The 57,671-nt window shown below is 39.9% G+C and carries 58 protein-coding genes and 2 other annotated features (2 of these 60 running past the window's edge); of the genes, 9 read left to right on the plus strand and 49 right to left on the minus strand.

All coding sequences use genetic code 11. The features are described 5' to 3' along the window. The 15 genes from ACFW0C_RS04560 to ACFW0C_RS04630 all read right to left on the minus strand — a co-directional run. A protein-coding gene (locus ACFW0C_RS04560; RefSeq protein WP_378105768.1) for a nucleotidyltransferase family protein crosses the window boundary here: on the minus strand, positions 1–1,115 show its 5' portion. It extends 157 nt beyond the left edge of the window; only the first 1,115 of its 1,272 coding nucleotides appear in the window; it begins with the start codon at positions 1,113–1,115; its stop codon lies off the left edge, out of view. Between the two features lie 33 nt (positions 1,116–1,148). After that, positions 1,149–1,916 (minus strand): class I SAM-dependent DNA methyltransferase, encoded by a 768-nt coding sequence (locus tag ACFW0C_RS04565; protein WP_378105770.1) that lies wholly within the window; start codon positions 1,914–1,916, stop codon positions 1,149–1,151. A gap of 9 nt (positions 1,917–1,925) precedes the next feature. After that, the gene (gene rsfS / locus ACFW0C_RS04570) at positions 1,926–2,285 is read right to left on the minus strand and encodes a ribosome silencing factor (protein ID WP_003143608.1); all 360 of its coding nucleotides are present in this window, start codon (positions 2,283–2,285) and stop codon (positions 1,926–1,928) included. Between the two features lie 29 nt (positions 2,286–2,314). After that, the gene (gene yqeK / locus ACFW0C_RS04575) at positions 2,315–2,941 is read right to left on the minus strand and encodes a bis(5'-nucleosyl)-tetraphosphatase (symmetrical) YqeK (RefSeq protein ID WP_378105773.1); all 627 of its coding nucleotides are present in this window, start codon (positions 2,939–2,941) and stop codon (positions 2,315–2,317) included. Continuing rightward, the gene (locus ACFW0C_RS04580) at positions 2,931–3,593 is read right to left on the minus strand and encodes a nicotinate-nucleotide adenylyltransferase (RefSeq protein WP_378105776.1); all 663 of its coding nucleotides are present in this window, start codon (positions 3,591–3,593) and stop codon (positions 2,931–2,933) included. Before ACFW0C_RS04580 ends, yqeK begins: the two co-directional genes overlap by 11 nt. Before the next feature lie 16 nt (positions 3,594–3,609). Then, positions 3,610–3,918, minus strand: a complete 309-nt coding sequence (gene yhbY, locus ACFW0C_RS04585; RefSeq protein ID WP_338191204.1) for a ribosome assembly RNA-binding protein YhbY — start codon at positions 3,916–3,918, stop codon at positions 3,610–3,612. Between the two features lie 113 nt (positions 3,919–4,031). Next, positions 4,032–5,159, minus strand: coding sequence for a ribosome biogenesis GTPase YqeH (gene yqeH / locus ACFW0C_RS04590; RefSeq protein ID WP_378105780.1), 1,128 nt, complete (start codon positions 5,157–5,159; stop codon positions 4,032–4,034). After that, positions 5,152–5,682 (minus strand): YqeG family HAD IIIA-type phosphatase, encoded by a 531-nt coding sequence (locus tag ACFW0C_RS04595; RefSeq protein WP_378105783.1) that lies wholly within the window; start codon positions 5,680–5,682, stop codon positions 5,152–5,154. The genes yqeH and ACFW0C_RS04595 overlap by 8 nt, the downstream gene beginning before the upstream one ends. Before the next feature lie 217 nt (positions 5,683–5,899). Beyond that, complete coding sequence (gene thrB, locus ACFW0C_RS04600) at positions 5,900–6,787, minus strand: homoserine kinase (protein WP_378105785.1); 888 nt, start codon at positions 6,785–6,787, stop codon at positions 5,900–5,902. A 9-nt stretch (positions 6,788–6,796) separates the two neighbouring features. Beyond that, complete coding sequence (locus ACFW0C_RS04605; RefSeq protein ID WP_378105787.1) at positions 6,797–8,110, minus strand: homoserine dehydrogenase; 1,314 nt, start codon at positions 8,108–8,110, stop codon at positions 6,797–6,799. A 62-nt stretch (positions 8,111–8,172) separates the two neighbouring features. Next, positions 8,173–9,717, minus strand: a complete 1,545-nt coding sequence (locus ACFW0C_RS04610; RefSeq protein ID WP_378105788.1) for a Mur ligase family protein — start codon at positions 9,715–9,717, stop codon at positions 8,173–8,175. A gap of 128 nt (positions 9,718–9,845) precedes the next feature. Beyond that, positions 9,846–10,073 (minus strand): YkuJ family protein, encoded by a 228-nt coding sequence (locus ACFW0C_RS04615; RefSeq protein WP_016897683.1) that lies wholly within the window; start codon positions 10,071–10,073, stop codon positions 9,846–9,848. Between the two features lie 136 nt (positions 10,074–10,209). Then, positions 10,210–11,466 (minus strand): glycosyltransferase, encoded by a 1,257-nt coding sequence (locus tag ACFW0C_RS04620; RefSeq protein WP_378105791.1) that lies wholly within the window; start codon positions 11,464–11,466, stop codon positions 10,210–10,212. 211 nt (positions 11,467–11,677) lie between these two features. Beyond that, a complete protein-coding gene (gene ptsP, locus ACFW0C_RS04625; RefSeq protein ID WP_378105792.1) occupies positions 11,678–13,411 on the minus strand; it encodes a phosphoenolpyruvate--protein phosphotransferase in 1,734 nt (577 codons plus the stop codon). 1 nt (position 13,412) lies between these two features. After that, on the minus strand, positions 13,413–13,679 hold the full coding sequence (locus ACFW0C_RS04630; RefSeq protein WP_039935992.1) for a phosphocarrier protein HPr: 267 nt from the start codon (positions 13,677–13,679) through the stop codon (positions 13,413–13,415). A 322-nt stretch (positions 13,680–14,001) separates the two neighbouring features. Between ACFW0C_RS04630 and ACFW0C_RS04635 the strand changes: the two genes are divergently transcribed. After that, entirely contained in the window at positions 14,002–16,236 is a 2,235-nt protein-coding gene (locus tag ACFW0C_RS04635; RefSeq protein WP_378105793.1) for an AAA family ATPase, read from the plus strand. Between the two features lie 63 nt (positions 16,237–16,299). Here the strand turns inward: ACFW0C_RS04635 and ACFW0C_RS04640 are convergent, their stop codons facing one another. Then, on the minus strand, positions 16,300–17,874 hold the full coding sequence (locus ACFW0C_RS04640) for a peptide chain release factor 3 (protein WP_378105794.1): 1,575 nt from the start codon (positions 17,872–17,874) through the stop codon (positions 16,300–16,302). A gap of 230 nt (positions 17,875–18,104) precedes the next feature. Between ACFW0C_RS04640 and ACFW0C_RS04645 the strand changes: the two genes are divergently transcribed. Further along, positions 18,105–18,557, plus strand: coding sequence for a GNAT family N-acetyltransferase (locus ACFW0C_RS04645; RefSeq protein ID WP_111856792.1), 453 nt, complete (start codon positions 18,105–18,107; stop codon positions 18,555–18,557). Between the two features lie 356 nt (positions 18,558–18,913). On the opposite strand, the gene yghU is transcribed toward ACFW0C_RS04645, so the two are convergent. Next, complete coding sequence (gene yghU / locus ACFW0C_RS04650; RefSeq protein ID WP_378105795.1) at positions 18,914–19,714, minus strand: glutathione-dependent disulfide-bond oxidoreductase; 801 nt, start codon at positions 19,712–19,714, stop codon at positions 18,914–18,916. Between the two features lie 161 nt (positions 19,715–19,875). Here yghU and ndk point away from each other — a divergent pair, with 161 nt between their 5' ends. Beyond that, positions 19,876–20,289 (plus strand): nucleoside-diphosphate kinase, encoded by a 414-nt coding sequence (gene ndk, locus ACFW0C_RS04655; RefSeq protein ID WP_378105797.1) that lies wholly within the window; start codon positions 19,876–19,878, stop codon positions 20,287–20,289. Positions 20,290–20,390: 101 nt separating this feature from the next. On the opposite strand, the gene ACFW0C_RS04660 is transcribed toward ndk, so the two are convergent. The 6 genes from ACFW0C_RS04660 to ACFW0C_RS04685 form a co-directional block, all read right to left on the minus strand. Beyond that, positions 20,391–20,882 carry a redoxin family protein gene (locus ACFW0C_RS04660; protein WP_378105799.1) on the minus strand — a complete coding sequence of 164 codons (492 nt, stop codon included), beginning with the start codon at positions 20,880–20,882 and terminating at the stop codon, positions 20,391–20,393. Positions 20,883–20,912: 30 nt separating this feature from the next. Continuing rightward, the gene (metA, locus tag ACFW0C_RS04665; protein ID WP_378105801.1) at positions 20,913–21,857 is read right to left on the minus strand and encodes a homoserine O-succinyltransferase; all 945 of its coding nucleotides are present in this window, start codon (positions 21,855–21,857) and stop codon (positions 20,913–20,915) included. A gap of 109 nt (positions 21,858–21,966) precedes the next feature. Continuing rightward, positions 21,967–22,199: a binding site (T-box leader), on the minus strand. 117 nt (positions 22,200–22,316) lie between these two features. Then, positions 22,317–23,678 carry a magnesium transporter gene (gene mgtE, locus ACFW0C_RS04670; protein WP_378105890.1) on the minus strand — a complete coding sequence of 454 codons (1,362 nt, stop codon included), beginning with the start codon at positions 23,676–23,678 and terminating at the stop codon, positions 22,317–22,319. A 176-nt stretch (positions 23,679–23,854) separates the two neighbouring features. Continuing rightward, a complete protein-coding gene (locus ACFW0C_RS04675; RefSeq protein ID WP_378105891.1) occupies positions 23,855–24,736 on the minus strand; it encodes an RluA family pseudouridine synthase in 882 nt (293 codons plus the stop codon). Positions 24,737–24,822: 86 nt separating this feature from the next. Beyond that, a complete protein-coding gene (locus tag ACFW0C_RS04680) occupies positions 24,823–25,662 on the minus strand; it encodes an NAD kinase (RefSeq protein WP_378105803.1) in 840 nt (279 codons plus the stop codon). 92 nt (positions 25,663–25,754) lie between these two features. Next, positions 25,755–26,456: a GTP pyrophosphokinase family protein gene (locus ACFW0C_RS04685; protein ID WP_378105805.1), complete on the minus strand. Its 702-nt coding sequence runs from the start codon at positions 26,454–26,456 to the stop codon at positions 25,755–25,757. A gap of 208 nt (positions 26,457–26,664) precedes the next feature. Here ACFW0C_RS04685 and ACFW0C_RS04690 point away from each other — a divergent pair, with 208 nt between their 5' ends. Continuing rightward, positions 26,665–27,255, plus strand: a complete 591-nt coding sequence (locus ACFW0C_RS04690; protein ID WP_378105807.1) for a CYTH domain-containing protein — start codon at positions 26,665–26,667, stop codon at positions 27,253–27,255. A gap of 214 nt (positions 27,256–27,469) precedes the next feature. Further along, on the plus strand, positions 27,470–28,165 hold the full coding sequence (locus ACFW0C_RS04695; protein WP_378105809.1) for a DsbA family protein: 696 nt from the start codon (positions 27,470–27,472) through the stop codon (positions 28,163–28,165). Between the two features lie 122 nt (positions 28,166–28,287). On the opposite strand, the gene pepF is transcribed toward ACFW0C_RS04695, so the two are convergent. The 3 genes from pepF to trpS all read right to left on the minus strand — a co-directional run bounded on the left by pepF (position 28,288) and on the right by trpS (position 32,962). After that, positions 28,288–30,084, minus strand: a complete 1,797-nt coding sequence (pepF, locus tag ACFW0C_RS04700) for an oligoendopeptidase F (protein WP_378105811.1) — start codon at positions 30,082–30,084, stop codon at positions 28,288–28,290. A 67-nt stretch (positions 30,085–30,151) separates the two neighbouring features. Next, positions 30,152–31,249, minus strand: a complete 1,098-nt coding sequence (locus tag ACFW0C_RS04705; protein WP_378105813.1) for a competence protein CoiA — start codon at positions 31,247–31,249, stop codon at positions 30,152–30,154. Between the two features lie 717 nt (positions 31,250–31,966). After that, entirely contained in the window at positions 31,967–32,962 is a 996-nt protein-coding gene (trpS, locus tag ACFW0C_RS04710) for a tryptophan--tRNA ligase (RefSeq protein ID WP_378105815.1), read from the minus strand. Positions 32,963–33,177: 215 nt separating this feature from the next. Between trpS and spxA the strand changes: the two genes are divergently transcribed. Together spxA and ACFW0C_RS04720 are read left to right on the plus strand one after the other, a co-directional pair. Next, positions 33,178–33,594 (plus strand): transcriptional regulator SpxA, encoded by a 417-nt coding sequence (gene spxA, locus ACFW0C_RS04715; RefSeq protein ID WP_016897704.1) that lies wholly within the window; start codon positions 33,178–33,180, stop codon positions 33,592–33,594. A 129-nt stretch (positions 33,595–33,723) separates the two neighbouring features. Continuing rightward, on the plus strand, positions 33,724–34,425 hold the full coding sequence (locus ACFW0C_RS04720) for an adaptor protein MecA (protein ID WP_378105817.1): 702 nt from the start codon (positions 33,724–33,726) through the stop codon (positions 34,423–34,425). 138 nt (positions 34,426–34,563) lie between these two features. Here the strand turns inward: ACFW0C_RS04720 and ACFW0C_RS04725 are convergent, their stop codons facing one another. From ACFW0C_RS04725 to ACFW0C_RS04775, 11 genes are all read right to left on the minus strand, one after another. Beyond that, entirely contained in the window at positions 34,564–35,586 is a 1,023-nt protein-coding gene (locus ACFW0C_RS04725; RefSeq protein ID WP_378105819.1) for a lipoate--protein ligase, read from the minus strand. Positions 35,587–35,645: 59 nt separating this feature from the next. Continuing rightward, positions 35,646–36,185: a GNAT family N-acetyltransferase gene (locus ACFW0C_RS04730; protein WP_378105821.1), complete on the minus strand. Its 540-nt coding sequence runs from the start codon at positions 36,183–36,185 to the stop codon at positions 35,646–35,648. A gap of 325 nt (positions 36,186–36,510) precedes the next feature. Next, positions 36,511–37,425: a MetQ/NlpA family ABC transporter substrate-binding protein gene (locus tag ACFW0C_RS04735; RefSeq protein ID WP_378105824.1), complete on the minus strand. Its 915-nt coding sequence runs from the start codon at positions 37,423–37,425 to the stop codon at positions 36,511–36,513. Between the two features lie 33 nt (positions 37,426–37,458). Then, positions 37,459–38,376, minus strand: a complete 918-nt coding sequence (locus ACFW0C_RS04740; RefSeq protein WP_378105826.1) for a MetQ/NlpA family ABC transporter substrate-binding protein — start codon at positions 38,374–38,376, stop codon at positions 37,459–37,461. 34 nt (positions 38,377–38,410) lie between these two features. Beyond that, the gene (locus ACFW0C_RS04745) at positions 38,411–39,091 is read right to left on the minus strand and encodes a methionine ABC transporter permease (protein WP_378105895.1); all 681 of its coding nucleotides are present in this window, start codon (positions 39,089–39,091) and stop codon (positions 38,411–38,413) included. After that, positions 39,088–40,161: a methionine ABC transporter ATP-binding protein gene (locus ACFW0C_RS04750; protein WP_378105829.1), complete on the minus strand. Its 1,074-nt coding sequence runs from the start codon at positions 40,159–40,161 to the stop codon at positions 39,088–39,090. Before ACFW0C_RS04750 ends, ACFW0C_RS04745 begins: the two co-directional genes overlap by 4 nt. Positions 40,162–40,495: 334 nt before the next feature. Next, positions 40,496–40,855 (minus strand): 50S ribosomal protein L20, encoded by a 360-nt coding sequence (gene rplT / locus ACFW0C_RS04755; RefSeq protein WP_290490739.1) that lies wholly within the window; start codon positions 40,853–40,855, stop codon positions 40,496–40,498. Positions 40,856–40,908: 53 nt separating this feature from the next. Beyond that, a complete protein-coding gene (gene rpmI / locus ACFW0C_RS04760; RefSeq protein ID WP_003142016.1) occupies positions 40,909–41,109 on the minus strand; it encodes a 50S ribosomal protein L35 in 201 nt (66 codons plus the stop codon). Between the two features lie 26 nt (positions 41,110–41,135). Next, on the minus strand, positions 41,136–41,657 hold the full coding sequence (gene infC, locus ACFW0C_RS04765; protein ID WP_378105897.1) for a translation initiation factor IF-3: 522 nt from the start codon (positions 41,655–41,657) through the stop codon (positions 41,136–41,138). A 73-nt stretch (positions 41,658–41,730) separates the two neighbouring features. Continuing rightward, positions 41,731–41,870 (minus strand) — a sequence feature (ribosomal protein L20 leader region). Between the two features lie 56 nt (positions 41,871–41,926). Then, positions 41,927–42,367 carry a hypothetical protein gene (locus ACFW0C_RS04770; RefSeq protein ID WP_378105831.1) on the minus strand — a complete coding sequence of 147 codons (441 nt, stop codon included), beginning with the start codon at positions 42,365–42,367 and terminating at the stop codon, positions 41,927–41,929. A 97-nt stretch (positions 42,368–42,464) separates the two neighbouring features. Further along, a complete protein-coding gene (locus ACFW0C_RS04775) occupies positions 42,465–43,280 on the minus strand; it encodes a MetQ/NlpA family ABC transporter substrate-binding protein (RefSeq protein ID WP_378105834.1) in 816 nt (271 codons plus the stop codon). Positions 43,281–43,476: 196 nt separating this feature from the next. Here ACFW0C_RS04775 and ACFW0C_RS04780 point away from each other — a divergent pair, with 196 nt between their 5' ends. Together ACFW0C_RS04780 and ACFW0C_RS04785 are read left to right on the plus strand one after the other, a co-directional pair. Continuing rightward, positions 43,477–44,010, plus strand: a complete 534-nt coding sequence (locus ACFW0C_RS04780) for a DNA-3-methyladenine glycosylase I (RefSeq protein WP_378105837.1) — start codon at positions 43,477–43,479, stop codon at positions 44,008–44,010. Between the two features lie 117 nt (positions 44,011–44,127). Then, complete coding sequence (locus ACFW0C_RS04785) at positions 44,128–45,318, plus strand: hypothetical protein (protein WP_378105839.1); 1,191 nt, start codon at positions 44,128–44,130, stop codon at positions 45,316–45,318. 253 nt (positions 45,319–45,571) lie between these two features. On the opposite strand, the gene thrS is transcribed toward ACFW0C_RS04785, so the two are convergent. The 12 genes from thrS to ACFW0C_RS04845 form a co-directional block, all read right to left on the minus strand. Next, positions 45,572–47,500: a threonine--tRNA ligase gene (gene thrS, locus ACFW0C_RS04790; RefSeq protein ID WP_378105840.1), complete on the minus strand. Its 1,929-nt coding sequence runs from the start codon at positions 47,498–47,500 to the stop codon at positions 45,572–45,574. A 429-nt stretch (positions 47,501–47,929) separates the two neighbouring features. Continuing rightward, the gene (locus ACFW0C_RS04795; protein ID WP_378105841.1) at positions 47,930–48,382 is read right to left on the minus strand and encodes an Asp23/Gls24 family envelope stress response protein; all 453 of its coding nucleotides are present in this window, start codon (positions 48,380–48,382) and stop codon (positions 47,930–47,932) included. Positions 48,383–48,476: 94 nt separating this feature from the next. Then, complete coding sequence (locus ACFW0C_RS04800) at positions 48,477–48,683, minus strand: DUF2273 domain-containing protein (protein WP_378105843.1); 207 nt, start codon at positions 48,681–48,683, stop codon at positions 48,477–48,479. Between the two features lie 44 nt (positions 48,684–48,727). After that, positions 48,728–49,300: an alkaline shock response membrane anchor protein AmaP gene (gene amaP / locus ACFW0C_RS04805; protein ID WP_378105845.1), complete on the minus strand. Its 573-nt coding sequence runs from the start codon at positions 49,298–49,300 to the stop codon at positions 48,728–48,730. 110 nt (positions 49,301–49,410) lie between these two features. Then, positions 49,411–50,355, minus strand: a complete 945-nt coding sequence (dnaI, locus tag ACFW0C_RS04810) for a primosomal protein DnaI (protein WP_378105847.1) — start codon at positions 50,353–50,355, stop codon at positions 49,411–49,413. A 2-nt stretch (positions 50,356–50,357) separates the two neighbouring features. Next, entirely contained in the window at positions 50,358–51,908 is a 1,551-nt protein-coding gene (locus ACFW0C_RS04815; protein WP_378105849.1) for a DnaD domain protein, read from the minus strand. Positions 51,909–51,930: 22 nt separating this feature from the next. Further along, positions 51,931–52,443, minus strand: a complete 513-nt coding sequence (gene nrdR / locus ACFW0C_RS04820; protein WP_378105852.1) for a transcriptional regulator NrdR — start codon at positions 52,441–52,443, stop codon at positions 51,931–51,933. 79 nt (positions 52,444–52,522) lie between these two features. Beyond that, positions 52,523–53,131 carry a dephospho-CoA kinase gene (coaE, locus tag ACFW0C_RS04825; RefSeq protein ID WP_378105854.1) on the minus strand — a complete coding sequence of 203 codons (609 nt, stop codon included), beginning with the start codon at positions 53,129–53,131 and terminating at the stop codon, positions 52,523–52,525. Between the two features lie 17 nt (positions 53,132–53,148). Beyond that, positions 53,149–54,006 carry a DNA-formamidopyrimidine glycosylase gene (gene mutM, locus ACFW0C_RS04830; RefSeq protein ID WP_378105856.1) on the minus strand — a complete coding sequence of 286 codons (858 nt, stop codon included), beginning with the start codon at positions 54,004–54,006 and terminating at the stop codon, positions 53,149–53,151. 167 nt (positions 54,007–54,173) lie between these two features. Continuing rightward, positions 54,174–56,858, minus strand: a complete 2,685-nt coding sequence (gene polA / locus ACFW0C_RS04835) for a DNA polymerase I (protein ID WP_378105858.1) — start codon at positions 56,856–56,858, stop codon at positions 54,174–54,176. Further along, positions 56,848–57,393 (minus strand): dehydrogenase, encoded by a 546-nt coding sequence (locus tag ACFW0C_RS04840; RefSeq protein WP_270371332.1) that lies wholly within the window; start codon positions 57,391–57,393, stop codon positions 56,848–56,850. The genes polA and ACFW0C_RS04840 overlap by 11 nt, the downstream gene beginning before the upstream one ends. 198 nt (positions 57,394–57,591) lie before the next feature. Next, positions 57,592–57,671, minus strand: the end of a protein-coding gene (locus tag ACFW0C_RS04845; protein ID WP_378105861.1) for an ArgE/DapE family deacylase. It continues 1,180 nt past the right edge of the window; 80 of the gene's 1,260 nt are visible here — the last part of the coding sequence; its start codon lies off the right edge, out of view; its stop codon occupies positions 57,592–57,594.

Consider the following 57,671-nt stretch of genomic DNA (forward strand, 5'->3'; position numbering starts at 1 on the left):
AAATCCGATTTAACCATCTTCAAGTAAGCCCGTCCCTTCTCAGTCGCCCCAAGCAACATCAAAGGCTGTCGATGACTAGGTGAAAGCACTACCTGCATCTCATCTTTTTGAATATTCAAAGCCACCATCAAAGCCGTCCTTTGCACCCGATTTGCCGACCAATTCCGATTCTTCACCCGGTCCACAAAATCAGAGAAATTGTCCACCTGCTTGATCGCCTCAACCATCCGGTTTTCCATACCGCCCACCATTTGATAGATAACCCCTAACTCTTCGTTAGAAGCCGTCAACAAACGATAGCGCAGATAGGGGAACAAGTCCGCCCACGACACCATCTGGTCCGCTTCAACCGCTTCACATAAAGCCTCAGCCATATCCCTCGGCACCATCTTCTCCAATTCGTTTGAATCTTTAAGACCCTTTAAATCTTTGGAAAAGAGGTAGTGACGTATGGCTGACCCAGAGGTATAAAGGCTAGTGTCTTGGACTAATTGGCCTGCATTTAAGGCGCTTAAACGGTGGTTATCCCCAATCCGTTTGACTGGAACCATCATTAAAGGCGTCTGTAACTGGGCATTAACCTTGGCATAGGCAAAAGCCAGTAAGGTGTTGGCGTTCTCTTTAAAGTTGACCTTTAAATCCGCAATTTCTGGATGGGTTGCCTGCAAATATTGAATAGCTGCAATCCGTTTTTCAGCGAAAGAACGGTTGTCTACATCTGCTACATATTGGTCAGCTGCAGCCACTTGATTAGGGTGGGCAACCATCCACTTGGCCAATTGTTCATAATCAGAAAAGTGGTCGTCTTCAACCCCAAAAGAAATAGCCGTAGCACCAAGGGCCGCCAAAGCCTTTACCCCGCCTTCAGCGAAGTAATCAGCTGGTTGGGTCGCAAACCAAAATGGTAACTCAACCACTAAATCACAGCCGTTTTCCAAAGCGACGGCTGCCCGAGCCCACTTGGATACCAAACTTGGTTCCCCACGTTGAACGTAGTTACCTGACATAACACCAATCACAAGGTCGGCCTTGGCCTGGTCTTTGGCTTTTTTGATCTGATAGGCGTGTCCGTTATGGAACGGATGCCATTCGGCAATAATTCCGACAGCTTGCATAGGGTCACCCCTTTTCCAAAGTGTTTACATTACTTATTTCTGCGCTGAAAAGAAGATACGTTTAGAACTTTCATCCGGTGTGTCTTGGCTAAAGTCTGCTGTGACATGGATGTTATTGAAGCCTACTTGTGTCAAGATTTCCTGATATGCTTCAACAGACAAGGTCTGTTCGTAATGCATTTCTTCAAAGCGTTGGTAGTTGTTATCATCTGTGTTTTGAACGAATACGTTAATGGTATGGTCGATCGTATTTTCGCCACGGAACTGGTCTGATGTCCAGGTAAATACAGCGTCATCCCACTCAACGACAAAGGATGTTTCTGGATAGATGTCATTCATTTGATGGATAGAGTGAACGTCGAACATGAAAATCCCGTCATCTTGTAATTGCTGGTAGATATGGGTAAAAGTAGTTTTTACCGCATTCGCGTCCGCTAAATAATTAAAGGTATCGCAAAAGCAGGAAATGACTGCTGCCTGCGCCTTTAATTCAAATGTGGTCATATCGTCTTGCCAGAATTCAAGGTCTAGCTTAGCTTCCTTGGCGTTGGCCTTAGCTGCTGAAACCATTTTTTCAGACAGGTCCAAGCCCTTGATTGGATACCCTGCTTGGGCCATCAAAATAGCGAATTGACCACCTCCTGCGCCAAGGTCCACCCAATAATCTTGACCCTCTAAGAATTTGTCAAAGGCCTGCATGGTCTCTGTGGCATAGGTAAACCAAGATAGGTATAGGCTGTCATCAAACAAAATTTCGTAGACGTCAGCGAATACGTCATATTGTTGTTGATTTTCTGTCATGGTCGCGCCCTAGCTAATCCATTCTTCTACGTTGACTAATGGTGCCTCAGCCCACATTTTTTCTAGGTTATAGAAACCACGTTCTTCACTTGTAAATACGTGTACAATCACATCGAAAGCATCGATTAAGATCCAACGGTTACCGTCTTTTCCTTCGATACCCTTCACTGAGAATTCTGCTTCTTCAATTGCTTCCTCAACAGCGTCAACAATGGCTTTAACTTGACGGTCGTTACGTCCAGACATGATGACAAAATAGTCAGCCATTGGTGTTGTGTTGGCAACGTCTAAGGCAACGATATCTGTCGCTAAGCGGTCATCTGCGCCTCTAACGATTGCTTCTAATAATACTTCACTCTTCTTAGTCATAAATACTCCTTTATTATTACTTAGTCTGATTACATATTCTTATTCGTTTTTTTATTGTTATATCTTTGGACCCAATCATTATAGATTGCAATGGTTTCTGGGTATACTTGACGGCCTGACTCAACCAAATGCACAATGGATTGCTTGATTTTAAAGTCTACTGCGGCATCTAAGTCAGTCTTAGCTAATTCACGGGCTTTTTCAACGCCTTTAAAGTCACGATCTGGTTCGATATAGTCGGCGATAAATAAGATTTTTTGATTTAGGGTCATGTCATAACCCCCAATAGTATGGGACCAAACAGCCTGTAAGATATCTTCATCCTTGACCCCAAACTGGGTTTCAGCGATCATAGCGGCTAGTGGACCGTGCCAGATGGCAGATCCATAATTTAGCCACTCAGGGTCATAACCCGGATGGTCTATAAACTCAGCCAAGTGGGTTTCGCTGTCATCTTTGGCATAATCATGGAGCAAAGCTGCTATACTGGCCTTATCTACGTCCGCTTCAGGGTATTGTTCAGCTAGTTGAATCGCTGTTTTTTCTACCCGCAAAACGTGCTTATATCGCTTGTTGGTTAAACGAGCCTGCAGTAATTTTTCAAGCTCGTCACGTTGAATATTGATTAAATCCGGATTTAATTTTCTATCTTTCATGTGCTTGATATAACCCCTTTTCCTGAATATAGGCAGCTACGGCTGTTGGCGTCAGATAGCGGATAGAAGCCTTGTCTGCTACTGCTTTTCTGATTCTTGTTGAGGACACAGTCATCCCTTCAGCGTCTACAAAAATCAATGGATAGTCCGTATCATTTTGATATCCCTCACGGCCGACACCTACAAAATGCACCATCTTAATCAATTCATCAATTCGGTGCCATTTAGGTAAGTTTTCGATCATATCAGCACCGATAATGAAGTAAAACTCATAAGTTGGATACAAAGTTGTTAAAATCTCCATTGTATCCACCGTATAAGATTTCCCTACTCGGTCGAGTTCAATTGCTTCTAGACTAAAATGTGGATTGTCTTGGATCGCCAATTCAATCATATCTACCCGGTAGGCGTCATCTAAGGTTTCTTTGGTTTCCGCATGGGGTGGCTTCTTGTTTGGCATAAACCATACTTCATCCAATTTCAATTTGTCATAAACTTGTTCAGCCATTAATAAATGCCCGTTATGGATGGGGTTAAAGGTCCCCCCAAGAATGCCAATCCGTTTATGGGGATTGTCTTCAAACGCTAATTCTGTCTCTGGTTCATTTATCAAACGAACATGTTCTTGATCTAAAAATGATACCTTTGCCACAATTTGCCTCCTGTAATTAGCCTAAAGCTTTTACTTGCGCTGAGATTTCTTGATACTTAGCTTCAGATGAAGGACGGTATAAAGTAATCACACGACCAATTGTTTGGACAACAAATGCATCTACTGCCTCAGCGATTTCCGCTGCCGCCTCGTTAGTTTCCTCATCTGTATTTTGTAATAAATGTACCTTGATCAACTCACGTTTTTCTAGGACTTCATCAATTTGCACCATAAATTCTTCTGATAAACCGTTTTTGCCAATATTGGCTACGGGGTTCAAATGATGGGCTTCTTTACGTAAAAATTTCTTTTGTTTGTTATTCAAAATGAATAGTCTCCTTTCATATTAGGGTGCGAGAGCCGACCTTTCATTTCAGCAGGCTCAAACCCGATTTTCCTCTAGCTGATAGGCTATGCGACTTTTACCGCGACTAAAATCTAGATTAATTTTTCTCTGGTGATAATATCAATACCCTTTGGTACGTAAGCCGCGATTTGAACTGGGTCACTTACTGACACCCAACCTAAACCTGGAAATACGATATCTGTTGGTGTTTTGATTGAGAATTCTTTGCGGACCAATCCTGGGAAATTGGCCACATTTTCTGGGTAAGGCGGTTGTAAAATTCCACCAAGATGCTCTTGGTAAAATTCGTCTGAACCTGCTAATTTGCGGCGATGTGGTTTGATTTGACCCGACATATACAGGGTAAATGAGGTCCGTTCACCAGCAATAAAATCCAGACGCGCTAAGCCACCAAAGAACAATGTTTGTTCTGGATTCAGTTGGAAAGTCACAGGCTTGATTTCTTTATTCGGTAAGGCGTCCACCAATTCTTTTCCTTCTAAAATAGCGGTCATCTGGCCTGGGTTAATGATCCCTGGTGTGTCAATTAAGCTAGCTTCATTACCCTCTGCATCGTCAAAAGGAATATCGATTAAATCTAAGGTCGTTCCTGGGAACTGGCTAGTTGTAATGACATCCGCTTCCACACCTGTGGCTTGAAGAATCCGGTTGATCAATGAAGATTTCCCAACATTAGCCATACCAATCACATAAACATCACGACCATCACGCATTTCATCGATTTTCGCTAATAAGTCGTCAATATTCGCCCGCTTTTTAGCTGAAGTAAGGATTAAGTCATCCACCTTAACCCCATTATCTTTCAAGTATTTACGCAACCAATTTTCAATCCGATTGTGTTTCACTGCCTTTGGAATAGCGTCCATCTTGTTGGCAACCATTAGGATGGGGTTAGTCCCTGCAAAACGGTTTAAGCCGTTTATTAAAGAGCCTGCTACGTCAAAGATGTCAATCACATTAACGATAAGGGCATCTTTTTCGCTAAGGGTATTTAAGATGGCTAAAAATTCATCTGCAGATGTCGATACCTTCTCAAGGGTATTATAATGACGCAATTTAAAACAACGTTGGCAGTATAATAAACCGGATTCAATACCTTTCTGGTATGCAGATTGCGGAGTGTATCCGCGTTTATCTGGTTGGTCAGTCTGAATTTCAGCACCGCAACCAACGCAATATAGTGTTTCTTCGTTAGACAATATTATTCCTCCACTTCAAGTCGGGATGTTTCTTTTCAATTCTCTTGAATAAGAATTTTTCAATTTTACGATTTAATAGGGTCCATACCAAGTCTGTTTCAACTAGTGGCATGACCAAGATGCTGCGAATGCCTAGGCGATTACCACCAAAAACATCGGTTAAAAGTTGGTCACCAACAATGACTACTTCATCCTGACTGACACCAAGCATCTCAATAGCCCGTTTAAACCCTCTACGAGAAGGTTTTTTTGCGTCTGAGGTAAAGAGCACCCCTAGCTGGTCAGCTACACGTTTGACGCGGCCCTGATGGTTATTGGATAAGATGACAACAGGTATCCCCGCATCTTTCATGGTTTTTAACCAAGCACGCAATTCGGGTGTCCCATCCGGGTTATTCCATGCAATCAAGGTGTTATCTAGGTCAGTGATTACGCCTTTGATATTATGTTTGGCTAATTGGTCAGGTGTCAATTGATAGATACGTTCTATCATCCAGGTTGGTTTAAAATAGTCTTTTTTCATGCCGGCCTCCCTTAATTTCATGAATAGTATACCATAAGCAGACCCTTGATTCACTTATGCAGGAGCCGATTCACCGCTTGTTTTATAAGCATAAACTTTTGGTAAAATGCTGCAAGCCAAGTAGGCGAATAGTAGCCTTTTTCTAAAAAGCAAAGCAACAAAAAATGCTACGGGCATATCAGTCTGACATGCTCGTAACATTATCAATCGTCTAAAATCACATATCCTCTACTATAACCCCATCTGAGGCAAAGTCAAGTGTCTTTATCTGTGCGTCAAGATTTAATTGGCTGATGGCCTCAACAATCTGATCTGAGGCAGAAGCTTGGACAAGGGTCATAATAGTTGGGCCGGCACCTGATAGGTAAGTCCCGTATACCCCGTCAACTGTTAACAATGCTTGGCGGATTTGCCCTAATTCTGGGACTAACTGTGCCCGAAACGGTTCATGTAATTGATCCATCTCCATCAAGGTACCTACTGCTTCAATGTCCCCTTCTAACAACTTGCTCACGAAGACATTACCGATACCATTCGCCCGAACTGCGTCTGCAAACACCAATTCTTTCGGTAAAACGGCTCTCGCTTCTTTAGTTAACAACTCTCTATTAGGGATAGTCGCAATAAAATGCACATCATCCAATAGAGATTTGGTCCATAATACATGGGTTAAATCCATAGCGACTGACACCACCAAACCACCTGCTAAAGCTGGGGCAATATTATCCGGGTGGCCTTCGATTTCGTTAGCCATGTTAATCTTTTCATCCATTGACCAAGATGCACCCGCTAAAATTTCAGCAATGGCAATACCCGCCACAATAGCTGAAGATGACGACCCTAAACCACGAGCTGTTGGAATATCGCTGGTCATATTTAAATGATGTGGTTTGGCATCCGGTGCGAACCGTAAAATTGTTTCAATCACCATGTTGGATGCGTCAGTTGGAATCCCTTCGCCTAGGTCATGGTCTATTTGCCATTGTTCACTAGGGTTAAGAATATCCACCGTTAAATATAGGGTAACGGCAACACCGATTGAATCAAATCCGGGCCCCATATTGGCTGAAGTTGCCGGAACTTTCACTCGTACCTTTTCTACCATAATGGTCACCTACTTCGCTTCAGGCAACACAGAATAGTAAGAAATCAAGTTTAATTCAGGACTATCTTGTGTAGCTTGGTTGATTTGTTGTAATTGGGCTTGTGACATCTCATGGGTGACAACCACAATTTTCGCTGTTTTATCGTCAGACGACGGTTCTTGGAAGACCTTGTCTAAGCTGACTTTCGCATCGTCAAAGATTTGGACAAGCTTGATAAACTGCCCTTGTTTGTCTTCAGTTTCAAAGTGGAAGAAGCCAACGGATTTGATGTCTTCTGCCTTTTTCCAAGTGGCATCTTGACTGTAATTGGCAAATGGTTGGCCAGTCGTTTCTGTGTGGATATGTTGACCAATAGCCATAATATCTGAAACCACCATGGCACCAGTCGGTAATTCACCGGCACCAGGACCGTAGAACATCATCTCACCAGTCGCTGCCCCCTCAGTAAAGACCGCATTCATTTCGTTACGGACAGTTGATAATGGGTGAGTTTTTGGTACTAAGGTTGGCGCTACTTCAGCGTAGACGGTACCGTCTACCAAGTTTGCCCGACCAATTAACTTGATCACGTAACCTAATGAGCTAGCAACTTGGATATCACGAGCTGTGACATGACGGATGCCTTTGACTGGAATTTCGTTCAAGTCGACAGTCACCCCAAAGGCCATTTTCGTTAAGATAACAATCTTACGGGCTGCATCTAGACCATCTACGTCACCTGATGGGTCTGCCTCCGCCAAACCTAAAGCTTGCGCTTCCGCTAAGACTTCATCGAAGCCTCGTCCTTGTTCCACCATTTTTGTCAAAATGTAATTCGTTGTCCCGTTGACAATACCTGATACAGAGAATAACTTATCTGACGCTAATGGCGTACGTAAACTGTTTAAAATTGGAATACCACCAGCAACAGCTGCTTCATACAAGAAGTCTAATTGATGGTCTTGGGCATATTGGATTAAATCTAAACCTCGTTTAATCGCCACCAAGTCCTTGTTAGCAGTTACGATGTGTTTACCAGCGCGTAATGCAGATTCAATACAGTCAGCTGCGAATGTTGTCCCCCCCATAGCCTCAACCACAACATCAATTGAAGGGTCGTTGATGACATCATTGAAATCAGTTGTCAATTGAATGCTTTCTGGTAATCCAGGATGTTTCGCTTTTGATTTTTCAATATCGCGGACAAAAATCTTCGTTACTTGGTATTGTATACCTTCCGTATCTGACATTTTTTGTGCGTGATCATGCATAATTTTGGCTACCCCGCCACCGACTGTACCTAGACCAAGTAATCCAATATTAATTTGTTTCAAATTTGCCACCTCTTTAGTTGATTGTATTTTATCATGTATATTTCATGATATTCTCATAATCGTTTCCACTCTTAAATTCTACCCTTAAATTCATAAAAAGCAATCAATTGTTGAACATATTCAAAATCGGGTACGTAAAACTCGTTACGTCCATTGATTTTAATTGTATCTTCTGAACCCTTACCAGCTACCACAATGGTCGTTGGTTTTCCGGATGCAATCGCATCCTTATAGGCCATATAGATTGACCCGGTCCGGTCTAAATTGCTTCTTACTTTAGCATCTGGATTGACCCCGTTAATGGCTTCTTCAATTTCAGCCATAATTTTATAAGAATCTTCAAAGTTAGGATCATCACTGGTTAAATAAATTTCATTGGTATTTAAACCAGCCACATGGCCCATGTCCGCTCGTCTGTTTTCAGCTTTCCCACCGGCTGATCCAAAAACAATACGGATATCATTATCAGGCGCCATTTCTTTAACAGATGAGAATAATTCTTCAAAGGATATTTTGTTATGGGCGAAATCAACTACGAAGGTCAATTGATTGTCCGTACTCCGGTAAATTTCCATCCGGCCATCTGTTTTGGCATCGCCTAAAGCCTTTTGAATTGTTGCCCACTCAACATCATTTTCACGCGCAATCGCCGCTGCCACTAGGGCATTGTTGATATTAAAGTGCCCTAAGACATTTAAAGCCATCGGAATCTGTTCACCTTGATTTTTCACCACAAATGTCTGTTTGGTTTCACTAAAGGCTAATTCATCGGCAAAATAATCAGCCGCCGGGTTTTTACGCGAAACTGTCACAATCCGTTGAATGTTTTCAGCATCTTCAGCTGCTTTTAAAATCTCTTCATAATGGTCTGTATCTTCATTGATGACAGCCACTTTACCGTGGTCAAAGATCCGTAATTTTGACTGGAAGTAATCAGCAAAAGTCGGATGTTCGACTGGCGAAATATGGTCTGGTGAAATGTTCAAAAAAGCCACCACTTCCATCTTCACGTCGTCAACGCGATGGTATTTTAAGGCTTGGCTGGACACTTCCATAGTTGCCCGCTTTACCCCATTGTCCCGCATAGTCGCCAGCATTTCATATAAATCCATGGCTTCAGGCGTGGTAAGGGTTGATGGTGTTTTTTCAAGGCCATCATAGTTAAAGGTAGATGACACGAATCCAGGTAGTGCTTGCCCTTTTTCCTGACTGTCTAAGGTCAAAATTTGGTTAACGAAACCTGCTGTGGTGGTTTTGCCTTTGGTACCTGTAATCCCTGAAATGGCCACGTCTTGCCACGGCGATTGGTAGAAAAAATTGGCAAGCTGAGCCATCGCTAGGCGGATATCTTCAACGATAATACCTGGGATGTCGGCTGCGTAATCTTGTTCTGACAGGTAGGCCACTGCCCCGCGGTCAACAGCATCTTTTAGGTAAGAGGCTTTAAAATTGAGCCCCTTACACACAAATAAGGTGTTGGCTGTCACCGCACGCGAGTCAAATGTGATCCGATCAATGATGACCTCGTCTGCGACATTTTCTTGTGTAATGGTTGTTGCGCTGCCATTGTCCTTAAAAAAGGCGATAGCACGCGATAATTTCATTGAATCTGACATGTTAAACTCCCTCTACTTCATATAAATAAAAAAAGGATCGTGATGCCACGACCCTCTATACGACACAGAATGTCTGCCATATTGGTAGTTCTAGTAGGTCACCCTACAATTTCAACTGAATTGGTTAATTATTGAATTAACTCGTAGATTTCCATTGCGACTAAATCAATGTCATCAAATTGGAAAGTTTCGTTGATTGTTAAGTCCTCTAATTCAAAACTTTCAGACTCTTTGTTAAAGCGTACAATACACTTTTCAACGCCCTCTTTTTCAAAACGACGTACTTCGATTTCTGAGTCATCAGAAAGCATCGCTTTTAATCGGGTAATAATTGCTTCTAATCGAGATGATTGCATAATAATCTCCTTTCGCCTTCTTATCTTTGTCATTTTAACACTCTTTGGTTGAATAAAAAACCTTTAAGTGCATGAGAAATGAATTAATTTCAGCAAAGCCTTTTCATTGAAAAATGACGCCCCATATTCATGCTGACTATTCGTCTTTTCTGCGAATATAGAAGGACGGGAAATACTTGCTAGTCCACTTCAAAGGTCTATGCAGTTCTGCAAAAGAAGAAGATAGGTAAACACTTCGTCCAATTAGATTTCTCGGTTTCTCTGACTGCAATTCAATCATGTACTGGTAAATATGGTACAAGTCCACATAGAAAGCATCTGCCGACACATGATAAATTAATGGTGCTAAACCTTCTGTTAATGAAGATTGCGCCGTTTCAATAGCCTTCACAGATTTGGGAAAATCTGTCACTTCCGTTAGTAAATGACCGAACGGTGCAATATCTTCAAGGGCCGCTAGGTAAGGCGTCTTCATGGCGATCACCGGTAGATGGTTGGTGATGGCTTCAATAAATGTTAAGCCCTGCGTCTCCGAAGTCGATAAGTTCACATAAACATCCGCCGCTTGGTACAAGACATTGACTTGGTCATGAGATACAAAGCCTGGGAAAATGATTTTATCCGTCAAATTGAGTTTAGCTGTTAAAGCTTTTAACGCTTCTAACTGTGGCCCGTCCCCTGCAAGTAACAACTTAGCATTTGGGATATCCGCCAGCACCTGAGGAAATTGCTCGATAATCGCGTTTAAGTTCTTTTCCTCAGCGATACGGTTAATCGATAACAGTAGATACTCATCTTGTGCAATGCCCCAGCTTTGTCTAAAGTTGATTAAGACATCTTGGTCAATTTCCTTAGGTAACTTTACCCCTGTTGCCAAGACATGAATAGGTTTTTGAATTTGATAGTCTCTTAAAACATCTTTCATCTGCTCGCTAGGTGAAATGACTAAATCAGCTTGATTACAGAAAAGTTTAGACAAATGAACGACCGTTTTTCGAGAAATTAATTTGCCATTTAAAATATAATGAAGGTATTTTTCATACCAAGTGTGATAAGTGTGCACTAGTGGAATCCTCATATAGCGTGCTACGCTTACCCCCATCAACCCCATAGAGAACTCCGTTTGGGTATGGACAATATCGATTGCTAACTCTTTGCATTTACGGTAAATAGACGCAAAAGAAGGAATCGCCACTCGTCTATCCTTGAAGAATAGAAAAGGAACTGATTCATAGCGAAATACATGGTCTTCAATTTCTGCCTTTGGATCGGATGTCGTAAAAATATACACTTGATGTCCATTATCCTCAAACGCTTCTTTTAATGTTTGAATTGAGGTAGCGACCCCACTTACTTGTGGAAAGTAGGTATCGGTAAAGATCGCGATATTCATCTAAACACTCCTTAGATGCCCTTTTTATTTTAATCCTGTCATATATCCTATCATAACAGAATAATTGTAATTAAAAAATCATCTGATGGCAACTTAATTGTAAAGAATACGATAAGAGATATCTTCGCGTGACATCCACATTTAGACAAAGAAAAAACCCCACCAAGATCCATGATCTCAGTGAGGTTTTCAATCTATTCATTTGAAATGATTATAGTTCAGCTAGTTCAGGAACTGCTGCTTTAATTAAAGCTTCAGCTTCGTCTGAAGAAGTTGCTTCCGTAACTACTTTGTTAGCTAATTCAGCCATTTCGTTTGAATCTAATTTAGAAATTAAGGATCTGATTTTCAGTACAGAAGATGCAGACATAGAGAATTCATCTAAGCCCATACCTACTAATAATGGCGCAGCCATTGGTTCACCGGCTACTTCACCACACATACCAGTCCATTTACCTTCTTTATGACTCGCATCGATAACGTTTTTGATCAATCGTAATACAGATGGGTTAAATGGTTGGTATAGGTATGAAACGTGTTCATTCATACGGTCAGCCGCCATTGTATATTGGATTAAGTCGTTGGTACCGATAGAGAAGAAGTCCACTTCTTTAGCGAATTGATCAGCAATCACAGCAGCCGCTGGAATTTCGATCATGATACCCACTTGAATGTCATCCGCAACTTCAACACCTTCAGCTTCTAATTTAGCTTTTTCTTCCTCATAAATTGCTTTCGCAGCACGGAATTCAGGTAAATTTGAAATCATCGGGAACATGATGCGTAATGAACCGTATACAGACGCACGTAATAAGGCACGTAATTGTACACGTAATAATTCAGGTTGGTTTAATCCGATACGGATTGCACGGTAACCTAAGAATGGGTTCATTTCTTCTGGTAATTGTAAGTAAGGTAAGTGTTTGTCCCCACCGATGTCCATTGTACGAACAACGACTGGATGACCATTCATCCTTTCTAAAACAACTTTGTAAGATTCGAATTGCTCATCTTCAGTTGGCATTTCGTCTGAATCCATGTATAAGAACTCAGTCCGGTATAAACCAATTGCTTCAGCACCGTTTGAGTGTACACCTTCTAAGTCTTTTGGCGTACCGATGTTGGCAGCGATTTCGAATTTCTTGCCGTCTTTAGTTAAAGTCTCAGCGTCTTTAAGTTTTTCCCACTCAGCTTTACGAGCTAAGAAGTCGGCAGCAATTTTTTCGTATTCTGCGATGGTTGCATCGTCAGGATTTACAATAACATCACCGTTTAAACCATCAACAATGACAATGTCACCGTCGTTGATTTCTTTAGAAACATTACCAGTCCCTACAACTGCAGCGATTTCTAGTGAACGAGACATGATCGCTGAATGTGAAGTACGTCCACCGATATCAGTCGCAAAACCTTTAACAAATTGGCGGTTTAATTGTGCTGTATCACTTGGCGTTAAGTCATAAGCCACAACAACTACTTCTTCATCGATAGTTGAAAGGTCAGGAATTTTAACACCTAATAAATGCGCTACTAAACGGTCAGTAACATCTTTGATGTCAGCTGCACGTTCTTGCATATAAGGATTGTCTTCCATACCTTTGAAGATTTCGATGTAGAAGTCAGCTGTTTGACGAACTGCAGATTGCGCGTTCAATGTTTCATCTTCAATTTTTTGCGTATAAGCTTGTTGCAATTCCGGATCTTCAAGGACCATTAAATGCGCGTCAAAAACTTGCGCTTCCTCTTCTGACAAGGCTTTAGATGCAACCGCTTTAATTTTTTCGATTTCTACTTTTGAGTCAGCTATAGCTTTTGCTAAGCGTTCTTTTTCTTGTTGTGAATCGTTAGATTTTGAAATTTCAAAACTTAAATCAGGTTCTTCAACTAAGAACGCTTTAGCGATGGCAACGCCATCACTAGCCGCGATTCCTGTTAGTTTAGTCATATTATTCTGATAACCCTTCGTTTTTCATAGTTTCAGCAATTGTTTGGATTGCTTCTTCTTCGTCATCACCTTCAGCAGTGATTACAACGTCAGAACCTTGACCTACACCTAAAGACATTACGCCCATGATTGATTTCAAGTTTACAGATTTACCTTTGTATTCTAAATTAATATCTGAGTTGAACTTGCTTGCAGATTGCACCAATAAAGTTGCAGGACGTGCGTGGATACCAGTTTCAGCTGTAATGTTAAATTCTTGTTTTTGCATAATCAAAAATCTCCTTTAAAATGTTTTATTTAGACCTTTATAAATAGGCAAGAGTTATTATAGCTTATCTATTTGAAAAGTAAAATGTCACAAACTAGACTATACCATAATTAGAAAACTCTTTCATTAATAATTTACCAAAAAAATAGCGTTTCCACAAGGTTTTTCCCTTGAATACTATAGGAATAATTTTTGTTTAAGCCTTTTGGTTGAAAGTCAAAATTGGTCAGAGTATAATATAGACATTAGCAGTTATATCTATATGCTGCGAATATAAAAATTGCAGGCAATCGCTCTAGCATTAAATAAAGGAAGTGCTTATATGTTATGTCAAAACTGTGGCGAACGCGACGCTGTCATTCATGTATACGCAAATGTGAATGGCCGACGTGAAGCGGTAAACCTCTGCCAAACATGCTACTCACAGCTATCTCAAGGTAAACAAACAAATAATTTAAATAACAATAATAACGATAATAGTAATAACCCCTTTGGCGGCTACAGCTTTGATGACCTATTACGTCAAATGCAACAACAAGGCTTTTCTGGAAATTCGCAGAATAAAGCCCAAGCTCAACCTGGCAAAGGTGGCAACAATGACGATTCTATCTTAGGCAATTACGGAACCAACTTGACTGACCAAGCCAAGGCTGGTTTAATCGACCCAATTATCGGTCGAGACGATGAAATTATCCGAGTGATTGAAATCCTGAACCGTCGTACAAAAAACAATCCTGTTCTAATTGGTGAACCGGGTGTCGGTAAAACAGCCGTTGTCGAAGGCCTAGCCCAAAAAATTGTTGAGCACGCTGTACCAGAAAAATTACGCAACAAAGAAGTCATCCAATTAGATGTCGCTTCACTTGTTCAAGGAACTGGTATCCGCGGCCAATTCGAAGAAAAAATGCAACAATTAATGAATGAAGTCCGCGAAAATAAGAACATCATTCTATTTATAGATGAAATCCATGAAATTGTCGGCGCTGGTTCAACTGAAGGTGGTTCACTAGACGCTGGTAATATCTTAAAACCGGCTCTAGCCCGCGGTGAACTCCAATTAGTGGGTGCAACAACCTTAAATGAATTTAGAAAAATCGAAAAAGATGGCGCCCTAGCCCGTCGTCTACAACAAGTCATGGTAGCTGAACCTTCTGTAGAAGAAACCCTGGAAATTATCAAAGGTATTCAAGAAAAATACGAAGGATTCCATAACGTGAAATATAGTGATGAAGCCATTGAAGCAACTGTTCGCCTATCAGACCGTTATATCACGGACCGTCAATTACCAGATAAAGCGATTGACCTATTAGATGAATCAGGTTCTAAAAAGAATTTAACCATTCCATTCTTAGACCGTGAATCGTTGAAGAATCAAATTGACGAATTAACCAGACTGAAAGAAATGGCCACAGAAGCTGAAGATTATGAAAAAGCAGCCTACTACCGTGATCAATTAAACAAATACCAAGATATGTACGATAGCCATCAGAATGTTCCTGAAAAGACACCAACAGTCAATGCCAGCGACATTCAAGCAATTATCGAAACCAAAACCGGTATCCCCGTTTCAGACCTTCAAGAATCTGAACAAGACCAATTGATCAACTTAGACGAAAACTTGAAGCAACACGTCATTGGTCAAGACGATGCAGTAGAACACATTGCCAAAGCTATCCGTCGTAACCGGGTTGGTTTAAGCCGTCAAGACCGTCCAATCGGTTCTTTCCTGTTCGTCGGCCCGACTGGTGTCGGTAAAACCGAATTAGCACGTCAATTGGCCATTCAATTATTTGGTCGTCGCGAAGCCTTAGTCCGCTTTGATATGTCTGAATACATGGAAAAACATGCCGTGTCTAAATTAATTGGTTCACCTCCAGGATACGTAGGCTACGATGAAGCTGGCCAATTAACAGAGCAAGTACGTCGTCAACCATACTCAATCATCCTATTAGATGAAATTGAAAAAGCCCATCCAGATGTCTTAAATATCTTCCTACAAATCATGGAAGACGGTCGTTTAACAGACGCCCAAGGTCGCACTGTATCCTTTAAAGATACCTTAATCATCATGACATCAAACGCCGGTTCAGACGGCGTGGAAGCAAGTGTTGGGTTTGGCGCAAGCAAACAAGGTAAACAACAAAGTGTCATGAACAAGATTGGTGACTACTTCAAACCTGAATTCTTGAACCGTTTCGATGCCATCATCGAATTCCAACCACTAACTAAAGCAGAACTGATTGTGATTGTTGACCTACTATTAGATAATATGAACAACTTACTAGCCAACCAAGATATCCATGTCAATGTTGATGACAAGGTCAAAGAACGTTTAGTTGAACTTGGCTATGATGCAAAACTTGGTGCTCGCCCATTAAGACGTGTCATCCAAAGTCAAATCGAAGACCAAGTAGCTGATACCTTCTTGAAGAACAATGATGTCCACGACATTTACTTTACTGTAGATAGCGATGATAACATCATTGTAGACCCATCAGCTTTAGTTGAAGAAGCATCGGAAAATGACAATAGCCATCATGCTAATTCCGAAGACTAAAATACACAACTATTTTTAAGTAGCCAAAAGGCCCAGGAAATTTTTCCTGGGCCTTTTTCGTGATTATAATAAAGTTTCTAAGTGTACATCCGGGTACTTACCTTGGAACCAGTTTACAGCAAAGTTGTTTTCAAAAAGGAAAACAGGATTACCATGGATATCCTTACATAGTAAGTTACGACTTGAAGACATCTTCGGATCCAACTCTTCTTCAGAAATCCAACGGGCGATTTTATTCCCCATTGGTGACATGTCTACTTCTGAATTATATTCATTTAATAAGCGGTATTGGAAAACTTCGAATTGCAGTTGCCCAACGGCACCGATAATATATTCTTCAGAATGCCACGTTCTATAAAGTTGGATGGCACCCTCTTGGACTAATTGTTGCATCCCTTTGTGGAATGATTTTTGTTTCATGACGTTTTTAGGTGAAACTTTCATGAACAATTCTGGTGTAAATTGTGGTAGTGGTGGGAAGGCTACGGCCTTTTTGCCAGTATAAATGGTATCCCCAATTTGGAAGTTCCCTGTATCATACAAACCAATGATATCGCCCGCTACAGCTTTTTCAACGTTCTCTCTTGAATCGGCCATAAATCGGGTTGTATTGTTCAATTTGATTTTCTTGTCAGTACGGGTTACTTTTACATCCATTCCCTCTTCAAAGGCACCTGACACAATACGGACAAAAGCGATACGGTCACGGTGACGTGGGTCCATGTTGGCTTGGATTTTAAAGATAAAACCACTTAACTCAGGATCCGTTGGCTCAATTTTTTCCCCCTCTTCAACAGTCTCCACTGCAGAAGGTGCTGGCGCGAAATCAACAAAAGCATCGAGGAAGGTATGAACACCAAATCCTGTTAAGGCAGAGCCAAAGAATACTGGCGTTAATTCACCGGCAGCAATGGCGTCAGCATCAAAACCATTACCTGCTTCACGCATTAATTCTGCGTTTTCCAAGGCTTCCGTATAAATAGAAGATTCTTTGAATTTAAAGTCGCCTTCAACTTCACCGTCTTCGTTCAATGGTAGGAAGTCGTTATCCCCATTTTCTTCTGGATGGGTTAATTCCACACGGTTGTTGTAGAAATCATATAAACCAAGGAATTGTTTCCCCATACCCATTGGCCAGTTCATCGCGTAGGCATCGATGTCTAAAACTTCTTCAAGTTCAGCAACTAAGTCCATCGGTTCACGACCATCACGGTCTAATTTATTCATGAAGGTGAAAATTGGAATGCCACGCATACGACAAACTTGGAATAGTTTCTTAGTTTGAGGCTCGATCCCTTTACCTGAGTCGATTACCATCACCGCCGCATCTACGGCCATCAAAGTACGATAAGTATCCTCAGAGAAATCCTCATGTCCTGGGGTATCCACTAGGTTAATTTGGTAACCGTCGTAGTCTACCTGCATCACTGATGATGTCACGGAAATCCCACGTTGTTGCTCGATTTTCATCCAGTCAGACTTGGCGAATTTACCTGATTTTTTCCCTTTAACAGTACCCGCTTGACGGATAGCACCTGAGTATAATAATAATTGTTCTGTAATCGTCGTCTTACCAGCATCCGGGTGGGAAATAATGGCAAAGGTACGGCGTTTTGCTACTTCTTGCGTTAAGTTCATCCTCTTCATCCTTTTTCATTTTGATTATTGATTATGTCTTTCTGATTTGTTGGGCGTGTGTTTTCTATAGCGTATTATGCTAATCACACCTCCTAAAATATGCCTTTCTATAATACCATATGCGTCAAGTAATTTAAAATTGCAAATCACATAATAATTATCCCCGCTTATGTTATAATGAATCTATCATTTTTAGCACTAAATTCATTTTTTATTGAAGGAGAAATGGCATGAAGACCGTTTGGACCAATGATATCAATTCAGAGCCCTATAGGGACGCTTTAAAAGTTAGAAAAGAAGTCTTCGTAGACGAACAAGGCATCGATATTGACGAAGAAATCGATAAATACGAAGCAGATTGCTTACATATGGTTGGCTACAACAGCGATAATGAACCCGTTTATACAGCACGGTTACTCGCCTTAACACCGAATGCAGCCAAATTACAACGTGTAGCAATTGCTCAAAAATATCGTGGCCAAGGTCTAGGCCGTGAATTGATGGCCGTTGTTGAAGAGAAGGCATTAGAGGAGCATTTTTCACAAATTATTTTGGGTGCCCAAGAGCACGTGACCGGTTTCTATGAAGCGCTTGGCTATGAAAATATGGATACACCGAAATATATGGACGCAGGCATCATGCATATCGATATGGAAAAAAGTATCGGTCATGTCAACGAATGACTGCTTGACTAAAATAACCTATCTAAAAGCTGTATCTGTCAATGAACAGGTACAGCTTTTTCTGTGTGTCACTTTAAAGGTTAATTCACTTTGCCCAAACGAGCTCGTTAACTCTTGCTATCTTTAATACCTACCCTTGTATACAGTACACTCAGGTTAAAGTAGTCGAGCCTTTTTGCAATGAAAAGATGCACTCTCTCAATAGTACCATAGTTAACCCATCGAAAAAGAGCTTGCATGCAAACGACCGCCATATTGAGGTCTTGAATGCGGGCACTCAAGTATAATTTGTATAATAACAAAACCCTGTAAAGTCAGATTTCGTTCTAACGCTACAGGGTTTTTTCATGTGTATTTTACGCTTGGTTTAATGGCTTGTATTCTGCTGCTAAACCACGTTGAACGGCTGGACGTTCGTTGATTTTGTTGGCCCATTCAACCACGTTCTTGTATGAATCAGCATCCAAGAATTCTTTAGATCCTTCATATAATTCACCAAGGACTAAACGACCATACCAAGACCAGATAGCGATATCCGCAATGGTATAGTCTTCGCCCGCGATAAAGTCACGGGTTGCCAATGTTTGATCTAGTAAGTCTAATTGACGTTTGGTTTCCATTGTAAAACGGTCAATTGGGTATTTTAATTTTTCAGGTGCGTAATTAAAGAAGTGACCGAAACCACCACCTACATAGGGACCGGCACCAATTTGCCAGAATAACCAGTTCAAGGTTTCTGTACGACCGTGGATATCTTTAGGGATTAGGTGGCCAAATTTTTCAGCCAAATAAAGTAGAATTGAACCTGATTCAAAAACGTTTAAAGCGGGTTCTTGACTTTGGTCGACTAAAGCCGGAATTTTAGAGTTTGGATTGATTTTAACAAAATCAGAGCCAAATTGATCGCCGTTTCCAATATGAATTAAAAATAAGTCATATTCAGTATTTGACACACCTAGGTCTTTCAATTCTTCTAGTAAAATAGTAATTTTAATCCCGTTTGGTGTACCCAAAGAATACAATTGTAAATCAGCTTCTCCAACAGGTAGTGTTTGTTCAAAACGGCTACCAGCAGTTGGACGGTTACCCCCTAGATTCTTGATTTCTTCAGCTTCATTTTCCCATGTCCATACACTTGGTACAATATACTCGCTCATTTAATCGCTCCTTTTTTAATCCTTACTCGCTTACCTAAATATACCACTGTACCCCTAGAAAAGTTAAATCATTCGCTCATTGAAAGGTTTAAAAAACTGGTAAATTACTGGTAAATTTCAAGGAGTTACTTATAATAGTAAATTAAAGGAGGCTTTTCATTATGTCTGAACAAAAAACTTTTATTATGTTGAAACCAGATGTATTAAAACGTGGCTTGATGGGTGCCATTATTTCACGTATCGAAGATCAGAATTATTTTATTGAACGCGCCCAAGTCATGGCATTAGATAAACAAATGGTGGCCCACCATTACGCCCACCTATTGGATGAAGATTTTTACCCTGAGCTTGAATCTTATATGCTTTCGGGCCCGGTCTTTGCGATGGTGGTTACCGGCGATAACGTCATTGAGGGGATGCGGAAAATTATAGGGGCAACCGACCCACGCGAGGCAGCACCTGATACCATTCGCGCTGATTTCGCCAGAAATGTGACTGAAAATGCCATCCACGGTTCAGACACAGAAGAGAATGCAGCTATTGAAATCACCCGTTTCTTCAATTCGTACGAATAGTAACTACATAAAAAGAGCTTTCACTAGCCTGCAATCCCCATTATTCTATTGGGCGTTAGCAAGCTGGTGAAAGCTTTTTTCCATTGAAATATTTAAATAATTTAAATCAGCTGGTCAGCGGCAGCTAGGACGGCGTCATAATTGGGTTCGTCCCGCATGTCCGCAACGATTTCGATGTATTGGATTTGATTGACGTCATCTACCAATAGGACGGTCCGCGCCAGTTTACCATTCTCCACCATTTCAAGTCCTGAGGCCTTGGCAAAATGGCCCGCCTGGTCAGAAAGGTAAGTCATATCGACATTGTTGGTCTGACACCAGTTAGTGATATCTGCAGGGTCGTTGAAAGAAATGGTCAAAATCGGATAATTCTTTTCTTTAGCTAGCGCTGCGAAACGGTTGGTTTGAATGTCACATGTCTTGGTATTGATGTCTGGGACAATGGAAATAACGGTTAATCCTTTGATATAGTTGCCTAATTGAACCACTTTTTTATCGCGGTTGTATAGGTCAACTAAGGGTAACTGGTCGCCTTTTTGTAAGGGTTGGCCCGCTAAATGAATGATTTGGTCGCCTCTTGTTATTTGCATCATTTTTCTCCTTCATTTTAAATAGAAAAGCGATTAAGCGTTCTTTTTGCCTTGCCACGAGTCACTAATTTGTTCAATCACAAATGGCGTTACTTGGTAAACATAGTAGTTTAACCAGTTGGCATAAATAGTATTGGCTGCTGTCCGCCACTTCAATTTCGGCGTATTCTCTGGGTTATTGCCAGGATAGTAATTGACTGGCAGTTCAATTGGCTTACCAGCTTCAACATCACGCTTGTATTCCTTGCCTAAGGTTTCTGCGTCATATTCCGCATGGCCGAAGATAAATACAAAACGCGAATCAGTGGACTGAGCGATTGAAACCCCTGTTTCTTCTGAACCAGCTAGAATTTCTAAGTCAGGTGCCTGTTCAAAAAATTCACTTGGCACAGTCGTGTGGCGAGAATGTGGCATATAGAAAAGTTCATCCATACCACGTACTAAAGATACCTTTTTATCTCTCAATTCTTGCTCGTAAATACCAAATAGCTTTTTGTCTAAAGGTTGTTTACCGATACCGTAATGGTGGTAAAGGGCTGCTTGAGCGCCCCAACAAATATGCAAGGTTGAGAAGACATGATTATTTGACCATTCCATAATGGACACTAATTCGTCCCAGTAATTCACCTTCTCGAAATCTAGGTGCTCAACCGGTGCACCAGTAATGATCATCCCATCAAAGTAATGGTCTTTAATTTGGTCAAAGGTCCGGTAGAATGCTTTTAGGTGGTTTTCTGAAATATGGGCCGCTTGATGTGACTGCATATGGATAAAGGTCACATTCACTTGCAGGGGTGAATTACTTAATAACCGCAGCAACTGCTCTTCCGTCGCTTCTTTAGTCGGCATCAAGTTCACAATAACCACTTCTAAAGTACGAAAGTCCTGCATGGTTGCACGACGCTCATCCATAACAAAAATATTCTCTTGGGTTAATTTTTGTAATGCTGGTAAATCTTGAACAACTTTAATTGGCATTGATATTCCCTCCATTTTATCACCCTAGCTTCATCAAGCTAGTTAAGCGATTCTTCCCTTATCATCTTCATTTAACATAAAAAAAAGTCCTTATAATACAACACAGTATTATAAGGACGTCTGGAACGTGGTACCACCTTACTTTGCGAACTATCAGCTCGCCTCATTCGTACAATCATACGAAGATAGGTTATCGACTATCAATCGCAAGTGCTAAAGGTAAGTACATTCTACACTCGTCACTCCCAGACCATTTTCAAAGGAAATACTTACACCTACTCCCACCAACCGTAGATTCTCTGAGCAAAGATTTCCATTTACTTATATTTTCAATGTGATTCATTTTTTATGTTTATCATCAATTTCTTATATTTCTATAAGCAAATATTAAAACAATCTACTTAAACTGTCAACCGTTACCGGTTATCCCTATTACTTATTTATGATATTCAATTGCATTTACGCTAAAAATTGTAGGAATTGTGAAGCGATTGAAAAATAAATTAATACTGACGTTAAATCGGATAGCGTTGTAATAAAGGGTCCTGATGCAACCGCAGGGTCAAAGCCCAGCTTGTCCATCAAAATAGGAATCAATGATCCAGCTAAATTAGCCACTGTAATCGCCGCTAACATAGAGACACCAATTACCCCACCTAATACAAAATTGCTTTGCCAGATACCGACAACCGTCATGATGACTAATCCTGTCACGGCACCCGCAATTAATCCTGTCATAATCTCACGTAAAATCATTGCCCCCATAGTAGAGGCTTCATCTTCTGGTGTCGCCAATTTACGAACCGCAACCGCTAAAGACTGTGTCCCTGCATTCCCTGAGGTACCGGTAATTAATGTAATAAATAAGGACAAAGTCGCTACTTCAGCAATCATATCTTCATATTGGCTAATCAAAGTAGAAGTTCCCATTCCTAGAAATAGCAAGGTAATCAACCATGGCAAACGTGATTTCGCTGAATTCCAAGGTGATGAATATTGCTCATCCACGTCTACCCCGGCCAAACCAGAGTAGTCTTGCATGGCTTCATCATTCAAGACATCGATAACGTCATCGACGGTTACGATACCAATCAGTTCACCTGTTTCTTCAACAACGGGTACTGCTAGGAAATCGTAGTCTTGAATGGTACGAGCAACATTGATTTGGTCTTCGTTAACATCTACTGAAACGACACGGTCAGACATCAATTCATTGATCATGACATTCCCGTCATTAACAATCAAATCACGCAAGGATAGTACCCCGACCAAACGGTTGTCATCATCTACCACGTATAAGTAGTAAATGGTTTCAGCGTTTGAGGCTTTGGCACGTAACATGGTCATGGCTGACTTAACAGTTTGATTGGTAGTAATCGATACAAATTCAGTGGTCATAATCGACCCTACTGTCTCGTCCGCATAATGCATCAAGACTTTAATATCATCTGCTGCCGCTTTTGGCATCAGACGCATGTATGTCCGCACTTTTTCAACGTCTAACTCGTTTAGAATATCCACGGCATTATCGGTATACATGTATGAAAGTACGTCTGCAGCGTATTTATCATCCATATCATATAGGAAGTTCAAAATACGGTCGTGATCGTCTTCATCAATAATATCGTAAACTTCAGCTAGTTCTTGCGGCGCTAAATAATCGTGCAATTTCACCCGTTCAGCTGGATCCAAAGTCAGGTAAATCTGTGCTTGATCATATGTATGGTTTTTGAAGAATTCTTCTCTAAACCGGTCTCGGTCATTATGCTGCAGTGCCTCTATAATACTTTCATAGATTTCCTCATCAGTAGGCTGACTCATTTCAAAGATTTCCACTTCTTCGTTTTCTGTTTCTCGATTATCTAAGACTTCTTTATTTTCATCGCGACTCATATTCTCACCCCTATGTCATTTTTGATAAGTTATCATTTTTATTGAGGCTGTAACAAAGCTGCCACACCTTCTATTTTAACAGATGCCAACCATTGTAATATAACCTATAGGTCAAAGCAAGCAGAAATGTCCTCCGGCAAGGGAGCCTGTATTTCAACCATTTCACCAGTAAATTGATGCTTGAACTTGAGAGACCGACAATGCAAAGCTTGTCTTTGAATACCATGGTCCATTTGACCACCATACAAGTCGTCTCCAATAAGTGGCGCACCATTAAAAGCAAAATGCACCCGGATTTGATGGGTGCGTCCAGTATGTAACTGTACTTTATAGACTTTTAAGGCGCCCACTTGTTCAGCTAACCAATACTCTGTTAAAGCTGATTGGCCTGATTCGTGAACCCGTCGTTCAATGATTGACCGCGGACTTCTAGCAATCGGATCATCAATAAAACCATGGTCAAGGTCAGATACTTTATTATCCGAAACAGCTAGATAGGTCTTTTCGATGCCTTTTTGCTGCATTTGCTGGTCAATTAAGCCATGGGCAAAAGCGTGCTTCGCAAATAACATGACCCCACTCGTATCCCGGTCCAACCGCGTCACTACGTGGATGACCTGGTTGTCATAATCCTGCCGCTGGTAATAGGCCTTTAAAATATTAGCCATGGACCCCTGTGGATTGTATTGGGAAGGAATAGAAGTGTAGCCAGCCGGTTTGTTGACGGCGATATAATGGTCGTCTTCAAACAAAATATCAATCGGTAGATGAATGGCTTCGATGATTTCTTGCTTCCCTTCATTCGGCAAAATGACTGTCACTTTATCGCCGACGGTCAATTGGTGACGGACATTCTCTTCATGTCCGTTTACTAAAATTTGCCCTCCATGAAACTTGATTCGGGACAATAGTCGCCTAGAAATCCCCCTGTGTTTCAAAAAGGTACGCGTTAACAAAGCTTCGTCCGCTTCCCATTCGAATACCATCATAAAAAAATTGTCGACCTTTCATTTACGTTACTTTATTTTTCACTTTAATCTATTACTTTTTTACATACTAAATGCTAAAAAAACTAATTTTCTTCCTTTGTGAGCTTGCGCTTTGGATAGTCATTGATTCCGATAAATGAGTTTTCTACCCTGTCCCAAAAGTGCATGTGACGATAACGGGCAAAATGCACCCGTTCCTTAGCTACACGGTAAGTAATTTTTTCAACATCATTCAATGGCATATTCAAATGGTCTAAAGACAAGAATACGCCAGTCATGGCATGTTCTTTCGCCGGCTTTAAGACGATCCACTCATCCTTAGCGATTAATAAGGGACTTGCCAAAGACCGATATACTCGGTTATTAATTGAGGCAATCTCTGTCATTTGAATGGTATCTAAACGAGGGTGGACAACGGCCCCACCTAAGGATTTATTTAAGCCTGTTGAACCAGTTGGCGTTGAAATACACAAGCCGTCTCCTTTAAAGAATTCAAATTTTTCTTCTTTAATAAAAATCTCGCAAGTCATTGTCCCCTCATACCGTCTAATAGCAGACTCATTCAAAGCAATGTGTTGGATCACTTGGCCATCACTGTATTCAATTTCGACTTCTAGTAGGGGATAAGACACACTTTCACCCGAATCATTACTTAAGGCTGCAAGGAATTCAGGCAATTCACTCTCTAGCCAATCCGTATAAAAACCTAAGTGTCCCGTATGTAAACCAACAAAACGAACAGAGTCTAATTGATCCGCATAAGTATGGAAGGTTTTTAGCAAGGTGCCATCTCCACCAACGGAAATTGCTAATTCAGGATTTACATCATCCAATTCAAAGCCTGAGCTTGCACAAGATGCATAAATCATATCGCGAATTTTCTTAGAACTTTCAGTGTCACTGTATCGTACTGCCACTCTCATCTATATACCCTCCACAATTGATTTAGTCACCGTTATATTTATATCTTCATTCCCATTGCAACTTGATCCGAATATTTTAATCAATCATCAAACTATAGTGGGCGTTTATGTTTGTCTTCTATTTGATTTTCTACTGGAGTAGGGAATTGTGTTTTCTGCCTACTATTTGAACCAGTTGTTTGAAAATACTTCTGGGCTTCTTTAATTTCTTCACGGATTTCAGACATTTCCTCGTCTAAACGAAAGGCTGCTTCAGCTGCTCTTTCAAGTCGTTGGTGCAATTCTAAAGGATAATCGCCCGCATACTTGTAATTCAATGAGTGCTCAATCGTCGCCCAAAAGTTCATCGCTAACGTCCGCACTTGTATTTCAACAAGAATCGAATCGGTCCCCGTAATTCTTTCAATCGGATAAGCAATGACAATATGATATGAACGATACCCACTTGCCTTCTTATGGCTAATATAATCACGTTCAACAATAATGTCAAAATCTTCACGCTGATGAAGGATTTCAACGACTTGATAGATATCTTCCACAAACTGACACATGATGCGAATACCACCGATATCTTCAATCACGGTTTCAATATTATGTGCGTTTAGATCTAATACTTCTCTAAACTCAGCTTTTCTTAAAATACTGTCAGGTCTCTTTACTCGGCCAGTAACAAATTCGATTGGCGAATGAATATTTGCTTCTTCAAATTCCGTACGAATACCCTTAAATTTAACTTTTAACTCCTCGACAGCCTGTCGATACGGCGCAAGAAAACTATGCCAATCTTCCACCATCTGGTCACCCACTTTATTTAATCTACTTGCATACACATCCTGTATATTCTATCACAAAAACCATTGATTTATAATAATAAACGCAAAGATAGCAAGTTATCTTTATCTTTTTATTCGTATAAAATGCATGGTACCGCCAACCCCTTTTATTGTAAAAGTTATGTTAATCTTGATATACTTGAAGCGAATATAGAAAAGAGGCGGTCCAATGGCAGAACATTTAGAAATAGAATACAAAAATATTTTAAATCAAGCAGAGTACCAGGAGTTGTTTAATTACTATAATTTCGCAGAAACTGCCCCCCTAACCCAAGAAAATATCTATTTTGATACTAAAGATCATGAATTGCGCAAACGGCATATTGGTTTACGTGTGCGTATAACAGATACTTATGTCCATTTAACAATGAAAAAACCTGTTAAAGACCATCAGAAATTGGAAACAACTGAAAAATTGACCCTTATCGATGGCGAATCTATTAAAGAATCTAGAAAATTGAGCCATGGCGGTGAAGTTGCTGATTTCTTAGCAACAATTGATATTGCACTTGATGACTTAGTCATCATCGGGCAATTTAAAACTATTAGACACCAACAAGTGGTTGAAGGTCAAGATATGGTGTTGGACCATTGTTTCTTCCAAGACTACGAGGATTTTGAACTTGAAGTTGAAACAAACAATCCAGAAACAGGCCTCGTTTTTTATCAAAATTTATTGCAAAAATTTCAAATTCCACAACGGCCAATTAAACAAAAAATCGTGCGTATGAATCAATCAAATGCTGATCCCTTGGGCTAAATTCAGTTATGCTATCAATCTTTTACCTATAAGAAGATAGAGGACTTCTCTTAGCCGAAACAAATAGATTGCAGTTTTAAAGTTAGCCTGTTAGAATTGGGGAATAGTTCAAAAATCGATGTGATTAGATAGTTTGTTAAAACTAATCAATAGACAAGTTAAATAAATTAAAGTAAATTTGATCGTTTTAAAAATATGAGTAAAGGAGTAGAGTATGGCACAAAAGATCGTTCAAACGAATAGCAGTAAAAAAATCACACCAGATGCCTGTAAGCATAAACACGTGTTTGAAGTTTTTTTATTTGTTAATCCGTTCGGTGACACCTGTCTAAACTGCGAAGAAGAAGTGTTGAAGTTTGTACAACAAACGGATAAAAAAGTTTATTTCCGTTTTATCACAACATCAGATATGCAGACCTTTAATAACTACATCAAGGCACTAGATAAACCTTTATCTTTAGCTGACCGTAACAGCTTGTATCTCGCACATCAAGAAGTCTGTAAGGGCTACAAGGCTGCTCTACTACAGGGGAAGAAAGTTGGCCGTGAATACTTGATGAAGATTCAAGATTACTTCGGTCGCCAAGGCAACCCTTACTCACATGAAAAAATGCTAGAAATCGCGCAATCTAAGCGTCTCGATACGGACATGTGGTTGCAGGATTTTCATTCAGACCTTACACAAGAAGGCATTGTTGCTGATGCTAAGTTGGCTCGCCAAATGCAAATTTCAGCTAACCCTACTGTTGTTGTATTTGATAATATCAATTACAAATATGGCTTCAAACTTGAAGAAAATATCACTCTTGAAAACTTAGAATACCTAACTGATCAAATGATGATACCTTCTGAGGAAGCTATGGATCAAGAAATGCATCAAAAGCCAATTTTAACTTGTATTAAAAAATAAAATATATCCAAAAGAGGTCGGAAAATTCCGACCTCTTTTTCGTCTCGTCATCTAGGGAGTGAATCTCCAAATAGCGATTTGAAAAGGACTGCAGTGAATGCTACAGCCCCTTCAATCTATTTCTATTTGTTTAATAAGCCTTTTAATTCAGCTAATCTTTGCTCGAATTGGGCAAAGGTTTCTTCGATATAAGTGGCATTGGTCATATCAATACCCGCTTTTTGCATAACATTAATTGGGAAATCGGATGAACCTGATTTCAAGTAATTTAAGTACTTGTCAACGGCACCATCTTCACCTTCTACTATACGTTTAGCCAATGTGTTGGCAGCAGAGAATCCTGTTGCATATTGGTAAACATAGTAGTTCATGTAGAAGTGAGGGATACGAGACCATTCTAAAGCGATTGTTTTATCCTCTCCGATTGACGGACCATAGTAGGCTTTGTTTAATTCGAAGTAGTTTTCGCTAAGGAAGTCTGCTGTTAAAGGTTGCCCGTTTGCATCAGATTCGTGCATGAATTTTTCAAATTCAGCAAACTGAGTTTGACGGAAGATTGTGCCTTTTACGCCATCAAGATAATGATTCAAGATATAGATTTGTGCATCTTTATCATCAATCGTATCCAATAAATATGAAGTTAATAAGTTTTCGTTTGTCGTAGAGGCAATTTCTGCTACGAAAATTGAGTAGTCACCATATACGTATGGTTGGTTACTTCTAGTGTAATAAGAGTGCATTGAGTGACCTAACTCATGAACTAGTGTATACAAGTCATTCAACGAATCTTGCCAGTTTAGCAAGATATATGGGTTGGTATCATAAGCCCCTGACGAGTATGCGCCTGAACGCTTACCTTCATTTTCGTAAACATCGATCCATTTCTCGTCAAAAGCTTTGGCCAAGTCTTTCAAGTATTGGTCACCTAAAGGCGCTAAAGCTTTAAAGGTAATCTCTTTAGCTTCTTCGTAAGTAAATTTCACCGGTGCATCACCTGTTAATGGTGTGTACATATCCCACATTTGTAAGTCATCAAGACCTAGCATGTCTTTTCTTAAGGCAACATATTCATGTAATAGATTTGTATTCTTTCTTACTGTATCTACTAATGTGTCATAAACACTTTCTGGAATATTGTTGTTGTCTAAAGCTTTTTGACGTGCTGAATCGTAGTGACGAATTTTAGCCGTATAATTATGTCCTTTAATATTACCAGACATCAATGAAGCGTTGGTATTTTTAACCCCTTCATAAGTTGCATAAAGTTGTTTAAAGGCATTTTCTCGAACAGAACGGTCTGCACTTTCTAGTAGGACACCGTATGAGCCGTGAGAAAGGGTAACATCATTGCCCTCTTCATCTTTGACTTTACCGAATTTTAAATCGGCATTGTTTAAAAGTGAGAAAGTTGTTGAAGAGCCAGCAAAAATTTCGCTAGCACCAGCAAGTAAAGCCTCTTCATTTGGTGATAACACATGCGCTTTCTTCGCAAATAACTCACGGAAGAAGTGACCATATTCAGAGTGGTTTTCCAATGTTTTTTGTACCTCTTCAGATACTGTTAATACTTCTGGCTCAAACCAAGAAATCTTTTCACTAACTTGAGCAAGTAAGGCTCCTGCTTGACTGTTGTAAGTTAGGTACTTGTTATTTCCTGTATCTTGGTCATGTTTTAAATGTGCGTAAACATATAGGGATTCCAATTCACGGCTCAACGCTAATAAGGCCTCTAATACGGTTACCACTTGGTCAGCACCTTGGTCTAAAGTGCCTTTATAGTCCTGAAAAGCATCCGCTTTAGCTGGGAATCCACTTAAGGCATCCTCAAAAGCTTGATCATCTGGGAAGATACTGGTTAAGTCCCATTGAAACGCACTGTCTACATCATTTCTAGGTTTTACTTCAAAAATTTTTGACATAATATACCTCCGTTTTTTAATAGTATTTTCATTTTAACACATGAAGGTTGGTTTCTACATTAATAAGCTAGCTATTTTCGTAGTTAGCATATAGCCACATCAGCCATGAAATAATGATTTCTTTGGTAAACAATGGATGGTCAATGACAAGTTGATTGTCGAATAATACATTGGCGAATTGAGCAAAATGCGTCCGCTCAAATTCAGGGTCATTCTTTTGATAAATGCCTACATAAGCTAGAATAATGGCCCAGTCAGCCACTTTTGAAAACATTGCGGTTGCCTGGTAGGTATATAAATCCGCTGGTGCTTCTTGTAAGTAAACTTGTCGTTGGTAAATGATTTCTAGAATTTTTTGTTGATTAACTGTTGGACTAACAAGAACTTTCTTAATAAACTTATCTAAATCTTTGGGGGATGGACTAATTATGGGATGGTCTTTGCCAAATAACAAACTGGTCAAAAAGTCGCCCTTTTCATAGGTGGAATGATCATTGAAGTAGTGAATATAGCGTTCAATGGACATTCGAATTTGCTTTTGCCCTTGTCCATATAGGTTGAGTGTCAATAAAACTACTTTACCTGAGGCCTCATGCCAAAAAGGCAGATAAAATCCAAACTCGTAAGCATACCGTAAAAAGGGACGGACGGCATGCAAAGTCTTAGAGGTGGGTCCTTTGTGGTTCTGATCAAAAATGCTTTGATAAATAGATTGGTAACCTAACAACCATAGAACACGGCAATCTACCGCCTGATAATCCGCTTGGCGTTTGAAGACATCTTCAGCAGAAATGGGGGCATACTGTAATTCGATAGCTAGGTTATTACTAACCTTGACTTGCTTGGGCACATAAATATCGGCCCGCCTCACTTGATTTTTAATTGCATGCTCCATATAACCTTCTAAATCAACCGCCTTTAAATGGCCGTGAATAATCGTCTTTTGGTCAAAATGGATATCAGATTCATTCACCTTATTGTGGTCTTTAATTGCTTTAGCATAGTGGGCAAAATGAGGCCTCGTATCTTTCCCCTTCTTTAAGTAAACAGCCCCCTTACATCGGCTGCAATAATAGCTTTCTGTTGTCGGTATTTTTCTACCGTGTTCGTCAATTAGATCTACTGCAAAGACAAATGATTCGTCTTCTTTCTGTGCAAATTTCATCCCTTAGCCCCCTATCACTTAATTATATACGCTCTAAGTATTCAAAAGCGTCAGACTATTTTTCAAAAAAATTTAATCAATTAAAAAACCAAGCAAGGTATGGTCCTTACTTGGCGAAATATGAGTGGTTATTTAACTTGCTTGTTCAGAGGCTAGTTTGTGGTTTAGTCGACTCTCCACGGCAATGAATAAGAGCGCTTAGTCAAAGATTTGGAAGTTCATACCTATGATAAAAGCTAATGAATTAGACCCGGTGAGGTCGTAAACATAGCCTACTAAGGTATTTGCCTAGGCAATTCCAATATTTGAAATAAAATTGATCATTGGAAAGTCTTTGGCAAAATATTGACGACCGCATATTTTATTGGGTAATAATGGCATGTCAACTGCCCCTAAAGAAAAGATGCCCCCGAATATAAAGGCCAGCAGACTACCGATAATGATAATGGCACGCCATGACACAATTGGCGTAACCTTGGTAGAAAGAGGACTGGGACACCAATCACATTATTAACAATCCCACACGTCAAAAATTAGTCCGCTATCATGATATATTAGCAAGTTTTACAAGAATTTATATACTTTATAAACTATTTGCCAAATAAACTGTTCCGGGCAATTTTCACAAAAAAACGTGGTGCTAGCCAACTTGGTTTGCTAACACCACACTATGAGAATTGTTTATTTGAATTGGTAAGTTTGATTAGTTTCGTCGGCTTATCTAAATCCGATTGCTTTTTCCATGGCAGCCAGTGTTTCATTGGCTACTTCATTGGCTTTCTTGGCACCATCCGCTAAGATGTCATCTAATTCAGATGAAGCCATCAATTTTGCATGACGTTCTTGCATTGGTTCAAGTACAGAAATCACGACATCCGCTAAGTCTTGTTTGAATTTACCGTAACCAGCACCTTGGTACTCAGCGACGATGTCATCAATTGGACGGTTGGCGAATGAAGAATAAATCGTTAGCAAGTTAGATACGCCGGCTTTGTTTTCTTTATCGTAAGAAATTTCACCAGAAGAATCTGTCATTGCAGATTTAATTTTCTTGGTAATTGTTTTTGGATCATCCAATAATGATACAAATGACTTTTTGTTTTCGTCTGATTTACTCATTTTCTTGGTTGGTTCTTGCAAGCTCATGATACGGCCACCTTCTTTAGGTGCGTAGAATTCAGGCATTGTTAGAATTGGGCTTTCTTTCTTGCCAGTATAACGGTTGTTGAAGCGTTCAACGAAGTTTCTTGTTAACTCAAGATGTTGCTTTTGGTCATCCCCAACAGGTACTAAATCTGTTTGGTATAAAATGATATCCGCTACCATTAATGGTGGATAAGTTAATAGACCTGCTGAAACTGATGTTTGTTTAGCTGATTTATCTTTGAATTGTGTCATACGCTCTAGTTCACCTAAGGCTGTATTACATTGAACAATCCAAGCAGCTTGTGCATGGGCCGGTACTTGGCTTTGAATAAAGATCGTTGCTTTTTCTGGGTCAATCCCTAGAGCAATATATAAGGCAGCTAGTGAACGAGTGTTTTTACGTAACTCCTCAGGATCTTGCGCCACTGTAATGGCATGTTGGTTAACTACACAGTAATAGGCTTCAAAGTCATTTTGTAATTCGATAAATTGCTTTATAGCACCAACATAATTACCGATTGTTGGTGTTCCACTTGGTTGTACACCAGAAAAAATACGTTTTGTCATCTAAATATCCCCTCACTTAAATTCTACTCTAGTATAGCATATTTTTACTGTCTTGTTAGTACCCGCCTTGTTCTAATAACTAGATGATACCGCTAAAATAACTTATCTTTGATACGTCAAAATTGGTTAAAAAACCCATAGAAAATTCACAAACTATGTGGTATACTATATATATGTTAGTTAAGAATTGTTTTTCATACAAAGGAGAGATACACATGGTAAAATTATACATATCACCAAGTTGTACTTCATGTCGCAAAGCTCGAGCATGGTTAGAAGAACATGAAATTCCTTACACCGAAAGAAACATCTTTTCAGAACCATTAACAGAAGATGAAATCAAAGCCATCCTACGCATGACAGAGGAAGGTACTGAAGAAATCATTTCAACTCGATCAAAAGCATTCCAAGAATTAAATGTTGATCTTGATGAAATTCCGTTGAACGATTTATTTGAATTAATCCAAAATAATCCTGGTTTGTTACGACGCCCTATTATTTTAGATGATAAACGTTTACAAGTTGGTTATAACGAAGATGAAATTCGTCGTTTCTTACCAAGAAGCGTTCGTAAACTTGAATTACAACAAGCGTTGGCCTCTTACGAAGAACAAGAAGCACACGCAAATTAAATTTTAAAACAAGATAATATGATGGAAAGAGTGCAAATTTCTGTACTCTTTTTATTTTCTCAAACTAAATTACTTTAACTTTCGCATCAATTAGTTTACACTACTTATTAATAGATTGGGGTGATTACGATGGAAATGGAGTATATTAACGAAAATACTATCCGCGTGTTTATAGATACTGATGATTTAATTGAGCGAGGCATCTCGTTTATGGATATCATGAGCAATCAAAACGAAGTTGAGCATTTTTTCATGAGTATCCTTGAAGAGGTCGATGTGTCACAGAAATTCCAACACACTGAAGCGATCACTTTCCAAGTAATGCCAAAAAGAAACGGTATCGATTTGTATATCAGTAAAGGTTTTGGCGATGACAATGAAGAAGATAGTGCTTTCCAACAATTAATGGAAACAATCGGCGAGCTTGAAGATGAAGATAAAGCAAAAGCAAACGAACGCCAAAACGTCTTAGATGACCACGCTACACAAGAGGCAGACAAGAAGAAAAAAGCAGCGAGTGCTGAAACAGACGAACCTCGTGTTCCTAGAGAAATTACTTTAGTCTTCCGGATTTTTGAAGATTTCCTAGCTTTCGCGCGTGACTTTAAGGATGAATTTGCACAAGTAGACTTATACGTTTATAACGAATCTTACTTTGCTTTGATTAAATTCGAAGCAAACGAATTAACGGATGATGAAATTGAAGATTTAATTTCATTCGCCGAAGAATACGCTGAATTATCCGCATTGAATGCTGGATTAATCCGTGAACGCGGAACTGAAATTGCCAGAGGCAACGCGAGTGTCCAAATTCGCCGCGCATTTGGCTAAGACAAACCATAGTATTCATAAACCAGTTAACCAAATCGGTTGGCTGGTTTTTTTTGTAGCAAAATTTACCTTTAATCAAAAAAAAGACAAGAATCCATTTGAATCCTCGCCCCTTCTTACTTATGTAATATTCTATTTTTATAATGAAGCTAGATCAGCTAATTCTTCGGCTGTCACGTTCCCAAAATAGCTTTTAATGTTAATACTGTTAAAAACATCGATTAAATTTTCACGGCTGTATTCTTGACCAATCAAGGCATTCTCAACGTCAGTAATTTCCCCTAAACCAAAGAAGTCGCCATAGATTTTACATGCTTTAATTTTACCTTTTGAAATATTAAATTGGAATTCGATTTGGCCAGCAGGCGTTCTTTCATCTCTGATGATTTCAAAGTCCGGATTCTCACCGTAGTTCCAATCATCGTTATTGGTATATTGTTGACGGAAATCTTCAATCCATGCCCAGTCATCGTCAGTTAAGACGTATTCTTGGATGTCTTCAAGATTTTCAACATCAAATATGTTATGCAATAAGGCTGCTCTAAAGTCGAATAGCGTCATGTTTTGAGATGCAGCATCCATGTGTGGCTTGATATTCGTTACCCGAGAACGGATTGATTTAACCCCTTTAGCCTTCAATTTAGCGGCTTTAGGTTTCAATACTTTCGTTGTTTCGTCAATATCGACATCAAACATCAAAGTGCCATGTGCTGTCATACGGCCATTCTTAGCATACATGGCATTGCCAGAGAACTTTTGATCACCGATTACAAGGTCATTACGGCCCCTAAGTTCAGCCCCTTCAACACCCATTTTGCCAAGAGATTCAATAATAGGCTCGGTAAATTTCTTAAAGTCCCTAAATGAGTTGCCGTCATCATTGGTGATGAAGCAGAAGCAGATGTTACCTAAGTCGTGGTAAACCGCCCCACCACCTGAAAAACGGCGGACAACGTGGACATTATGTTCTTTCACGTAAGGCTCATTAATTTCAACATGGGTATTTTGATTCTTACCAATAATAATCGAAGGTTCGTTGATATAAAAAAGCAAGATGGGTTCATCTAACTTCTTCTCGTTCAATAGAAAATATTCAATCGCCAAATTAACAGTTGGGTCAAAAATCTCTTCACCGTTACGTTCGTTCTTAACATAATACATAACTTACTACCTCTCTATTCCAGACTAAATTTTTGTAAAGCTATAGCTACTATTTTAGTCTAAAACTGGGATAAATCAAATTCGTAAGTGTAGCGCGGACTGCCTGATGGCATATAAAGTAAACCAGTGCGGACAAAACCGTTACGTTTCAAGGTTTTCTGCATTATGATATTGTCTGGATGGGTATCAATTCGTAATGAGGCAATGTTATTGACTATCCCCATTTTTTTTATGTCTAAAAACATTTGAGTGCTAACTTTACGACCACGTAAATGTTGGGAAACCATGACACGGTGAATCGCCAAATAAGGGCCCTCTACAGTCCATTTGCCTTCAGCAAGGGGTTCTTCGTATAGTTGATCGTAAGTATCTAAAACACAGAATCCTGCAATCCCTGCTGTATCCCGTTGCTCCCAGACAAAGCCCTGGTCATGCATAATTGCGCCTAATAGAATTTTGCTGGATATTGTACCGTTTTGCCATTGATCTACATTATTCAATGCAAGTAAAGCAATCGCATCTTCAAGCATCTTAGTTAATTGCGCCATATCACCCTCAACTGATTGGCGAAGTGCTAGTCCCATCTTAATATGACTCATTCATGTCTTCTCCTAAGTTCATTTTTTACTTTGAATAAATTCAACTTATTTTATCAGATTGAATCTTTAAATCATAGATAGAATATTACTAGAAAGAGATAATGAAATAAATTTAATTTTTGCGATAATTGCGATATAAAAAACCAGTTTCCAACAATAATTGGCTTTTTCCTGTACTTGCTTTGCCGCTGTAAAGCTATAATTGCAAATTATTCAGCTGGTGTGCTTTGAAAGACCACTTAATATAAAAACGTGGAAAACAGGTGAAAACCCATTTCCCACGTTTCAGTATTTCTAATCAAGAGCTTGTCACCAAATAAATTTTCTAGTCGGTTTGTTCTAACACGTTAGCAAATTCACCTGCAACATCATCATTATCTGACCATGCCGGTTTGTCAGCGCCTAATGTTACTTCATCCATTACGCCAGCCGTTTCTTCAGATTGATATGCTTCCACGATTTTTTGGAAGTCTTCATTTTCTGCATCTTCAGCCCTGATAACAATTGCATTTTTGTATTGCGCACCAACATCATCCAAGTTGTCAGTATCCACAAAGATCGCATCGTCAGAAGGATTTAATCCAGCATCCACTGCATAGTTGGTATTTGAAACCACCAAGTCAGCGTCCGCAAGAGATCGCGGAACCTGTGCTGCATCCACTTCAGTAATGTTTAAGTTTTTATCATTTGCAGTAATATCACTTACTGTTGGTGATATACCCGCAGCGTCATCTAATTCAATTAGACCTGCTAAGGCCAACAATTGTAAGGCACGCCCTCCGTTTGTCACATCATTTGGAATGACGACTGAAGCACCATCCGCTAAATCATCAATATTTTCAACAACATCTGAGTAGGCACCCATTGGTGAAATGAAAGTATAACCAATCGGTTGTAAATCAGCATCATTTGCATTTACATAGTCAGCTAAGAAAGCTAAATGTTGGAAGGCATTTAAATCAAGTGATCCATCTGCAAGCGCATTGTTTGGCGTAGTGTATTCAGAAAATTCTTCAATATTCAGTTGAATACCTTCATCTTCTAAACGACTTGCTACGTCATCCCAAACATCATGAGCTGCAGAGCCCACAACACCAATCGTATATTCAGAACTTTCTTCTGTATTGGCTACTTCATTTGAGGCTGCAGAATCTGATTCAGTAGCCCCACCATTACCACAAGCGGCTAAAGCGAATACTGAAGCCAATAAAGTAGCTGAAAACTTCACTTTCTTATTCATCCAATTTCCTCCTCCCAATATAAATTGAATTGGTTATTCAGCTGGTTGGCTTTGGTTTACAACTTCTTCAAAGTCAGCTGCGATGTCATCGTTGTCTGTCCAAGCTGGTTGGTCAGCACCTGATGTTACTTCATCAATTTTAGCTGCAGTTTCGTCAGATTGGTAAGCTTCCACAATTGTTTGGATGTCTTCGTTTTCCGCATCTTCAGATTTTACAACAACAGCATTTTTGTATTGTGCACCTAATGAACCCAAGTCATCAGTATCTAAGAAAATTGAATCTTCTTCAGGTACTAAACCTGCATCGACTGCGTAGTTTGTGTTAGCAACTACTAAATCAGCATCAGCAAGCGAACGAGGTACTTGAGCTGCGTCAACTTCAGTAATTTCAATGTCTTTAGGGTTAGCAGTGATGTCTTCAACACTTGGTGTAATACCAGCAGCATCGTCAACTTCAATTACGCCAGCTAATTCTAATAGTAATAAGGCACGGCCAGCGTTAGTCACGTCGTTAGGAATAACAACTGTACCACCATCAGCTAAATCATCGATGCTTTCTAATGATTCTGAGTAAGCACCCATTGGAGAGATATAAGTATAACCAACTGGTTGTAAGTCAGCATTGTTTGATGCCACAAATTCAGCTAAGTAAGCTAAATGTTGGAAGGCATTTAAATCTAATGAACCATCTACTAAAGCAGTGTTTGGTGTTACGTAGTCAGTAAAGGTTTCAACATTTAAGGTGATGCCTTCGTCTGCTACACGTTCAGCAACGTCTTCCCATACTAAACGTTCAGTATCACCAACGACACCAACAGTGTATTCAGCTTGTTCTTCAGTTGCAGACTCAGATGCATCTGATGCACTTTCATTACCAGTTGTACCACAAGCAGCTAAAGCAATAATTGAAGCAAAGATTGTTGCAGATAATTTAAATTTGTTATTCATCATAATTCTCCTCCAAAATTTGATTAGTGACAGATTTTTAGTGCTCTACTTTTTTCACCAAGCGATCAGCGATAGCTTGAGAGATAAAGACAATAATTAAGATAATGATTGTAGAAATAATCGTTACATCTGTTTGGAATCGGTTGTATCCACGTGTGATAGCCAAGTTACCAAGACCACCACCACCGATAGTTCCGGCCATAGCTGTTAGTCCAATCACATTGATGATTGACAGTGCAGATACACGGATAATACCTGGTAAGGCTTCTTTTAAGTAAACTCTAAAGACTATATCCCCAGTAGACAAACCCATTGCTTGTGCCGCTTCGATAACACCTGGGTTGACTTCAACCAAGGCATTTTGAATCTGACGGGCATAGAATGGCACAGTTGCTACGACTAAGGGCACGATTGCTGCAGTTGTACCAATTGAAGTACCCGCAATTAATCTTGTGATATTCACAAGTAAGGCAATCATAATAACGAATGGAATAGACCGGAAAATATTCACAAACTTGTCTAAGACACCGTAAACGGCTGCGTTGGCTTTTAACCCTTTAGGTTGTGTTAAGACTAACCAAACACCTAGTCCAAGACCGAGAGCAAATCCAAGTCCTGCAGTCCAAAGTGTCATATAGAGCGTCTCAATTGTTGCTTCTAGAAATTCATCAGGAATACTTGCTGCATTTGGTAAGATACTTTCGATAAAATTCATTATGCATCAACCTCCTCTTGAATATAGTGGTCGCCTTCAATTTTGTATTCTTCTAAAGTGATACCTTCGTAGGTAATAAATTCAATGGCTTCTTGTACTTTCGCATCCTCACCACTTAGGCTTAGTAGCAAAGTACCTACTGGAATATTTTGTAAAATTTCAATATTACCAAATAAGATGTTCGCTTTCACTTGGAATTGCTCTGTTAATTTAGAAATTAAAGGATCCCCAGTTGAAGCACCTGAGAAGGTCACGCGGATTACGCGGTCATCTGGGTGAATATTCAACAATTCTGGTTTGCTTAGAACTTCTTGAATCCCCTTTTCAATTGGTGACGCAGACTCTATAAAGTCTTTGGTCAATTTTTGTTGTGGGTTTCTGAAGATATTGAAAATTGTATCTTGTTCAACAACCACACCATGTTCCATTACGGCCACACGGTTACAAATTTCTTTGATAACGTGCATTTCATGGGTAATGATGACAATTGTTAAGTTTAAGCGTTCATTCAATTCTTTCAATAATTCTAGGATTGATGAAGTTGTTTTAGGGTCTAAGGCAGAAGTTGCCTCGTCACATAATAAGACATCTGGATCGTTAGCCAAAGCTCTCGCAATCGCTACCCGTTGTTTCTGTCCGCCAGATAGTTGGCTTGGGTAAGCATGTTTGCGGTCCGCTAATCCAACTAATTCCAACAACTCATGTACTTTCAGTTTCTTCTCTTCCTTAGACAATTTAGAATCCTTCAATGGGAAAAGGACATTGCCCTCAACCGTTCTCGCATTCATTAAATTAAAGTGTTGGAAGATCATCCCAATTTTCTTGCGAGAAGCACGTAATTCTGCTTCTGATAAGGCATTGATTTCTTTTTCATTTACAATTACTTGACCAGAAGTTACTGGTTGCAAGCGGTTGATGGTACGAACTAGTGTGGATTTCCCTGCACCAGAGTAACCAATCACGCCAAATATTTCGCCCTCATCGATTGAAATATTGACATCTTTTACTGCATCAACGGTACCATTCGGTGTATCAAATTTTACCGCGACGTCTTTTAAGTCGATAATCGACATCTGCTTCACCTCTACATTAACTTATAAATTTTTCCTTTTGACGCTATCGCTTCATTCTATCATAAGATGACTTACTTTAGCTTAATCTTGATTGAATCCACCACTATGCAATAGCGTTTTCTATCATCCTCTAATATTCATGCTTCATTTTTTGAAAAGATGGACCATGGCTATTTCTAACACATATCTTATCAAGTGTTCTGCGCTTTGGATAATACGAATATGTCATAACCCTTGATAGGATAAACCGAACACAATATAAAATACTCCTCATAAACAAAAAAAGTCCAGTAGACACTCGCTAAAAGCTGGTGCTACGTGGACTTTGATTGAATTATTTGTTTAAAGCTGCTTTCGCTTGTTCGCAGATAGCTGCAAATGCATCAGCATCGTTAACTGCTAATTCAGCTAACATTTTACGGTTCATGTCGATGTTAGCAACTTTTAAGCCGTTGATTAATGTGCTGTAGCTCATTCCGTTCATACGAGCAGCTGCATTAATACGTGTAATCCATAAACGACGGAAGTCACGTTTCTTTTGACGACGGTCACGGTATGCGTAAGTGTAAGATTTCATTACAGCTTGTTTAGCTGTTTTGTATAATTTAGACTTCGCACCGAAGTAACCTTTTGCTAACTTAAGATATTTTTTACGACGACGACGTGTTACTGTTCCACCTTTAACTCGAGCCATTTAATTTCCTCCTTTTGGTACTGTTCAGTCCTTGACTGAACGCTTAGATAATCTTATTTGTAAGTGTCCATCATTTGTGAGATACGTTTAATATCTGTTGAATGAACTGTAGTCGCTTGTTTATGTTGACGACGTTGTTTTTTAGTTTTACCGTGGAAACGGTGAGAACGCTCTGAATGACTACGTTTTAATTTACCTGAAGCAGTCTTTTTGAAACGTTTAACTGAAGCGCGGTGAGTTTTTTGTTTTGGCATGTTTTTTCCTCCTAAAAAGTGTTCAATTATTTGTCAGCAATTGGTGCCATTTGAAGGAACATTGAACGTCCTTCCATTTTTGGTCTTTGTTCAACTTCTGCAACATCTTTAAGCTCTTCTGCAAAGCGTTCTAGCACTTCGCGACCGATTTCTTTGTGCGTAATAGCACGTCCACGGAAGCGAATTGAAGCTTTCACTTTGTCACCTTTTTCAAGGAACTTGCGAGCTTGACGCAATTTTGTGTCGAAATCATTTTTTTCAATCGTAGGAGATAAACGTACTTCCTTCAGACTGACTTGTTTTTGATTTTGACGTTGTTCACGCTCTTTCCGTTGTTGCTCATAACGGTATTTACCGTAATCCATAATACGGGCAACTGGTGGTTTTGCGTTTGGTGATACTAGTACTAAGTCAAGTTCAACTTGCTCAGCTTTATCTAAAGCCTCGTCTTTACTTAACACACCTAATTGTTCACCTTCAGAATCAATTACACGAAGTTCACGTGCACGGATATTTTCATTTACGAACATATCTTTTGCGATAGTAATACACCTCCATTGATGCTGTATAAAAAGAAATTTTTCTGCAAGATTGCATAAATCTGTATGAAAGAGAAATTTCACATAGAAAAAACGACGGATAGCACAATCACTACCCGTCGTATTAAGCACACAGATCGAGTCTGTGTGAACTGAATATCTATCAACCCGAGGACGTAACTTGTCAACTCAGGTGAGAAACGGGTGTTTCTGCTTCTTTTCTCAACTCCAATAGTATAACACCATGACATGTCTTTGTCAATCATTTCTTTTAAATTTTATACTTCAGTCAGTTCGCGGATTGGTCGACCTTTTTCATCGTAGATAAAGTCCTTGACCCGTTGGCCGTCCCCCATTGCAACAAGTAGTAGGTCACGATAAGGTTCTGCTAATTCTTCAAATAGGAAAGTTTCATCATCTAATTGCGCCAGTTTACGTTTACTGTCAATCTCACCAGGACTTCTCAACTTACATTTAGTGGACGGTAACTTGTCCAAATGCCGTTTCTCAATACGATAGTAGTAGTTGTCATCACCATATGTAATTTCTAGAGCACCTGAATTGGTCCGTCGCTTATTTACGTCGGTATACTTTTCTTGATGAAGTGTCCACCAGCTTTGAATGCCCTCAAAGGCCGCTTCCTCGCTAGCATATGATCCATGTTCCTTTCGAACACCATCGCGTCGATTTTCCCAGTAGTTTGTGTAAACTTCCACCATGTACATCACTCCTATTCTCTTGATACCCCTATCATATAGGAAATGACCCTTTTGTGTAAACGTTTTCTATAAATGTTTAGACTTTCTCTCGGCCTTCTTAATCTGGAATGATCCAGTAAGTTTCATCAGAATTATGATTGATTTCCTCAATTTGTGATTGGAACCTATCCGAATTGTAAATGTCTACGACTGCTTGCACCCACTCTTCTTCCACCGTTTCAGGATTGGAAACCACAGCTTGCAGTAGCAAGTCCTCACGCACATCCTCTGCTAGCAACATAGTAGAGAAGTCAACGCCCGCATCATAGGCGATTGAACCAGGAATAATGGCGTAGGCTAAATCTTCCAAGGTTCTTGGGATGGTCGCTGATTGCATAGGCACGATTTCAATGCCCGCTGTATTCTCTGCGATGTCATCAACACTTAAACTTTCCAGGTTGGCATCCTCACTTAATGCAATCCAACCCGCTTTTTCTAAAACGAGTAAAGCTCTCGTATAATTTGACGGATCATCCGGGATACCTACACGGTCCCCGCTTGAGACAGCAGCCAAATCATCCTTGGTGCCAGGGAAAAGACCTGCTGGCACAGTCGGTACCGGTGTCACAGCCGTCAGTTCTGCACCCGCTTCTTCATTAAAGTTGGCTAAATACAAGGAATGTTGGTCTACGTTTAAATCAGCTGACCCTTCTTGTAAGGCCACATCCGCTGACCGCAAGTCCGTAAACTCAATTTCTTCAACTGTATAACCCTCTTCTTCTAGCTTTGGCGCCACTTGGTCTAAAAATAACTCACTATAAGGACCTGGCGAAGTCGCGACCCGAATCGTTATTTCCTCACTACTATCACTAGAACAAGCTGCCAACACTGTTGCCGATAAACCCAATAACCCAAACTTCACAAAATGTTTCATAAACCCTTCCCCCATATCAAATTATTTTCTTTTCACAACTTCAGTATAGTGGAGGTTTCATGATATTGATAATACCTTACTTTAATCATAAGTAATCGTTAATTACGAACTCAACTATTAAAAACAAATTAAATTTGCTATAATTTGGACACACTAAAAAATCCTAGCGATTCTTGCAAGGTGAAGGAGTTTTTCCATGGTTACACGCTGTCAATTTGCCAATACCCCAGACATGATCGCTTATCATGACAAAGAATGGGGGCAAGGTAAAACCACTAACCAAGAAGTATTTGAGGCCCTGTGTTTGGAATCTATGCAGGCCGGTTTATCCTGGGCGATTATCCTGAAAAAGCGGCCTGCGCTAAGAGCAGCTTTTGCTGATTTTGACATGGAGGCCTTGGCCAAGTTTAATGAAACTGATGTTGAGCGCCTCATGCTTGATGAAGGGATTATCCGTCACCGCCAAAAGATCCAAGCTATGATAAACAACGCCCAGTGTGCGCTAGCAATCGAGGAAGATACTCATTTTCCAAGTTTTAGAGACTTCATCTATCAAACAGCACATCAATTGGTGGCCGAGTTTGACGGAAATGAGGACGAAATCAATAAAGCTTTGATGAAATTATTGAAGAAACGAGGGTTTAAATTTGTCGGGACAACTACAATTGAATCATTTCTAGAGACGATTGGTGTCTATAACCACCACGAACCACAGTGCGACTTCAGATAAAGATTTTATTTACTTAATTATGACTTAGATTTTACATGAAATTATTAGGCTTACTTTATAATGTGATGTAAGTTAGTAATAACATCAATTTATTTATAAACATGCGAGGAGAATCTTATGCCATTAAATATCAACCAACAAAAATGGGACCCTTTTGTTATCCAACGTTTGAATACAGTGATTCGTGAATCAGCTTCAGAAGCAAGTGTCAGTAAGCAAGATACTGCATACGCTGTATTTGATTTTGACAACACTACAATCATGCACGATATTGAAGACCATTTGATGATGTACATGATTGATCACTTGGCCTACAAAATGACACCAGATGAATTCTATGACGTCTTAACTACTGGCCCGATGAATTTCAACCAACCTATTTTCCCAAATTCACAAAATATGGCAACTTACACTGATTTGGCGGACGATATCATCGCACAGTACCAAGTCTTATATACCGACTATATTGCCTTAGATGAGAGCGAACGCTTGCCGTTAGAACAAATAAAGGAATTAACCCAATTCAGCGAATTTGCAGCGAAATTGCGTTTGTTCTACCAACTAGCAGGTAGTGAGTTCCAAAGAACACCTGGCGAAAATTCACCGATTTATTGGTTTAAAGGCTATACTGTTGAAGAATTCAAAGCCTTATCTGTAGCTGTATTCCAAGATGCCTTGGCTAAACCAATCGCCTTACGCCGACTATTTTCTAGCCCACATATTAAGAGCAAGGTCGGAAAAGTAGAAGCCTCTTTCGAACAAGGGATTCGTATCCCAGATGAAATCCTTCACTTATGGCAAGTGCTTAAAGACAACAACATCACCATCTATGTCATTACCGCTAGTCCAATTGACTTGGTGCGTTCAGTGGTCACTGAAGCACCATTCAACTTAGACAAAAGCCAAGTTTTCGGACAGTGCTATGATGTGGATGAAAATGGCATTATGGATTCTCGTCTGGAAGAAGGTACTTTTATCACTAAGGGCTTAGGAAAAGTAGAAGTGATTAAGAACTTTATGGTAGCCGAACACGGCAAGCAACCAGCTTTGGTATTCGGAGACTCTATGGGTGACTATCCAATGATGACCCAATTACCTTTCGTTAAGCTAGCGGTATTGTTCAACCGTTATTCTGGCGACCAAACCCAACAATTAATCGTTAAAGGGATCAATATATACCGTCAAGACGACGCAAAATTGGTTATCCAAGGACGCGATGAAAACAAAGGAACCTTACGCCCAAGTATGGCGACCATTCCATTAGGTCACTTAGAACCCGTATTACAAGCCGGGGAATTATATTTATAGAAATAGAAGAGAGCTTGGGTGAACATTCAATCTCTCTTTTTATTTGTGCATAGTAAAAAACGCCAATAACAAATGTTATCGGCGTTTTTTGCCTTTATATCCGTAGATCCGTAGGGCGTCGGTTCTCGCACCTTGTTTAGTCGGGGGTGCTCGACCAGCTCAAGTCCACTTCAGAATAGTTTGCATCACACTTTGCTTGATACGGCAATATTCTTCCAGTGTTGTTGAGCTTAGCGGTCTCGCTTACACCCTTTTATTTATATGCTTTGATGTCTTGTTCTAATTGCGCTAAGAATTCATCAAATGGCATTGATAATGTTTCTTTTGAACCATAGCGGCGCACTGTTACTGTGTTTTCAGCGATTTCGTTGTCCCCAAATACTAATTGGTATGGAATTTTAAGGGTTTGCGCTTCACGAATCTTGTAACCCATTTTTTCGTTACGGTTATCGACTTCAACACGCATACCCGCAGCTTTCATTCGACGACGGATTTCCTCAACATGGTCACCATGTGCCTCATCGTTAACCGGGATTAATTTCGCTTGAACTGGTGCTAGCCAAGTGGGGAAGGCACCTTTGTATTCTTCGATTAGGTAAGCTACGAAACGTTCCATTGTTGAAACGACACCACGGTGGATAACCACTGGACGGTGTGTATCTTGACCGTCTTGACCAACATAAGTGAGGTCAAAGCGTTCTGGTAATAAGAAGTCTAATTGAACAGTAGACATTGTTTCTTCGTTACCTAAAGCCGTTTTCATTTGTACGTCTAATTTAGGACCATAGAACGCTGCTTCACCAATGGCTTCAAAATATTCTAAACCTAAGTCATCCATTGTTTCTTTTAACATTGCTTGTGCTTTTTCCCACATCTCGTCATCATCAAAGTATTTATCCGTATTGTCTGGATCACGGTAAGATAAACGGAAGCGGTAGTCTGTAATATTAAAGTCATCATAGACTTGTTTAATTAATTGCAATACTCGTGTAAATTCTTCTTTAATTTGGTCTGGACGTACAAAGATATGCGCATCATTTAAAGTCATTTCACGTACACGTTGTAAACCAGATAAAGCGCCTGATTTTTCATAACGGTGCATCATACCTAACTCCGCGATCCGAATTGGGAATTCACGATAAGAGTGAATATCATTTTTATAAACCATCATGTGATGTGGGCAGTTCATTGGACGTAAAACTAATTGTTCACCGTCACCCATATCCATTGGTGGGTACATATCTTCATGGTAGTGGTCCCAGTGTCCAGAAGTTTTATAAAATTCAACATCCGCCATAATTGGTGTATACACATGCTCATAACCTAGTGATTCTTCTTTATCAACGATGTAACGTTCGATAATACGACGAACAGTTGCACCTTTTGGTAACCAGAATGGTAAACCAGAACCAACTTCAGGATTTACCATGAAGATATCTAATTCTTTACCTAATTTACGGTGGTCACGTTCTTTAGCTTCCTCACGTTGTTTGATGAATTCTTTCAAGTCACGTTTCTCGAAGAATGCTGTACCGTAAACACGTTGCATCATTTTGTTATCTGAGTTACCTCTCCAGTATGCACCGGCAACAGATAATAGTTTGAATTCTTTAATATAACCAGTTGATGGTACATGGATTCCGCGACAAAGGTCAGTGAATTCACCTTGTGAGTATACTGTTAACGATTCATCTTCTGGTAAGTCTGCGATGATTTCTAGTTTGTATTCGTCATCCGCAAAGATTTCATTGGCTTCAGCACGAGTCACTTCACGACGTTCAATTGGATAATTCTCTTTTACAATTTTAGCCATTTCCGCTTCAATCACAGGTAAATCTTCTTCAGCGATTTGTTTTTCTTGGTCAGTATCGTAGTAGAAACCAGTTTCAATGGCTGGGCCTACTCCAAATTTAATACCTGGGTATAAACGTTTCATCGCTTGTGCCATTAGATGAGCAGTAGAGTGACGTAAGATACTTAATGCATCTTCATGTTTAGGATCAACGATTTCAATCGCGCCACCTTCATTAATTGGGGCATTTAAGTCTACCAATTCACCGTCAATTTTAGCCGCTAATGCGCGCTTTGCTAATGAGTTACTAATTGATGCAGCGACGTCACGACCAGTAACGCCTGCTTCGAATGATTTTTTAGCCCCATCTGGGAATACTAAGTCAATCATGTTTTTCCTCCTTTTTCCTTTTAAAAAATAAAAAAAGTCCCATCCTAGCCTAAAAGACTAGAATGGGACGCTAATAAACAATATGCGTGGTTCCACCCAAGTTCGATAATATATGCAGGGCATATCTTATCCTCAATTGCTGATAATGGGGGCAACCCGTACACCTTATCACATGTGCATAATGCCATCTGTTTCGGTGCGATCTAAAGAGTGGTTCGCTATATGATCTTGCAAGTTTCTCACTAACCAACTTGTCCCTAATGTCCAATCCTAAAGCTTGTCTCTTATCATCGATATAGTTATCTGATTTCAAAATAAGTATAAGCATCGAGTCTATAATTGTCAAACAAAATTCATAAGAAACCTTTTCACATAGGCGATTTACAAGGAAAAAGAGACGAGTGTAAACCCGCCTCCTTCTGGTGAAAATTACTGTACGCGTGAACCGTCAGTGTATTGACCACTTTGGTTTGCTTGACGACGTTGTTGTTCAGCTACACGTTTTTGTTCGTTTTGGGCACGTTCATACTCAGCGCGTGTTAACACGTCATTCACGTTCATGTTCACTTCAACAACTGTTAAACCAGTCATTTGTTGAACGTTTTCTTTCACTGCTTTAGTCACTTTGTCAAAAGCGGCAGGAATATCTTTGCCATATTCAGCAATCACTTCAAGATCTAAAGCTACTTCTTTTTTACCAACTTCGGCGCTAACACCTTTAGTTTCGTCTTCGCTGCTAGAGAAGAAGTTCATAATTCCTGAAGTAAAGTTACCTTTTAACTCTAAAATCCCATCAATGTTTTGAACTGTATAGAAAGCAATTTTTTCTAATACACGGCTTTCAAAAGTTAAATCATTTGTGTGTTTTACGTTTTCTGACATGTAAAATACCCCATTTCTTTTATTTTTAAATTATATAACTAATAAGTTTTCATCATCATAGCAAATCCATCTACTTAACTCAAACAATATGATACTAAAAATTGAAAAATGAGAACCAGCTTTCTAAGTCAATTTGCCCATCAAAATATGCGCCTACAATGTATCCAATTACTGAGAATACTAGGATGAATAAGGCAGGTCCAAAACCTAACCACATCCACAGTAAACCAAAAATGAATGCAATCAATCCGCTAATAATACGATTTCTATATGGATACCAGCTACGTGGTGGTTGTTTCATATCCTTTGTGCCCCCTATCAACAATTGGCCCTATTTGACCAAGATTATCTAACGCGCGCCTGGTTTTTATCGCGACCCTGTTGGCTTACCTGGCTCGCATCATACGGTGCGGCAGATACTTTTACATGTTGAATATTTGTCCCTATAACGCGTTCTGCAGCAAGTCTTGCTTTTTCTTGGATTTGATAAGAAATCGTTTGAACTGCTTGATTTTTGTCTACATCGTAATCAACAGTCACTTTAGTGTTTTGCGGTTTGCGTCCAAACTTCACTGTCACATTTTTATGAGAGGCTTGTTTCACATCTAATAACTCTTGGTGTACCGCGTGTACAACTGTATCACGGTTGACCTTCACTTCACCAAAGTCATTAGCCACTTTCAAGGTACGTGATTTTGCTGGTGCCACCAAGGTCCAAATTAAAGCAACTGCAAAATAAATAAATGCAAGGGCTAATAGGACGATGACCGTATTCACTAACATTTGATTAGACACAATATATTGGTCAACAAAGTCACTTACGTAAGGTATTGGATAAATGACTGCAGCTGTTGCCACTACCGCTAATAAAACTAAGAGTGAAAATAGGATTTGAAGGAACTTTCTCAATCCACCCATTCACTCACCTCCTTCATCTGGCTTCTATATATGATATAAGCATAGCTTATCATTTTAAAGTTAAGTGTACAAATATTTCGCTGTGTAAATGACGATAAAAAAAGAAGGTATTAACCGTTACGACGGTCTCTACCTCCAACTGTAATTTCTTCACTTAAATACTTGATTCTTTCCATGATACGGGCAGATTTAGCCACATCTACCCCTTCTCTAGTCGTCGTTAGAAATTCTTCTAACTCAGCCATAGAGAAGTTAGAGGTAAAGAATGTCGATAACTGTTCTTGCATCCGGTACTGCAAAATAACACCTAAGACATCATCGCGCACCCATTCACTATTGGATTCAGCACCAATATCATCCAGTACCAAGACTTGCGCTTGCTTGATTTCATTAACTCTTTGGTCAACCGTATTGGTCCGAATACGTGATTTCAGATCTACTAACAATTCTGGGTAATGCACCAAAGTAGATTTGACCCCATGCTCAGCCAAAGTATTGACTAAAGCTGCTAGGATATGGGTTTTCCCAACGCCAAATTGCCCGTGTAGATACAAACCCTTATGATAAGCATTTGGCTTACTGGTATAGGCTGAGATGAATTGCAGACTCTTTTGAATCGCTTCAAATCGGTCTTGATAGTCATCTTTCGTCATCTTTTCAAAAGAAGCTGATCGCAGACTTTTCGGCATCGAGACCATCGTCACCCGCTTGTTTAATTCTTCGGCCTCTTGTTGCTGGATAAAGGCTTCAGTCGGATGATAATCCACATCGATAAAGTTCACGTTCATAATCAAATTGGGCGCATATTGGACAAATTTCTTTTGGCCCAAAGCATCATTGCCGTTCTCGCGGGCAAACTCATATAATTTTGAAAATGATTTCTTCACTATTTCATCTTCAAAGCTTAATTGATGTTTGGCAAGAAAAGCCTGAACATCTGGGTCACTTTGGACTATCCCTTCAATTTTGGCTTGTCGCTCTTTGAACATAGGATTGCGGTTGAACTGCTGTTTTAAGGAGTCGCCCACATTTTTCATTTGGTTGTTATCAGCCATACTTATTCACCTTCTTTTGGATTTAATGATTGTAGTAATTGTTGAATTTCTGCTTCTTGGGCACTTAAAGATGCCTTGTTTTCTTTCTTGACTGCCGTATCTTGCTTAGGCTTGTCTTGGTCACTTGCCTTTGGCGCAGCCACTGGCTTTTGATATTTATCCTGTCTTGAATCAGGGTCTAACCATTTTGGTTTAACCGACTGCTTTTGCGTCTGATAACGACCTTTAGCCATTCGGTTCTGTTGCCGTTTTTCATAATTTTCAGCACTCTTCTGCTTACGTTGCTTCAAGTATAACATGGCTTCTTCAGGCTCAACCACCTTGTTTTGACGCCAGTCATCAGCAACACTCTCTAGGTATGAGCGCGTCAGCCGGTTCTGTTCCAACTCAATCAAACAATATTGGACCATTACATTTAAGGTCGCCGGCTGAATCACCTCTAATTTGATCAACTCGGTAATAGCGTTACCCTCAGACTTCGTCAGATAGCCACCCTTTTGTTCCTTAATCGACTTCGCAAAAGCAATTGGTGGATAAGACCTAGCCAATTTAGAAAATGACAACTCTTCTTGTGAAAGCCCTTTGCCTAACCATATTTGATCAGCTTGGTCTGCCTGTTGGCGGTCTTTAGTCTCTGAAACTGTGATCCGGTCCGTTAAACCGCTACTAGTCCCTTGTGTAGATGCTTTTGCTTGGTGAACATTGCTTGTACTCGTTTGATTGCTCGACCGGTCTAAAGCCAGACGTTGTAACTTGCGTACGTCAATCTTATTGGTCCTTAGATCAGTCGCTGATAAGGCCAATTCTTTCAAGTCCACTTCATCAAAACCATAGAGTTGATGTAAGGATACAAACATCTCTCTCACGTCATCTGTAATAGCTTTTTCAGAGATGAATGACGATTGGAGCAACTCTTTTAAGGTGTTCATATTCAAGGTTGAACTAGTAATTGTAGTTGCCTTGGTTTGGCTATTCTTAGCTACCAACTTATCCTCAATCTCATCAGAAATGGGAAAGTACTGGCTTGGTAATCGGTAGACATCCTGGAAGGTGGCGGTCACTTCCGTCCAATCTCCTGATTTATAATCCATCGGCATTTTGATGGAAAACTTATCTAGCATCAATTGATAGCGGTCTTGACCCAACCGGTCCATTAATAGACTAGACATAATTGGATCAGAGAAGATATGCTTAGAATCCAATGGTGCTTGTAATTGATAAATAGTCGTCACATCATCTTGGCTTGTATGATTACTTTTTTCAAAAACTTGTAATAAGCCAATTGCTTCAAGTTGCCGTCTGGCCTTCACGTATTGCTCCTTACCGGCCACCATTTGTTCCATCAAATCGAAGTGACGCAAAGGGATTGAGGCAAAGTCAGACAATTGAATATTGGCATATAAAGTCTGGTAAAAGGCGTAGGCAATGCCACCAATAATGGGTTGGTATAGGTGAAGTAGGACTTGCTGGTCAATATCTGAAATCCAGTGGGGTTGGGTAATTTGAACAAGCCCTTTTGGATCTAAATTTTGCCATGGGTATGTCACTGGCATTACCCTCCCTTCTATGAAATATTTAGTCTGCTACATGACCTTGGTTTGACTCTTCAGGATTCACGTCACTTTCAGCCTGGTCATTCCGCCCTCTTAATCGCTCGATTTCTCTTAGGAAAACAGTCGGATCCTCAAATTGTCGGTATACGCTAGCATAACGAATATAAGCCACTTCATCAATATCTGGTAAAGCTGCCATCAACAACTCCCCAATTTCTGAAGCTGGTACCTCATTTTGGCTACGAGACCGCAATTCAGATTCAACATCATTGGCTAACTGTTCAAGTTGGTCAGCTGATACAGGACGCTTTTCAGCAGAACGGATCAGGCCACGTAAAACTTTCTCATGAGAAAATTCTTCTCTGGTTCCGTCACGTTTAACGACTAATAAGGGTGTTCGTTCGATGCGCTCGAAAGTGGTAAAACGAGCGCCACAGTCTAAGCACTCTCGACGTCGACGAATAGAGGTATTATTCTCCGCTGGTCGACTATCAATTACTTTTAAATTGGTTGAAGCACAATTTGGACATTGCATATATTTGACACCTCTGCTTTCAATTTTAATATACTTGAATAATTGCTTGATTTATTATAGCACAAAGGCTATTCAACCACTATTTTAGCGGTTGAAAACCAGAGATGCCAACCCATGCATCCAATTGTTGTTCAGTATTTGCAATAGAACCCGAATTATCAATTACCACATCCGCCATCATGGCTTTTCGTTCAATGGACATTTGACAAGTCATTCGTTGAAAAGCTTCAACTGAAGTTAAGTTATCCCGCTGTATTAACCGGTCTAATTGAATGGTTTCTGACACATAAATAACCATCACCTGGTCACATGCATCCGCGAAATTCCCTTCAAATAATAAAGGGATATCCATAACAATTAGTTCATGGCCTTCCGCTTCATACTTGTCTTTTTGACTGTTTAACCAGTCGCGAATAGGTTGACGTAACAGTTCATTCAGTTTCTCTCGTTCCTTATCATCTGAGAATATAATTTGGCCTAGTTTTTTGCGGTCTAAAACCCCATTAGGAAAGACAATATCCTCTCCAAAATGTGCTTTAACCGCTTCTAAACCTGGTTGTCCGGGTTCAACAACCACCCGTGCCCCGTAATCCGCATCGATGACTGGAAAACCGGCTTTCTTAAAAAATTTGCTTGCTGTTGATTTACCTGTGGCAATACTGCCGGTTAGTCCTAAAATATGACTCATAGTGCCTCCGTTTTAATTTAAATAGATGATGTAATATTTTTCACTGCAAGGTGAATGCGCTGGCAATGTGGACAGAAATGCGTCCCTCTTTTAGCCACGCTAATTTTCTCAATCTCAGTGCCACAACGTGGACAGGGTTGCCCCTTTTTCCCGTAGGCCTTTAAATAATCGGCAAATTGACCATTCTCACCAAAGGTATTGGTATAGGTTCGAATCGTTGTCCCACCAACTTCAATGGCTGACGCCATAATCCGACGACTCTCAGTGATAATGGTTTGGATTTCCTCATCATATAATGATCTAGCGCTTTGTTCAGGGTGGATTTTCGCTGCAAATAAAATTTCATCCGCATAAATATTGCCAATTCCCGCAATAACCCCTTGATCTAAGAGTACTGTCTTGATGGATCTTGTTGTCTTATCAAATCGTTTTTGCAGATAAGTAAAGGTTAAATCGTTTGGCTCAGGACCTAATTTCAACTTGGCAATCTCTGCTTCAGTATCCGCCTTTTCAACCATATGAATCCGGCCAAACTTCCGAACATCTCGGTAACGAAGGTCATGACCGTCAGTCAGATGACAAATAACATGGGTATATTGGTCTACCGGGCTATCGGTTGGCTCATATAGGTATTTGCCTTCCATTCGTAAATGGGCAATCCATGTCACATCTGTCCAATAGAAAAGTAAAAATTTCCCTACTCGACCTACTTTCTCTAATTGCTGGCCGGGCATCCGTTTCTCAAAAGCCTCCACGCCACCTTCTGCCTGAATAATTCTTGGCCAAGTCACTGTCACAGACGATACTTTCTTGCCAATAACAATTTCTTCTAGACCACGTCTAACCGTCTCCACTTCTGGCATCTCTGGCATCATTACACCACTTTCTACTATCTCTTCTTTATTCTATTCTAATGCAAAACCTGCCTATTGAAAAGACAAGCAGGATGCAAGTTTGCAAGATATCTGACATACTTGTTCATTTTATTCCATAGGCTAGAAAAGAGGTGCCAGTTTGTTTTCACTGCACCTCTTTTTATTCATTATTTAGCTTCATACCAAGTTGCACCGTAATTAGATTCAATTTCTAATGGCACATCTAGTTGGGCTGCTGACCCCATGATTTCAGTTACTAATTTCTCTAGTGTCTCAATTTCATCTTTTGGCACTTCAAAAACCAACTCATCGTGGATTTGTAATAACAGATTAGCTTGTAACTTATGTTCTTTTAACGCTTCATCCATTTTTACCATTGCTATCTTAATGATATCCGCTGCGGTACCTTGAATTGGCGTATTCATGGCATTACGTTCAGCAAATGAACGAACGTTGAAGTTCTTCGACTTCAAATCAGGTAAGTAGCGACGACGGTTAAATAGGGTTTCTACATAACCATCTTCTTTGGCCTTCTCTACAACATCCTTCATGTAAGCTTGAACACCTGGATAGTTTTCCAAGTAAGTATCAATAAAGTTCTTAGCTTCTGGACGAGAGATATTCAAATTTTGGCTCAAACCATAGTCAGAAATCCCATAGACAATCCCAAAGTTTACCGCCTTGGCGTTCCGTCTCATATTAGAGGTCACTTCTTCTTTAGCCACATTATAGACTTTCATAGCTGTTGAAGTATGGATATCTTCGTGGTTGTTGAAGGCTTCTTGCATGTGCTTGTCACCAGAAATATGGGCTAAAACTCGTAATTCAATTTGTGAATAGTCACTTGAAAAGATAACCCAGTCTTCGTGACTTGGCACAAAGGCTTTACGGATACTCCGACCTTCTTCAGAACGGATTGGGATATTTTGTAAGTTTGGATCAGCTGATGATAAACGACCTGTTGAAGTTAAGGTCTGTTGGAAACGAGAATGAATTTTACCATCCTCGTGGATAAACTCTTGTAACCCTTCAACATAAGTTGATTGCAATTTATTCAATTGACGGTAATTTAAAATCAAGTCGATGATTGGTGCTTGGCCAGCCAATTTTTCCAAAACATCTTGTGCTGTAGAATAACCAGTCTTCGTTTTCTTAATCACTGGTAAGCCCATTTCTTCAAACAAGATAACGCCTAATTGTTTAGGTGAATTCACATTGAATTCGTGACCAGCTTCCTTCCAGATATTGGCTTCAAGGCCGTCGATAATTTCTTGGAATTCAGCCTGCATAGTGACTAATTGTTGTTTATCCACTGAAATCCCTAAAATTTCAAGGTTTGCTAATACTAAAGCCAATGGTAACTCTATTTTTTGGTACAAGTCATCCATTTGGTTGGCTTCTAATTGCGGGCGAATGGTTTCTTGCAGTCGTGCGATAATATGCACTTTACGAGCAATGTGTTCGTACATGGTTTCAATTTCTTCAGGTACGCCCCGTTTAGCCCCTTTGCCATAAATAGACTCATCATAAGACAAGTCATCCATATCAAATTCGCGTGCCACCTCAGCCAAGTCGTTAGAATTATCACGGGCATGGAGTAAATATGATCCAATTAAGACATCATCTACAACCCCTGCAAAGTCAACGTCTACATAGTCCAGCATCACTTTCGTCCGCTTGGCATCAAAGACCACTTTTGTGACTTGCTCATCCGATAACCACGCCTTAAATAAATCAGCCTGTAGTAAGCTAGCATCTCCAGTAAAGATTTCACTACCGTTCGTCCATGCAACAGCCACAACCTCTGAATCATGGTAGTTTTTACTCAAGTTTTCAAGGTAAATCGCATACCCATCCGCTGCAGCCTCACTTGGGAAATGGTCCACAGTTAAATCATCAGCAGACGCCACATGCGTATAGGTAACCTCTTCCCAATCTTCTGTCAACAAGTCCGCCTGGTCTGAATTTTCCAGTAAACGTGACATAAAACCATTAAAATTCATATCCTTGTAAAATGACATCAACGGTTCAAGCTGTTTGCCTTTATAAGGTAACTCAGCTAATTCAATCTTCACGGGTGCGTCTAGTTCAATCCGCGCCAATTTTTTAGACAGAATCGCATTGTCTTTTTCGTTGATCAGATTTTCTTTCCGCTTCGATTTCTTCATGTCGTCGATTTGCTCGTACATCGCTTCCATTGACCCATATTCATGTAATAATTTTAAGGCGGTCTTTTCACCAATCCCTGATACACCAGGATAGTTATCTGAAGAATCCCCCATTAACCCCTTCATATCAATGATTTGTTTAGGCGTAATCCCCATATCTTCCATAATCGAAGTTGGCGTATAAGACACTAATTCAGATACCCCTTTTTTGGTGATATCTACCCGGACATTGTCACGCGCTAATTGCGTTAAATCTTTGTCCCCGGAAATCACGACAACATCAAATTCTTCAGGGTCTACTTTAGTCGCAAAAGTCCCGATAATGTCGTCCGCCTCATAGTTGGTCAAGTCATAATGCGCAACCCCAAAGGCATCTAGGAGCACATTGAAAAATGGCATCTGCTCTCTAAACTCAGACGGTGTTGATTGACGACCACCTTTATATTCATCAAAGAATTCGTTTCTAAAAGTTGTTTTACCTGCGTCCCACGCCACCAAGGCATGCGTCGGCTGTTCTTTTTCCAAGATATTATTCATCATTTCATGAAAAGCAAACAAGGCATTGGTATGCATACCATTTTTGTTTACGAATGAATCGATATTATGGATGGCAAAGAAAGAACGAAAAGCCAGAGATGACCCGTCAAATAGGACGAGCTTCTTCTTTTCTTTATTAGTACTCAATTGAGTCGCCTCCTGAAATTCGTTGGAATACACCTGCATCAATCGTTTCAGCGTCATTTTGTAGGTGCTCTAGTGGTGGTAAAACAGTCAACATAGCATCTAAGACACGGTCGTCACCAGTTGAGTTGGTAAATTTCCCAATACAGTGAATCGTCACGAATTGTTTCAATTCTTCTACACGGATAACCTCAAATTCAAAGGTGATGATTGAGTTATGTGGAATAGAGTGGATGATATTGATGTTCATTTCAACTAAACGAGAACCTGGACCAGGGAAGTTCATCGATACTGTACGCGTAATAATCCCCATTAAAGCGATTGGTGGTACAACAACTTCGCCTGGCGTCAGGCCTGCTTTATGGGACGTTTGTTGTAGGTATGCCGGGTTCGAGTCTGAGGTAACCCCCATGTATAACAAGACATCTCGCTCTCTAATCGATTCAGTTACACGGAAAGTATCGCCAACTTTGATTGCTTGTAGGGTTTTACCCATTGCAGCTTGTTCTTGCGTCTCTTCTAAATTATGTTCTACCATATTCCATACACCCCTACGCTTATTTTATGATCATGTCATTTCCAACGGTTATTTGTTGCGAAAAAGCAACAGTCTCTCTCATATTTTATCAAATAAACTGGATATATGCGACAAATACAATAGTATGGTGGTAGATACCATTGTACCGGCTGCATAAAAAAAGCTACGACCAGAATGTCATAGCTTTTTTAACCAATTTTATTTGTTCTCTATATAAGTGGCTAACAAGTCAATGTATAAGTTGACGAATGTTAGATACTCGTCCTTGTCCACGTATT

Origin of the sequence: Aerococcus sp. NPDC058936, assembly GCF_042741995.1 — a bacterium.
Taxonomy (GTDB): domain Bacteria; phylum Bacillota; class Bacilli; order Lactobacillales; family Aerococcaceae; genus Aerococcus.

Coding starts and splice junctions, on each gene's coding strand:
- trpS (WP_378105815.1), bottom strand. CDS start 32,962: ATGACAAAACGTATTTTTTCTGGTGTACAACCAAGTGGAACACCAACA.
- ACFW0C_RS04815 (WP_378105849.1), bottom strand. CDS start 51,908: ATGCCAGTGACATACCCATGGCAAAATTTAGATCCAAAAGGGCTTGTT.
- dnaI (WP_378105847.1), bottom strand. CDS start 50,355: ATGGCTGATAACAACCAAATGAAAAATGTGGGCGACTCCTTAAAACAG.
- ACFW0C_RS04780 (WP_378105837.1), top strand. CDS start 43,477: ATGGTTACACGCTGTCAATTTGCCAATACCCCAGACATGATCGCTTAT.
- nrdR (WP_378105852.1), bottom strand. CDS start 52,443: ATGCAATGTCCAAATTGTGCTTCAACCAATTTAAAAGTAATTGATAGT.
- ACFW0C_RS04800 (WP_378105843.1), bottom strand. CDS start 48,683: ATGAAACAACCACCACGTAGCTGGTATCCATATAGAAATCGTATTATT.
- ACFW0C_RS04770 (WP_378105831.1), bottom strand. CDS start 42,367: ATGGTGGAAGTTTACACAAACTACTGGGAAAATCGACGCGATGGTGTT.
- yghU (WP_378105795.1), bottom strand. CDS start 19,714: ATGAGCGAGTATATTGTACCAAGTGTATGGACATGGGAAAATGAAGCT.
- ACFW0C_RS04620 (WP_378105791.1), bottom strand. CDS start 11,466: ATGAATATCGCGATCTTTACCGATACCTACTTTCCACAAGTAAGTGGG.
- mgtE (WP_378105890.1), bottom strand. CDS start 23,678: ATGAGTCAGCCTACTGATGAGGAAATCTATGAAAGTATTATAGAGGCA.
- ACFW0C_RS04615 (WP_016897683.1), bottom strand. CDS start 10,073: ATGCAATCATCTCGATTAGAAGCAATTATTACCCGATTAAAAGCGATG.
- thrB (WP_378105785.1), bottom strand. CDS start 6,787: ATGGTAGAAAAGGTACGAGTGAAAGTTCCGGCAACTTCAGCCAATATG.
- ACFW0C_RS04740 (WP_378105826.1), bottom strand. CDS start 38,376: ATGATGAATAACAAATTTAAATTATCTGCAACAATCTTTGCTTCAATT.
- ACFW0C_RS04685 (WP_378105805.1), bottom strand. CDS start 26,456: ATGGTGGAAGATTGGCATAGTTTTCTTGCGCCGTATCGACAGGCTGTC.
- ACFW0C_RS04680 (WP_378105803.1), bottom strand. CDS start 25,662: ATGAGAGTGGCAGTACGATACAGTGACACTGAAAGTTCTAAGAAAATT.
- ACFW0C_RS04610 (WP_378105788.1), bottom strand. CDS start 9,717: ATGTCAGATTCAATGAAATTATCGCGTGCTATCGCCTTTTTTAAGGAC.
- ACFW0C_RS04640 (WP_378105794.1), bottom strand. CDS start 17,874: ATGAACTTAACGCAAGAAGTAGCAAAACGCCGTACCTTTGCCATTATT.
- metA (WP_378105801.1), bottom strand. CDS start 21,857: ATGCCAATTAAAGTTGTTCAAGATTTACCAGCATTACAAAAATTAACC.
- yqeK (WP_378105773.1), bottom strand. CDS start 2,941: ATGAAAGATAGAAAATTAAATCCGGATTTAATCAATATTCAACGTGAC.
- ACFW0C_RS04690 (WP_378105807.1), top strand. CDS start 26,665: ATGGCAGAACATTTAGAAATAGAATACAAAAATATTTTAAATCAAGCA.
- ACFW0C_RS04735 (WP_378105824.1), bottom strand. CDS start 37,425: ATGAATAAGAAAGTGAAGTTTTCAGCTACTTTATTGGCTTCAGTATTC.
- ACFW0C_RS04785 (WP_378105839.1), top strand. CDS start 44,128: ATGCCATTAAATATCAACCAACAAAAATGGGACCCTTTTGTTATCCAA.
- ACFW0C_RS04750 (WP_378105829.1), bottom strand. CDS start 40,161: ATGTCGATTATCGACTTAAAAGACGTCGCGGTAAAATTTGATACACCG.
- ACFW0C_RS04645 (WP_111856792.1), top strand. CDS start 18,105: ATGAAGACCGTTTGGACCAATGATATCAATTCAGAGCCCTATAGGGAC.
- ACFW0C_RS04635 (WP_378105793.1), top strand. CDS start 14,002: ATGTTATGTCAAAACTGTGGCGAACGCGACGCTGTCATTCATGTATAC.
- ACFW0C_RS04775 (WP_378105834.1), bottom strand. CDS start 43,280: ATGAAACATTTTGTGAAGTTTGGGTTATTGGGTTTATCGGCAACAGTG.
- rplT (WP_290490739.1), bottom strand. CDS start 40,855: ATGGCTCGAGTTAAAGGTGGAACAGTAACACGTCGTCGTCGTAAAAAA.
- ACFW0C_RS04720 (WP_378105817.1), top strand. CDS start 33,724: ATGGAAATGGAGTATATTAACGAAAATACTATCCGCGTGTTTATAGAT.
- amaP (WP_378105845.1), bottom strand. CDS start 49,300: ATGGGTGGATTGAGAAAGTTCCTTCAAATCCTATTTTCACTCTTAGTT.
- ACFW0C_RS04660 (WP_378105799.1), bottom strand. CDS start 20,882: ATGATGCAAATAACAAGAGGCGACCAAATCATTCATTTAGCGGGCCAA.
- mutM (WP_378105856.1), bottom strand. CDS start 54,006: ATGATGCCAGAGATGCCAGAAGTGGAGACGGTTAGACGTGGTCTAGAA.
- thrS (WP_378105840.1), bottom strand. CDS start 47,500: ATGATTGACTTAGTATTCCCAGATGGGGCTAAAAAATCATTCGAAGCA.
- ACFW0C_RS04595 (WP_378105783.1), bottom strand. CDS start 5,682: ATGAAAAAAGACTATTTTAAACCAACCTGGATGATAGAACGTATCTAT.
- ACFW0C_RS04705 (WP_378105813.1), bottom strand. CDS start 31,249: ATGAAATTTGCACAGAAAGAAGACGAATCATTTGTCTTTGCAGTAGAT.
- ndk (WP_378105797.1), top strand. CDS start 19,876: ATGTCTGAACAAAAAACTTTTATTATGTTGAAACCAGATGTATTAAAA.
- spxA (WP_016897704.1), top strand. CDS start 33,178: ATGGTAAAATTATACATATCACCAAGTTGTACTTCATGTCGCAAAGCT.
- ptsP (WP_378105792.1), bottom strand. CDS start 13,411: ATGACTAAACTAACAGGAATCGCGGCTAGTGATGGCGTTGCCATCGCT.
- ACFW0C_RS04565 (WP_378105770.1), bottom strand. CDS start 1,916: ATGACAGAAAATCAACAACAATATGACGTATTCGCTGACGTCTACGAA.
- rpmI (WP_003142016.1), bottom strand. CDS start 41,109: ATGCCAAAACAAAAAACTCACCGCGCTTCAGTTAAACGTTTCAAAAAG.
- ACFW0C_RS04795 (WP_378105841.1), bottom strand. CDS start 48,382: ATGTCAGAAAACGTAAAACACACAAATGATTTAACTTTTGAAAGCCGT.
- ACFW0C_RS04730 (WP_378105821.1), bottom strand. CDS start 36,185: ATGAGTCATATTAAGATGGGACTAGCACTTCGCCAATCAGTTGAGGGT.
- ACFW0C_RS04840 (WP_270371332.1), bottom strand. CDS start 57,393: ATGGTAGAACATAATTTAGAAGAGACGCAAGAACAAGCTGCAATGGGT.
- ACFW0C_RS04725 (WP_378105819.1), bottom strand. CDS start 35,586: ATGTATTATGTTAAGAACGAACGTAACGGTGAAGAGATTTTTGACCCA.
- ACFW0C_RS04695 (WP_378105809.1), top strand. CDS start 27,470: ATGGCACAAAAGATCGTTCAAACGAATAGCAGTAAAAAAATCACACCA.
- coaE (WP_378105854.1), bottom strand. CDS start 53,131: ATGAGTCATATTTTAGGACTAACCGGCAGTATTGCCACAGGTAAATCA.
- pepF (WP_378105811.1), bottom strand. CDS start 30,084: ATGTCAAAAATTTTTGAAGTAAAACCTAGAAATGATGTAGACAGTGCG.
- ACFW0C_RS04675 (WP_378105891.1), bottom strand. CDS start 24,736: ATGGTATTCGAATGGGAAGCGGACGAAGCTTTGTTAACGCGTACCTTT.
- rsfS (WP_003143608.1), bottom strand. CDS start 2,285: ATGACTAAGAAGAGTGAAGTATTATTAGAAGCAATCGTTAGAGGCGCA.
- ACFW0C_RS04630 (WP_039935992.1), bottom strand. CDS start 13,679: ATGCAAAAACAAGAATTTAACATTACAGCTGAAACTGGTATCCACGCA.